Annotated in this window: 58 protein-coding genes and 1 other RNA gene (2 of these 59 running past the window's edge); 10 read left to right on the forward strand and 49 right to left on the reverse strand. The window is 57.1% G+C overall.

What is annotated here, in order from left to right:
• On the reverse strand, positions 1 to 932 hold the beginning of the coding sequence (gene scpA / locus AADJ11_RS12825) for a methylmalonyl-CoA mutase (RefSeq protein ID WP_341234900.1). The gene continues 1,198 nt to the left of window position 1, outside the view; the window shows 932 of its 2,130 coding nt (coding positions 1–932); its start codon is at positions 930 to 932; its stop codon lies off the left edge, out of view.
• Positions 895 to 1,830 carry a hypothetical protein gene (locus tag AADJ11_RS12830; RefSeq protein ID WP_341234901.1) on the reverse strand — a complete coding sequence of 312 codons (936 nt, stop codon included), beginning with the start codon at positions 1,828 to 1,830 and terminating at the stop codon, positions 895 to 897. The genes scpA and AADJ11_RS12830 overlap by 38 nt, the downstream gene beginning before the upstream one ends.
• Positions 1,831 to 1,998: 168 nt before the next feature.
• On the opposite strand from AADJ11_RS12830, the gene AADJ11_RS12835 reads away from it, so the two are divergent.
• On the forward strand, positions 1,999 to 2,460 hold the full coding sequence (locus tag AADJ11_RS12835) for a DUF4174 domain-containing protein (protein ID WP_341234902.1): 462 nt from the start codon (positions 1,999 to 2,001) through the stop codon (positions 2,458 to 2,460).
• A 97-nt stretch (positions 2,461 to 2,557) separates the two neighbouring features.
• On the opposite strand, the gene AADJ11_RS12840 is transcribed toward AADJ11_RS12835, so the two are convergent.
• The 6 genes from AADJ11_RS12840 to AADJ11_RS12865 all read right to left on the reverse strand — a co-directional run bounded on the left by AADJ11_RS12840 (position 2,558) and on the right by AADJ11_RS12865 (position 7,932).
• The gene (locus tag AADJ11_RS12840; protein ID WP_341234903.1) at positions 2,558 to 4,603 is read right to left on the reverse strand and encodes an acetyl/propionyl/methylcrotonyl-CoA carboxylase subunit alpha; all 2,046 of its coding nucleotides are present in this window, start codon (positions 4,601 to 4,603) and stop codon (positions 2,558 to 2,560) included.
• A 131-nt stretch (positions 4,604 to 4,734) separates the two neighbouring features.
• Positions 4,735 to 4,941, reverse strand: a complete 207-nt coding sequence (locus tag AADJ11_RS12845) for a hypothetical protein (protein ID WP_219580814.1) — start codon at positions 4,939 to 4,941, stop codon at positions 4,735 to 4,737.
• Between the two features lie 174 nt (positions 4,942 to 5,115).
• Entirely contained in the window at positions 5,116 to 5,463 is a 348-nt protein-coding gene (locus AADJ11_RS12850; protein ID WP_341234904.1) for a hypothetical protein, read from the reverse strand.
• A gap of 87 nt (positions 5,464 to 5,550) precedes the next feature.
• Complete coding sequence (locus AADJ11_RS12855) at positions 5,551 to 5,691, reverse strand: hypothetical protein (protein WP_175498451.1); 141 nt, start codon at positions 5,689 to 5,691, stop codon at positions 5,551 to 5,553.
• Between the two features lie 214 nt (positions 5,692 to 5,905).
• Complete coding sequence (locus tag AADJ11_RS12860; RefSeq protein WP_341234905.1) at positions 5,906 to 6,283, reverse strand: DUF6497 family protein; 378 nt, start codon at positions 6,281 to 6,283, stop codon at positions 5,906 to 5,908.
• 116 nt (positions 6,284 to 6,399) lie between these two features.
• Positions 6,400 to 7,932 (reverse strand): acyl-CoA carboxylase subunit beta, encoded by a 1,533-nt coding sequence (locus AADJ11_RS12865; RefSeq protein WP_341234906.1) that lies wholly within the window; start codon positions 7,930 to 7,932, stop codon positions 6,400 to 6,402.
• 167 nt (positions 7,933 to 8,099) lie between these two features.
• Here AADJ11_RS12865 and AADJ11_RS12870 point away from each other — a divergent pair, with 167 nt between their 5' ends.
• Both AADJ11_RS12870 and AADJ11_RS12875 read left to right on the forward strand, forming a co-directional pair.
• Entirely contained in the window at positions 8,100 to 9,317 is a 1,218-nt protein-coding gene (locus AADJ11_RS12870) for a multidrug effflux MFS transporter (RefSeq protein ID WP_341234907.1), read from the forward strand.
• Between the two features lie 74 nt (positions 9,318 to 9,391).
• Entirely contained in the window at positions 9,392 to 10,792 is a 1,401-nt protein-coding gene (locus AADJ11_RS12875) for a short-chain fatty acyl-CoA regulator family protein (RefSeq protein WP_341234908.1), read from the forward strand.
• Here the strand turns inward: AADJ11_RS12875 and AADJ11_RS12880 are convergent, their stop codons facing one another.
• From AADJ11_RS12880 to AADJ11_RS12915, 8 genes are all read right to left on the reverse strand, one after another.
• A complete protein-coding gene (locus AADJ11_RS12880; RefSeq protein ID WP_341234909.1) occupies positions 10,793 to 11,491 on the reverse strand; it encodes a thermonuclease family protein in 699 nt (232 codons plus the stop codon).
• Between the two features lie 79 nt (positions 11,492 to 11,570).
• Positions 11,571 to 13,229 carry a choline dehydrogenase gene (betA, locus tag AADJ11_RS12885; RefSeq protein WP_341234910.1) on the reverse strand — a complete coding sequence of 553 codons (1,659 nt, stop codon included), beginning with the start codon at positions 13,227 to 13,229 and terminating at the stop codon, positions 11,571 to 11,573.
• A complete protein-coding gene (locus AADJ11_RS12890; RefSeq protein ID WP_341234911.1) occupies positions 13,229 to 13,486 on the reverse strand; it encodes a DUF6552 family protein in 258 nt (85 codons plus the stop codon). Before AADJ11_RS12890 ends, betA begins: the two co-directional genes overlap by 1 nt.
• Positions 13,486 to 14,937 (reverse strand): betaine-aldehyde dehydrogenase, encoded by a 1,452-nt coding sequence (betB, locus tag AADJ11_RS12895; protein WP_341234912.1) that lies wholly within the window; start codon positions 14,935 to 14,937, stop codon positions 13,486 to 13,488. The genes AADJ11_RS12890 and betB overlap by 1 nt, the downstream gene beginning before the upstream one ends.
• Before the next feature lie 56 nt (positions 14,938 to 14,993).
• Positions 14,994 to 16,502, reverse strand: a complete 1,509-nt coding sequence (gene betC, locus AADJ11_RS12900; RefSeq protein ID WP_341234913.1) for a choline-sulfatase — start codon at positions 16,500 to 16,502, stop codon at positions 14,994 to 14,996.
• On the reverse strand, positions 16,499 to 17,074 hold the full coding sequence (gene betI / locus AADJ11_RS12905; protein WP_341234914.1) for a transcriptional regulator BetI: 576 nt from the start codon (positions 17,072 to 17,074) through the stop codon (positions 16,499 to 16,501). The genes betC and betI overlap by 4 nt, the downstream gene beginning before the upstream one ends.
• Before the next feature lie 123 nt (positions 17,075 to 17,197).
• Positions 17,198 to 18,100 (reverse strand): DMT family transporter, encoded by a 903-nt coding sequence (locus AADJ11_RS12910; protein ID WP_341234915.1) that lies wholly within the window; start codon positions 18,098 to 18,100, stop codon positions 17,198 to 17,200.
• 37 nt (positions 18,101 to 18,137) lie between these two features.
• Positions 18,138 to 18,734 carry a LysE/ArgO family amino acid transporter gene (locus tag AADJ11_RS12915; RefSeq protein WP_341234916.1) on the reverse strand — a complete coding sequence of 199 codons (597 nt, stop codon included), beginning with the start codon at positions 18,732 to 18,734 and terminating at the stop codon, positions 18,138 to 18,140.
• Between the two features lie 198 nt (positions 18,735 to 18,932).
• Here AADJ11_RS12915 and AADJ11_RS12920 point away from each other — a divergent pair, with 198 nt between their 5' ends.
• Positions 18,933 to 19,175 carry a hypothetical protein gene (locus AADJ11_RS12920; protein ID WP_341234917.1) on the forward strand — a complete coding sequence of 81 codons (243 nt, stop codon included), beginning with the start codon at positions 18,933 to 18,935 and terminating at the stop codon, positions 19,173 to 19,175.
• A gap of 98 nt (positions 19,176 to 19,273) precedes the next feature.
• Here the strand turns inward: AADJ11_RS12920 and AADJ11_RS12925 are convergent, their stop codons facing one another.
• A complete protein-coding gene (locus AADJ11_RS12925) occupies positions 19,274 to 20,014 on the reverse strand; it encodes a YebC/PmpR family DNA-binding transcriptional regulator (protein ID WP_341234918.1) in 741 nt (246 codons plus the stop codon).
• A gap of 188 nt (positions 20,015 to 20,202) precedes the next feature.
• Between AADJ11_RS12925 and AADJ11_RS12930 the strand changes: the two genes are divergently transcribed.
• Positions 20,203 to 21,975, forward strand: coding sequence for an SLC13 family permease (locus AADJ11_RS12930; RefSeq protein WP_341234919.1), 1,773 nt, complete (start codon positions 20,203 to 20,205; stop codon positions 21,973 to 21,975).
• 642 nt (positions 21,976 to 22,617) lie between these two features.
• Complete coding sequence (locus tag AADJ11_RS12935) at positions 22,618 to 23,967, forward strand: Swt1 family HEPN domain-containing protein (RefSeq protein WP_341234920.1); 1,350 nt, start codon at positions 22,618 to 22,620, stop codon at positions 23,965 to 23,967.
• Between the two features lie 41 nt (positions 23,968 to 24,008).
• Here the strand turns inward: AADJ11_RS12935 and AADJ11_RS12940 are convergent, their stop codons facing one another.
• The 21 genes from AADJ11_RS12940 to mgtE form a co-directional block, all read right to left on the reverse strand.
• Positions 24,009 to 24,521 carry a toll/interleukin-1 receptor domain-containing protein gene (locus AADJ11_RS12940; RefSeq protein WP_341234921.1) on the reverse strand — a complete coding sequence of 171 codons (513 nt, stop codon included), beginning with the start codon at positions 24,519 to 24,521 and terminating at the stop codon, positions 24,009 to 24,011.
• A gap of 2 nt (positions 24,522 to 24,523) precedes the next feature.
• Positions 24,524 to 25,162 carry a TIR domain-containing protein gene (locus tag AADJ11_RS12945; protein WP_341234922.1) on the reverse strand — a complete coding sequence of 213 codons (639 nt, stop codon included), beginning with the start codon at positions 25,160 to 25,162 and terminating at the stop codon, positions 24,524 to 24,526.
• Positions 25,116 to 25,637 carry a hypothetical protein gene (locus AADJ11_RS12950; RefSeq protein ID WP_341234923.1) on the reverse strand — a complete coding sequence of 174 codons (522 nt, stop codon included), beginning with the start codon at positions 25,635 to 25,637 and terminating at the stop codon, positions 25,116 to 25,118. Before AADJ11_RS12950 ends, AADJ11_RS12945 begins: the two co-directional genes overlap by 47 nt.
• Positions 25,638 to 26,298: 661 nt before the next feature.
• Complete coding sequence (locus AADJ11_RS12955) at positions 26,299 to 27,309, reverse strand: hypothetical protein (protein WP_341234924.1); 1,011 nt, start codon at positions 27,307 to 27,309, stop codon at positions 26,299 to 26,301.
• A 605-nt stretch (positions 27,310 to 27,914) separates the two neighbouring features.
• A complete protein-coding gene (locus AADJ11_RS12960; RefSeq protein ID WP_341234925.1) occupies positions 27,915 to 29,084 on the reverse strand; it encodes a pentapeptide repeat-containing protein in 1,170 nt (389 codons plus the stop codon).
• Entirely contained in the window at positions 29,074 to 29,823 is a 750-nt protein-coding gene (locus AADJ11_RS12965; protein WP_341234926.1) for a hypothetical protein, read from the reverse strand. The genes AADJ11_RS12960 and AADJ11_RS12965 overlap by 11 nt, the downstream gene beginning before the upstream one ends.
• A 552-nt stretch (positions 29,824 to 30,375) precedes the next feature.
• The gene (locus AADJ11_RS12970) at positions 30,376 to 30,648 is read right to left on the reverse strand and encodes a hypothetical protein (protein ID WP_341234927.1); all 273 of its coding nucleotides are present in this window, start codon (positions 30,646 to 30,648) and stop codon (positions 30,376 to 30,378) included.
• A 63-nt stretch (positions 30,649 to 30,711) separates the two neighbouring features.
• Positions 30,712 to 30,903, reverse strand: coding sequence for a hypothetical protein (locus AADJ11_RS12975; protein WP_341235028.1), 192 nt, complete (start codon positions 30,901 to 30,903; stop codon positions 30,712 to 30,714).
• Entirely contained in the window at positions 30,881 to 31,204 is a 324-nt protein-coding gene (locus AADJ11_RS12980) for a BRO family protein (protein ID WP_341234928.1), read from the reverse strand. The genes AADJ11_RS12975 and AADJ11_RS12980 overlap by 23 nt, the downstream gene beginning before the upstream one ends.
• Positions 31,205 to 31,367: 163 nt before the next feature.
• Positions 31,368 to 31,901 (reverse strand): hypothetical protein, encoded by a 534-nt coding sequence (locus tag AADJ11_RS12985; protein ID WP_341234929.1) that lies wholly within the window; start codon positions 31,899 to 31,901, stop codon positions 31,368 to 31,370.
• Positions 31,843 to 32,124: a hypothetical protein gene (locus tag AADJ11_RS12990; RefSeq protein ID WP_341234930.1), complete on the reverse strand. Its 282-nt coding sequence runs from the start codon at positions 32,122 to 32,124 to the stop codon at positions 31,843 to 31,845. The genes AADJ11_RS12985 and AADJ11_RS12990 overlap by 59 nt, the downstream gene beginning before the upstream one ends.
• A 4-nt stretch (positions 32,125 to 32,128) precedes the next feature.
• Positions 32,129 to 32,845, reverse strand: coding sequence for a hypothetical protein (locus AADJ11_RS12995; RefSeq protein ID WP_341234931.1), 717 nt, complete (start codon positions 32,843 to 32,845; stop codon positions 32,129 to 32,131).
• Between the two features lie 17 nt (positions 32,846 to 32,862).
• Positions 32,863 to 33,138 carry a hypothetical protein gene (locus tag AADJ11_RS13000; protein ID WP_341234932.1) on the reverse strand — a complete coding sequence of 92 codons (276 nt, stop codon included), beginning with the start codon at positions 33,136 to 33,138 and terminating at the stop codon, positions 32,863 to 32,865.
• A gap of 166 nt (positions 33,139 to 33,304) precedes the next feature.
• Positions 33,305 to 34,147, reverse strand: coding sequence for a hypothetical protein (locus AADJ11_RS13005; protein ID WP_341234933.1), 843 nt, complete (start codon positions 34,145 to 34,147; stop codon positions 33,305 to 33,307).
• A gap of 518 nt (positions 34,148 to 34,665) precedes the next feature.
• The gene (locus tag AADJ11_RS13010) at positions 34,666 to 36,162 is read right to left on the reverse strand and encodes a recombinase family protein (protein WP_341234934.1); all 1,497 of its coding nucleotides are present in this window, start codon (positions 36,160 to 36,162) and stop codon (positions 34,666 to 34,668) included.
• Between the two features lie 660 nt (positions 36,163 to 36,822).
• Positions 36,823 to 38,595, reverse strand: a complete 1,773-nt coding sequence (locus AADJ11_RS13015; protein ID WP_341234935.1) for an SLC13 family permease — start codon at positions 38,593 to 38,595, stop codon at positions 36,823 to 36,825.
• A 34-nt stretch (positions 38,596 to 38,629) separates the two neighbouring features.
• Entirely contained in the window at positions 38,630 to 39,559 is a 930-nt protein-coding gene (locus tag AADJ11_RS13020; protein ID WP_341234936.1) for a DMT family transporter, read from the reverse strand.
• Positions 39,556 to 40,368, reverse strand: a complete 813-nt coding sequence (locus AADJ11_RS13025) for a TIGR00282 family metallophosphoesterase (RefSeq protein WP_093914444.1) — start codon at positions 40,366 to 40,368, stop codon at positions 39,556 to 39,558. The genes AADJ11_RS13020 and AADJ11_RS13025 overlap by 4 nt, the downstream gene beginning before the upstream one ends.
• 83 nt (positions 40,369 to 40,451) lie before the next feature.
• Positions 40,452 to 41,639: a hypothetical protein gene (locus tag AADJ11_RS13030; RefSeq protein ID WP_341234937.1), complete on the reverse strand. Its 1,188-nt coding sequence runs from the start codon at positions 41,637 to 41,639 to the stop codon at positions 40,452 to 40,454.
• Positions 41,636 to 42,199, reverse strand: a complete 564-nt coding sequence (locus AADJ11_RS13035) for a 5-formyltetrahydrofolate cyclo-ligase (RefSeq protein WP_341234938.1) — start codon at positions 42,197 to 42,199, stop codon at positions 41,636 to 41,638. The genes AADJ11_RS13030 and AADJ11_RS13035 overlap by 4 nt, the downstream gene beginning before the upstream one ends.
• On the reverse strand, positions 42,196 to 43,599 hold the full coding sequence (mgtE, locus tag AADJ11_RS13040) for a magnesium transporter (RefSeq protein WP_341234939.1): 1,404 nt from the start codon (positions 43,597 to 43,599) through the stop codon (positions 42,196 to 42,198). The genes AADJ11_RS13035 and mgtE overlap by 4 nt, the downstream gene beginning before the upstream one ends.
• 116 nt (positions 43,600 to 43,715) lie before the next feature.
• Between mgtE and guaD the strand changes: the two genes are divergently transcribed.
• Positions 43,716 to 45,008 carry a guanine deaminase gene (gene guaD, locus AADJ11_RS13045; protein ID WP_341234940.1) on the forward strand — a complete coding sequence of 431 codons (1,293 nt, stop codon included), beginning with the start codon at positions 43,716 to 43,718 and terminating at the stop codon, positions 45,006 to 45,008.
• Between the two features lie 154 nt (positions 45,009 to 45,162).
• Here the strand turns inward: guaD and AADJ11_RS13050 are convergent, their stop codons facing one another.
• The 4 genes from AADJ11_RS13050 to AADJ11_RS13065 form a co-directional block, all read right to left on the reverse strand.
• Positions 45,163 to 46,503, reverse strand: coding sequence for an 8-oxoguanine deaminase (locus AADJ11_RS13050; protein ID WP_341234941.1), 1,341 nt, complete (start codon positions 46,501 to 46,503; stop codon positions 45,163 to 45,165).
• Positions 46,500 to 47,306 (reverse strand): histidinol-phosphatase, encoded by an 807-nt coding sequence (hisN, locus tag AADJ11_RS13055; protein WP_341234942.1) that lies wholly within the window; start codon positions 47,304 to 47,306, stop codon positions 46,500 to 46,502. The genes AADJ11_RS13050 and hisN overlap by 4 nt, the downstream gene beginning before the upstream one ends.
• A gap of 77 nt (positions 47,307 to 47,383) precedes the next feature.
• Entirely contained in the window at positions 47,384 to 47,758 is a 375-nt protein-coding gene (locus tag AADJ11_RS13060) for a helix-turn-helix transcriptional regulator (RefSeq protein ID WP_341235026.1), read from the reverse strand.
• Positions 47,759 to 48,222: 464 nt separating this feature from the next.
• The gene (locus AADJ11_RS13065) at positions 48,223 to 49,071 is read right to left on the reverse strand and encodes a LysR family transcriptional regulator (RefSeq protein ID WP_341234943.1); all 849 of its coding nucleotides are present in this window, start codon (positions 49,069 to 49,071) and stop codon (positions 48,223 to 48,225) included.
• A gap of 338 nt (positions 49,072 to 49,409) precedes the next feature.
• On the opposite strand from AADJ11_RS13065, the gene AADJ11_RS13070 reads away from it, so the two are divergent.
• The 3 genes from AADJ11_RS13070 (at position 49,410) to AADJ11_RS13080 (ending at position 51,376) form a co-directional block, all read left to right on the forward strand.
• Positions 49,410 to 50,186 (forward strand): Bax inhibitor-1/YccA family protein, encoded by a 777-nt coding sequence (locus tag AADJ11_RS13070; RefSeq protein WP_341234944.1) that lies wholly within the window; start codon positions 49,410 to 49,412, stop codon positions 50,184 to 50,186.
• 135 nt (positions 50,187 to 50,321) lie between these two features.
• On the forward strand, positions 50,322 to 50,630 hold the full coding sequence (locus tag AADJ11_RS13075) for a DUF1272 domain-containing protein (protein ID WP_341234945.1): 309 nt from the start codon (positions 50,322 to 50,324) through the stop codon (positions 50,628 to 50,630).
• Between the two features lie 50 nt (positions 50,631 to 50,680).
• Positions 50,681 to 51,376: an SDR family oxidoreductase gene (locus tag AADJ11_RS13080; protein WP_341234946.1), complete on the forward strand. Its 696-nt coding sequence runs from the start codon at positions 50,681 to 50,683 to the stop codon at positions 51,374 to 51,376.
• 12 nt (positions 51,377 to 51,388) lie between these two features.
• Here the strand turns inward: AADJ11_RS13080 and AADJ11_RS13085 are convergent, their stop codons facing one another.
• The 7 genes from AADJ11_RS13085 to gatC all read right to left on the reverse strand — a co-directional run.
• On the reverse strand, positions 51,389 to 52,078 hold the full coding sequence (locus AADJ11_RS13085; RefSeq protein ID WP_341234947.1) for a VIT family protein: 690 nt from the start codon (positions 52,076 to 52,078) through the stop codon (positions 51,389 to 51,391).
• Between the two features lie 110 nt (positions 52,079 to 52,188).
• Entirely contained in the window at positions 52,189 to 52,356 is a 168-nt protein-coding gene (gene rpmG, locus AADJ11_RS13090; RefSeq protein ID WP_005852281.1) for a 50S ribosomal protein L33, read from the reverse strand.
• 185 nt (positions 52,357 to 52,541) lie between these two features.
• Positions 52,542 to 52,953, reverse strand: an RNA gene (rnpB, locus tag AADJ11_RS13095) — RNase P RNA component class A.
• Positions 52,954 to 53,025: 72 nt separating this feature from the next.
• The gene (locus AADJ11_RS13100) at positions 53,026 to 53,697 is read right to left on the reverse strand and encodes an N-acetylmuramoyl-L-alanine amidase (RefSeq protein WP_341234948.1); all 672 of its coding nucleotides are present in this window, start codon (positions 53,695 to 53,697) and stop codon (positions 53,026 to 53,028) included.
• A 9-nt stretch (positions 53,698 to 53,706) separates the two neighbouring features.
• A complete protein-coding gene (locus AADJ11_RS13105) occupies positions 53,707 to 54,450 on the reverse strand; it encodes a hypothetical protein (RefSeq protein ID WP_341234949.1) in 744 nt (247 codons plus the stop codon).
• 39 nt (positions 54,451 to 54,489) lie between these two features.
• Positions 54,490 to 55,977: an Asp-tRNA(Asn)/Glu-tRNA(Gln) amidotransferase subunit GatA gene (gene gatA, locus AADJ11_RS13110; protein ID WP_341234950.1), complete on the reverse strand. Its 1,488-nt coding sequence runs from the start codon at positions 55,975 to 55,977 to the stop codon at positions 54,490 to 54,492.
• On the reverse strand, positions 55,977 to 56,145 hold the 3' portion of the coding sequence (gatC, locus tag AADJ11_RS13115; RefSeq protein ID WP_341234951.1) for an Asp-tRNA(Asn)/Glu-tRNA(Gln) amidotransferase subunit GatC. 119 nt of this gene lie beyond the right edge of the window; only the last 169 of its 288 coding nucleotides appear in the window; its start codon lies off the right edge, out of view — the gene reads right to left on this strand; its stop codon occupies positions 55,977 to 55,979. Before gatC ends, gatA begins: the two co-directional genes overlap by 1 nt.

The raw sequence follows: 56,145 nt of genomic DNA on the forward strand, positions 1-56,145 counted from the left end.
GCGGATTTGGGGTTTTGCGGTTTGAATTCATCCATGATCCGCGACCACAGCAGACGCGCGGCGCGCAGCTTGGCGGCCTCCATGAAGAAGTTCATACCGATGCAAAAGAAAAAGCTCAGGCGCGGCGCAAATTTATCCACGTCCATGCCAGCGGCAATGGCGGTGCGCACGTATTCGCGGCCATCGGCCAAGGTAAACGCCAGTTCCTGCACAAGGTTCGCACCGGCCTCTTGCATGTGATAGCCCGAGATCGAGATCGAGTTAAATTTCGGCATGTGGTCAGAGGTGTATTCGATGATGTCACCGATGATCTTCATCGAGGGTTCTGGCGGATAGATATAGGTGTTGCGCACCATGAACTCTTTCAGAATGTCATTCTGAATGGTGCCGGACAGGACCGATTTATCGTGGCCCTGCTCTTCACCCGCGACGATGAAATTGGCCAAAATCGGGATTACCGCGCCGTTCATGGTCATCGACACCGACACCTTGTCGAGCGGGATGCCATCGAACAGGATTTTCATATCCTCGACACTGTCGATGGCCACGCCAGCCTTGCCAACGTCGCCCTCAACACGGGGGTGGTCGCTGTCATAGCCGCGGTGGGTGGCCAGATCGAAGGCCACGGAAACGCCCTGCTGACCCGCGGCCAAAGCACGGCGATAGAATGCGTTGGATTCCTCGGCTGTTGAGAACCCCGCATATTGGCGGATCGTCCAAGGGCGGCCCGCGTACATCGTCGCCTTCACACCACGGGTAAAGGGGGCCTGCCCGGGGATGCCACCCATGTGGTCCAGACCGGCGGTATCCTCGGCGGTGTACAGCGGTTTGACGTCGATGCCTTCCAGCGTGTGCCAGGTGAGGTCGTCAACGGGGCGTCCGCGCAGCTCGGCCTCAGCCAGATTGCGCCAGATATCTTTGTCGGCTGTCATGGGGATGTCCTTTTTTAGGGTCGCCCGACGGCTGGCTTGTGCCTGCTCTTTCTCGGGCGCTATTTTCTGTCAGTTGGGCCAGACCATCCGCCCCGGCAGTCAGCCAGAACAGATCATCGGAATAGGTTTCACGCAAAGCGGCTGCTTGCGCATCGTTAAACGGGTTCCAGCGGCCCGTTTCGTCGGGCAGCAGGTTAGGGTCTTGGCCGCGCTCGGCCAGCATGGCGCGCAGCGCGGGCAGATCAGGCGCGCGGTTCAGCCAGTGATGATCACGGTCAACGGGGGCCGCGACGCCTGTCGCCTCGGCCAGCAGGGCATCAGGGCGGCCCGCGTATTCTTCGAACGTGGCGACCTTGATTTCGGCGTCCGGCACGGCGCAGGCCAGATCGGTGATTACATCGCGCCAACTGCGCGGCGAGGTGGCGATCTTGTCCAGTTTTGACGGGCTTGGCACACCGTGACCGCGCGAAATTGCGTAAGCGGCCGCCGATGACCACCATGTTTCGGGCGACCGTATGTTAAGTATAATTCGCGTAATGTTGCCATCAAAAGCGGCGCAGTACCGCGCCATCCGGTCGCCCGCAGCGGGGAAAAGCAGCCCTGTGCGCACGCAATGGCGCGACGATCCGATCATGTTTTCCTCGGACACCAGCAAACGCGCGACCCCGTTTTCACGGGCCCGGGCGAGTTGTAACGCGACACGGCCCTTTACCCGTTCGGGTGACCGCCTTTGCATCTTGGGGCCGGGAAAAATACCTGAAAACAGCCCCTTGCGGGTGCGCAATGGCCCCCAAATACCGGTTTTGGATGCGGCAATCGCGTCAGAATTATCCCTCAGATACCGTTGAAAGCTGGTCGTCGCCGTTCTATGCGCGCCCACATGCAAAATAATATCCATCAGCTTTTCGCCCAATCGTAACAAGGGAACCGCCCCAACCGATCCATTCAGGGAAACCACCCCATTCATGTCCGATGACCTGTTTCGTTAAGCTTAATAGCCGTTTGCCATAAATTGCGCATCGCAATCTCGGGCAGAACCCCTATATCAGAGGCAGTAGGAGAGAAAATGAAATCAGTGATAGCCCTTGTTTTTGTTGGATTGTTTGCATCTTTTGCAGCTGCACAATCCGCCACAGAACCACCCGCCCCAGTGCTGTTTGCACCGGCAGATATGGCAGATTTGAGTGAATTCCACTGGAAAAAAAGGCCAGTTTTGGTCTTTGCCGACAGTCCGGACGACCCTGCATACATCTCGCAGATGGAATTACTGATGGCCCAGCAAGAGGATTTGCTGGCACGCGATGTCATCGTGCTGACCGATACGGACCCTGCCGCGCGCAGTGCCATGCGGCTAAAGATGCGTCCGCGCGGGTTTATGTTGGTGCTGGTCGGCAAGGATGGTGGCATCAAGCTGCGTAAACCGCGCCCTTGGGATGTCCGCGAGATCACGCGCAGCATCGACAAGATGACCATCCGGCAACGCGAAATCCGCGATGCCAAGGAACAGCCGCGCCAATTGTTTGACTGAACGCCGGGCCTAAAACCACGCAGCGCCACGCCAATCGGGGCGGTGAAAGACACCGATCCAATGGCGGGGCTGATGCGTGGGCTGGCAATCATTGGCTTTATTCAAACTCGATAATGACGTCGTCAACGGCCAGACTATCGCCTGCGCTTGCGTTGATTTTTGATACGGTGCCCTTCTTCTCGGCGCGCAGGATGTTTTCCATCTTCATCGCCTCGATGGTGCACAGGTTCTGGCCTTCTTGAACCTCGTCACCGACTTCGACGTCGATCTTCACGACCAGACCGGGCATCGGGCAGAGCAGCAGCTTGGACGTATCCGGCGGCAGCTTTTCAGGCATCAGGCGGGCCAGTTCGGCCTGGCGCGGGTTGCGCACATGCACCTTGAGGTCAGCGCCCCGCGCCCGAATGCGGAACCCGCCCGAGATTTTGCCGACCTTAAAGATCAGCGGTGCGTTATCGACGGTCATCGTCGCCAGATGGTCGCCCGGCGTCCAGTCGCCCGCAACGCGCATTTCATGCCCATCCTCGAAAGTCACGGTCGCCCCTTCATGGTCGGCGGCAATATCCACGTCATAGGATTGCCCCTGAATGGCGACATTCCACGCGGTGCCAACCTTGCGTTCGTGGTTGTCCATCCGGCCCGACACGCGGGTGCGGCGGATTTCGCTAACACGGTGCATGGCCGATGTTGCCGCAGCGATGCGGCGCAGCTCGGCCTCGGGCAATTCAACGCCTTGGAAGCCGTCCGGATATTGCTCTTCGATAAAGGCGGTCGTCATGTCGCCTGCAGTAAAGATCGGGTGATCCATCACGGCGGACAAGAACGGCAGGTTATGCCCGATGCCTTCGACCTCGAAACTATCTAGGGCGACACGCATTGCCTCAATCGCTTCGGCGCGGGTTGGGGCCCATGTACACAGCTTGGCGATCATCGGATCGTAATACATGCTGATCTCGCCGCCCTCATAAACGCCGGTATCATTGCGCACGGCCATGTCACCACTGGGCGCATCGCCTTGCCATTTGTCATTTTTCAGCAGCGGGCCAGCGGCGATTTCCATCGGCGGGCGATAACGTGTCAAACGACCGATGGAGGGCAGGAAGCCGCGATACGGGTCTTCGGCATAAAGGCGGTTTTCGATGGCCCAACCGGTCAGTTTCACATCGTCTTGGGTGATCGTCAGATTTTCGCCATTGGCCACGCGGATCATCTGTTCAACCAGATCGACGCCGGTGATCAGTTCGGTCACGGGATGTTCCACCTGCAAACGTGTGTTCATCTCGAGGAAGTAGAAATTCTTGTCGCCGTCCACGATGAATTCGACGGTCCCTGCGGAAGCATAGCCAACCGCTTGGGCCAGTGCGACAGACTGTTCGCCCATGGCCTTGCGCGTGGCTTCGTCCAAAAATGGCGATGGCGCTTCTTCGACAACTTTCTGGTTGCGGCGCTGGATCGAACATTCGCGTTCGCCTAGGTAAATGCCGTTGCCGTGGCTGTCGCACAGCACCTGAATTTCGATGTGGCGCGGCTGGGTTACGAATTTCTCGATAAAGATACGGTCATCGCCAAAGCTGTTGGCGGCTTCGTTCTTGGAGGACTGGAAACCTTCGCGGGCCTCTTCGTCGTTCCATGCGATGCGCATGCCCTTGCCGCCGCCGCCCGCAGACGCCTTGAGCATCACAGGATAGCCAACTTCGTTCGAGATTTTAACGGCTTCGTCCGCGTCAGCGATCAGGCCCATATAGCCGGGTACGGTGGAAACCCCCGCTTCTCGCGCGATCTTTTTCGAGGTGATCTTGTCGCCCATTTTCTCGATCGCGCCGACTGGGGGGCCGATGAATGCAACGCCCGCAGCGGCAAGCGCCTCGGCGAATTTCGAGTTCTCGGACAAAAAGCCATAGCCGGGGTGTATCGCTTGCGCGCCGGATTCCTTGATCGCGGCCATCACCTTGTCGATGACAATATAGGACTGGTTCGCAGGAGGTGGGCCGATGTGGATCGCCTCGTCCGCCATTTGAACATGCAGCGCTTGGGCGTCTGCGTCGGAATAGATGGCGACGGTCTGGATGCCCATCTTTTTCGCGGTCTTGATAACACGGCAGGCAATTTCGCCGCGGTTGGCGATCAGGATCTTATTGAACATGGGCTGTCCCTTTGGGTCTTGAGGAAACGGAAAAACCCCGCGTCAGCATGGGCTGAGCGGGGTCGTAATTATCGTATAGGGATGCGCGGCCTACGCGGGCCGCGTCATCCAGTTGAGTGTCATCGTTTAGATCAGTTGCAGCGCACTGCGCCGGATTGGCAGGCAAGCACGTTTGCGCCCGCACCGATGGCCGCACCTTGCAGCAAGCCACCGCCGGTAAGCGCCGCAGCGCCGGCACCGACGACACCACCGCCAAGGGCTTGTTCGCCAAGGTTGTCGCCGCAGGCGGCAAGGCCTGCACAGGCTGTGAGGGCGAGAATGATGTTCTTGATAGGCATAGGGGGCGTCCTTTTGATCTGCTCAATGCAACGTTTTGAATACGTGGCTTAACGCGATGATAGATCAATGGTTCCGCCGCACCCAGAGCTTTACCAAGCCCCACCCCGGCAAAGGGCAAAAACCCGCTGGCCACGGGGCGGTTATCCGCTGATGTGATCCATGCTGGCATCTGTTCAATCCTCGAACGCGTCGGGAAAAGCCGCACGGGCAAGCGGTTCATTGATCACCAGCAAGGCCTCGTAATCGGCGGGATCAAAGGGATCTTCGGCCGGGACAACCTCGCGGCCGAACATCCACGACAAACGGCCCGCGTCCAGATTGCCGCGCTCGAACGGCTCTGTGCCAAAGGACTCCCACAGGGCCGCCATAAACGCCGTATCCGCGCGACGGTCCACGGATTTACGATCCGAGCGCCGTTCGCGACGGGTCAGCGGCGTCACCCCTTTGGGGTTGGCGCGACGAATGGTGAATTGATAGTCCGAACCGGGCATACGCCCCGGAAAACCGCGATGTTTCAGCATGATGCCCCCCAGACTGCAGGGACCATGCGTTGTGAAATCAAAGCAGGTGGTGTGGGGACAGACGCAACCGCCTGCCCCCGGCAAGCTTTACTTGTACTTGCCTGTGTATACTGGCTCAACCGAGATGGGCTCGGGTGCGACAACAACATATTCTTCCTGCTTGGGCGCGCATGCTGAAACAGCTGCGACAAGGCCGAATGCGGCCAACATTGTGATGCTCTTTGACATCGTAGTCTCCTGTGATTGCATAAAGGGTCCGGCACTGCCTCATGCCAATAAAACCCCGCTTTTGTGGTAAGGGATACCTGCGTATTCCTTGGCGCGATATTACCGCAGTTGCCGCGCATTGCATACGGGGCCCTTTTCAATCGGCGAAAATGTGTCGCCAAAGCCGCAGTTCTGCCAGTACGTGCAGATGGCTGCGCAAGATATTGTGGTTGCATCATAATGCCTCCCAGATGCAGATGCCCTTTTCGGGGCGATATGCTTCGAAAAACTGTGTTACGCTTGGGTCTACGGCACCGAATTCAACCGCCCTGTCCGCCAAAGAAATCACAATCACGTCGCCCGTCAGCGCATACTGTGCGGCATAGGGGATAGCCAGCGTGTCGCACAGCGCCTTCATGTCAGGCGATGCCGCGTTATAGGTGATCGTGCCGCCGTCACGGGCAATATCAGGCGCTATGAACCGAAACCGCAGCCATGTCTCATCGCCCATCTGATCGACCAGAACCTCTTGCAGGTCGACCTGCTGCCCCGAGGGGACATCAAGCGCCTGTAGCGGTGACGCCGCAAGCAAAAGGGCAGCGACCAGTTTCATCTGGCCACCTGCCCCGCCAGGGCGTTTGGTGTATGATCAGCGAACGGTTTCACGCGTTTCTCCTGTCGCGCCAAAGATTCTATGCCTTCGGCGAGGATATTTAAGAGCCAGAGAAGTCAGAGCGGGATGTTATCGTGTTTCTTCCACGGCATCGTTTTGGACTTGTTGCGTAGCGACGCAAAGGCGCGGGCGATACGCTTGCGTGTCATGCTGGGTTGGATGACCTCGTCGATAAAGCCGCGTTCGGCTGCCACAAACGGGTTCGCGAAGCGCTCTTCGTAGTCGGCGGTGTGGCTGGCGATTTTTTCGGGGTCATTCAGATCGGCGCGGTGGATGATTTCCGTGGCACCCTTGGCCCCCATCACCGCGATTTCAGCGGTGGGCCATGCATAGTTGAAGTCGGATTGCAGATGCTTGGACGCCATAACGTCATAGGCACCGCCGTAAGCCTTGCGAGTGATCACGGTCACCATTGGCACTGTCGCCTCGCCGTAAGCAAAGAGCAGTTTCGCACCGTGTTTGATCACGCCGCCATATTCTTGGCTGGTGCCGGGCAGAAAGCCGGGGACGTCAACCAAGGTCAGGATCGGGATTTCGAACGCGTCGCAGAAACGCACGAAGCGCGCCGCCTTGCGCGAGCTGTCGATATCCAGACAACCGGCCAACACCATGGGCTGGTTGGCCACAACACCGACAGTGCGGCCTTCTATACGGATAAAGCCGGTCAGGATGTTCTTGGCGAAATCTTCCTGGATTTCGTAAAAATCACCCTCGTCCGCGAGCTTGTGGATCAGCTCTTTCATATCGTAGGGGGTGTTCGCGTTCACCGGCACCAGCGTGTCGAGCGAGGATTCAATCCGGTTCGGGTCATCAAAGAACGGGCGGACGGGTGGTTTTTCGCGGTTATTGGCGGGCAGGAAATCCACCAAGCGGCGTACTTCGGCCAAAGCCTCAACATCATTTTCAAACGCCGCATCGGCGACAGATGATTTGCGCGTATGGGTCGAGGCACCGCCCAGCTCTTCGGCGGTGACCTGTTCGTTGGTCACGGTTTTCACCACATCGGGGCCGGTCACGAACATGTAAGACGTGTCTTTGACCATAAAGATAAAGTCGGTCATCGCCGGGGAATAGACCGCGCCGCCCGCACATGGCCCCATGATCACGCTAATCTGCGGGATCACGCCGGAGGCTTCGATATTACGCTGGAACACTTCGGCATAACCGGCAAGGCTGGCCACGCCTTCCTGAATACGCGCACCGCCGGAATCGTTGATGCCGATCACAGGGGCACCGTTCTGAATGGCCATATCCTGAATTTTGCAGATTTTCTGGGCATGCGCCTCGGACAAGGAACCACCGAAAACCGTAAAATCCTGGCTGAAGACATAGACGAGACGGCCATTGATGGTGCCCCACCCCGTCACAACCCCGTCGCCCGCAGGCTTTTGCGCCTGCATGCCGAAATCGGTGCAGCGGTGGGTGACGAACATGTCGAATTCTTCGAACGATCCCTCATCAAGCAGCAGGTCGATCCGTTCGCGGGCCGTTAGCTTGCCACGGGCGTGCTGCGCATCAATGCGTTTTTGCCCACCACCCAGGCGGGCCTCTTCGCGACGGTCTTCCAGCTGTTCCAGGATATCTTTCATGACGCACCTCTTTTAGATTTTCGCCATACTAGCCAGTGCAGCGAAACAACCAAAGCGTCTTTTAGCAAATTTGCAAAGTATATTCAGCCGCACTTGTGCAAACTGCAAATACGCAAACTGTGAGGAAGGTCATAGACAATAACGGACCACAGGCATAACTGATTTGCATGAAGAGTGAAAACGCTGTCCGCTTTTTGGACAAGACCAGCCCTCCGCATATTTCCACGCTGATCCTATTGTCAGGCATCGGTGCGCTGGCGATGAACATGTTCCTGCCCAGCCTGCCGTCAATGGCCGTGTATTTCGATACTGACTATAGCGTTATGCAGCTGTCCGTGCCCCTATATTTGCTGTTCAGCGCCGGCTTGCAGCTGATCATTGGCCCCGTGTCCGACAATCTGGGGCGGCGCAACGTCTTGCTGTGGGGGTTGGTCATATACATGATCGCCACGCTTGGCTGTATCTATGCACCGACGGCGTTTGTGTTTCTGATTTGCCGCTGTGCGCAGGCCATCATCGCCGTCAGCATGGTGCTAAGCCGCGCGGTTGTGCGTGATATGTTCACCCAAGACAAAGCCGCGTCGATGATCGGATATGTCACCATGGGGATGGCCGTGGTGCCGATGATCACGCCCGCAATCGGCGGCGTGTTGGATCAGGCATTCGGCTGGCAGGCGACCTTTTGGGCCATGTTCCTGGTCGGCGTGATCGTCTTTGCACAAACATGGTACGACCTGGGCGAAACATCGGTTCGGTCGGGCAAGACGATGCGCCAGCAATTCAGCGAATACCCCGAGCTGTTCAAATCACCCCGGTTCTGGGGTTATTCAATGGCCGCGGCCTGCTGTTCGGGCGCGTTTTTTGCCTATCTGGGCGGCGCGCCGTTTGTGGGCAGCGAAGTCTTTGGGATGGAGCCTGCCGAGCTTGGCCTGTATTTCGGGGCACCGGCCATCGGGTATTTCATAGGTAACTTTATCACCGCGCGCACGGCCACCAAATGGGGCGTCAACACGCTGGTGCTGTGCGGCTGTCTGGCCAATGCTGTGGGCGGTGCAGTGTCGATGCTGATCTTTCTTGCAGGCTACGGCAGCCCCATATCCTTCTTTGGCATGATGACGCTGGTCGGGCTCGGCAACGGGCTGTGCATCCCCAATGCGACGGCGGGCTTGCTGTCCGTGCGGCCGCATCTTGCAGGCACGGCATCGGGTCTGGGTGGCGCGGTGATGATTGGCGGCGGTGCGGGGCTTAGCATTCTGGCCGGATCATTGCTGAGCAAAGAAACCGGGGCCTATCCGCTGTTGTGGATCATGCTGGGGACGGCTGTTGCCGGGGTTGCGTCCATCTTGGTTGTGATCCGCCGTGAGAAGATGCTCGGCATACGCTGACGTCAGACCTTGTCGGCGCTACTTTGCAAAGATAGCATAGGCTTAATTGCAAATTTGCAAAGGCCCTGATCCGGATGGCGACACAAAAACTCTATGCTGGCGCGAAACTGCGCGAATTGCGCACCAAGATTGGCAGCACGCAAAAGGATTTTGCCGCTAAGCTGGGCGTGTCCCTGCCCTATTTGAACCAGATGGAGAACAACAACCGTCCTGTCAGCACGACAGTGGTTCTGGCACTTGCGTCCGAGTTTGGGATGGACGTGACCGAACTGTCGAGCGGTGACAGCCAACGTTTGGTCAGTGACATGCGCGAGATTTTAGCAGACCCGCTCTTCGAGGGCGACACCCTGCCGCTGGCCGATCTTCAGCTTGCCGCATCAAACGCGCCGGGGCTGGCGCGGGCCTTTATCAAGCTGCACCAAAGCCATCGCCAGACCCACGAACGCCTTGCCTATCTGGACGAGGCATTGGGCCGCGAAGATGCCCGCGCCTCCCCCAGCCCATGGGAGGAAGTGCGCGATTTCTTTCATTACTGCGATAACTATATTGATGCCGTTGACCGCGCCGCCGAACATTTCGCCCGTGCCAACAGCGATGGGAAAACGCTGAAGGCCACGGCGATTGCGGCACTGACGGCAGTGGGTATCAAGGTCAGCTTTGACGATATGGCCGCCTTGCGCCGCTATGATCCGAACGCGGGGGTTTTGCACATCTCGTCACGTGCCCCGCAAGAGACGCAGCTGTTTCAGCTGCTGTTCCAGACCGCCATGACGCGGCAGAACAGTTTGCTTGAGGCGACGCTTGATCTGGCGCGGTTTCACAGCGGTGCCGCGCGGGACATCGCCAAAATTGGCCTCGCCAACTATTTCGCGGGCGCGGCGCTGATGCCCTACCAGACGTTTTTGGCTAAGGCCCAAGAATGCCGTCATGATCTGGAAATTCTGGCGGGGCAATTTGGCGCATCGATTGAGCAGGTCGCCCACCGTCTGTCGACGCTGCAACGCCCCGGATCAAAGGGTATCCCGTTCTTTTTCGTGCGCGTCGATCAGGCGGGCACGATCACCAAGCGCCATTCGGCCACGCGGTTGCAATTTGCGCGGTTTGGCGGCGCTTGCCCGCTGTGGAATGTGCATAGCGCGTTCGAAACACCGGGGCGGTTTTTGCGACAGCTTGCCGAAACCCCCGATGGGGTGCGCTATATTTCACTGGCGCGCGACATCTCGAAACCCGCCGGACGGTTCGGCGCGCCGGTGCGGCGCTATGCGATTTCACTGGGCTGCGAGGTGCGCCACGCGGCGGCCATGGTCTATGCCGACGGGATGGACACCAGCCGCGCATCGGCCTTTGAACCTATCGGGATTTCCTGCCGGATTTGCGAGCGTAAGGGCTGCCACCAGCGGTCTGTTCCGCCGCTTGAACGGCAGTTGGTGGTCGATCCTGATTTGCGCGACGTGCTGCCCTATCAGGTGGAATAATCACCGCCGCGCAGCGCGCCATCCGGCCGCGCGCTCCTCGCTCGCTGAACAGAACCAACGTTCGCCTTTGTCCGTGCGGATCGCGGTGCGTTTATAGTCGCGCTGCCCCGCCACATGGAAAATGCGCACGCCCTTGGCGCTGATATTCCCCTTGATCGTGCAGCCGTTTTGACCCACCTGCGCCGATGTTTTAGCCGTCGCAACCTGAGCCGCGCGTTTTTGGGCGCGGAATGCTGACGGGCGGATCATCGTATAAGCGTGAATGCCGCGCCCTGCCCGGATCGCGGCTTTCTCCACGGCGATATAATCGCGAGAGTATTCGGCAAAGGCAAAGGCCAACCCACTAGCAACAAGGGTTTGCCCGACATCCACATCCCCTACCACGCAGCGCGCCACACTGCGCCCGTAGCGATCCGTATCAATCTGCCGGCACACCGCCCGCTTACCTTGGTAGGCATCGCGCACCTGCGTGGTCACAAACGCGCCACAGCGCAGTTCATCGCCGCGCGCATCGGTGCAGGTTTGATCGCCCTCGGGCGCATCGATGCCGAACAGACGCACCCGCGTACCGCCCACATCAAATGTGTCGCCGTCAATGACCTGAATGGTGCCGGTGACGCGTTTGCCCGCTGCCTGAGCAGGGGCGCTGAAAATGGCCGTGCTGAGCACGAGGCACAAAAGTGAACAAAGTTTTAACATGCGCCATGACTGGAGCGTTTGACGGCCCCAATCAATGGCATTTGTTAATTCGGGTTAACTTTTAATATCCCGACGCGACTTAGCGCTGCGATGTTTCCCAATTCGGGTTAATCCACGGTTCATCATTCGCAGCGGCCAATGGATCGATCCCCAAGATATGATCAGACATCTTCTCACCCACCATGATCGACGGCCCGTTCAGATTGCCGTTGGTGATCCGTGGGAAAATCGAGCTGTCCGCAACGCGCAAGCCCTCGACCCCGATCACCCGACCTTGGGGGTCAACAACCGCATCGGGGTCATCCGCACGCCCCATCCGGCAGGTACCACAAGGGTGATAGGCGCTTTCGGCGTGTTCGCGGATAAAGGCGTCCAGCTCGTCATCTGTTTGCACATCGGCACCGGGCTGAATTTCGCTTTTCACGAACGGTTTGAACGCGTCTTGGGCAAAAATCTCGCGGGTCAGGCGGATGCAATTGCGGAATTCCTCCCAATCGCGGTCCTGCGACATATAGTTGAACACGATTTTCGGCGTATCGGCAGGATCGCCCGACCGCAGCGAGACGGACCCACGCGAGGTCGATCGCATCGGGCCGACATGGGCTTGGAACCCGTGCCCTTCCGCCGCTGCCTTGCCATCATAGCGCACGGCAATGGGCAGAAAGTGGTACTGTATGTCAGGGTATTTGATCCCCGGTTTGGACCGGATGAACGCCGCTGATTCAAACTGATTTGACGCGCCCAGACCGGTTTTCGTGAACAGCCATTGCGCGCCGATGACGGCTTTGGAAACGAGGTTCCAATGTTTGTAGAGGGTGATCGGCTGGCTTGCCGCCATCTGGATGTACAGTTCAAGATGGTCCTGCAGGTTTTGGCCCACACCGGCGCGATCTGCGACCACGTCGATGCCGTGTTCTGCCAGATGTGCGGCTGGTCCAATGCCAGACAGCAACAACAGCTTGGGCGAGTTGATCGAGGACGCGGCAAGGATCACCTCGCCACTTGCGCGCAGCACCTCGGTCTTGCCGCCACGCAGCACTTCGACACCAACGGCGCGGCCATCTTCGATCACCACACGTTGTGCAAGGGCGCGGACCACCTCGACATTGCCGGTCTTTTGCGCGGGGCGCAGATAGGCGTTGGCCGCGGACCAGCGCCGCCCGCCATAAACCGTCTGCTCCATCGGGCCAAAGCCCTCTTGCTTTTCGCCGTTATAGTCTTCGGTGGCCTCGTAGCCGGCCTGTTTGCCAGCCTCGACAAACGCCTTGAACAGCGGGTTTTTGCGCGGGCCACGTGACACGTGCAGCGGGCCGTCTTTGCCGCGCCATTCCGTGTCGCCGCCATGACCGCCGTCATGCCAATGCTCCATCCGTTTGAAATAGGGCAGCACATCGGCAAAGCCCCAGCCATCGGCCCCCTGTTCGGCCCAGTGGTTATAATCCTCGGCGTGGCCACGCACATAAACCATGCCGTTGATCGACGATGATCCGCCAATCACCTTGCCGCGCGGGGTTGCCAGACGGCGGTTGCCCAAATGCGGTTCGGGTTCGGATGAAAAACCCCAGTCATAGGTTTTCATGTTCATCGGATAGGACAGGGCGGCAGGCATCTGGATGAACGGCCCCGCATCGGTGCCGCCGTGTTCGATCACCAACACCTTGCGCCCGGCCTTGGCCAAACGATACGCCATCGCGCATCCGGCGCTGCCTGCGCCAACAATAATAAATTCAGCTTGCATTAATTCGCGCTCACATAACCGATCAGCAGCGACAGGAATGCACCGACATGCACCACCATAATCGCGCGATCTTTCCACATCACACCAACCGCAAACCACAAAACGATGCCCGCAAAGAATGCGAACACGTTCCACGGTTGCAGCCCCATCCCTGTCAGCCCGTAGCCAACCAACTGGACGACTGTCGCGACCCATTTCAGGATATCAACACGGTTCATGCGCGGCTGTTGCGCTTCTGGCTCTGGTAGTCCGACCATCAGAAAGGTGCCTCCATATCGCCCATGCGCACATAGACGGATTTCAACTGGCTGTAGTGTTCGATCGCCGCCTTGGAGTTTTCACGGCCAACGCCTGAATTCTTCATCCCGCCAAACGGGGCCTCTACGGGCGCGTCGTTATAGGTGTTGATATAGCAGGTGCCCGCCTGAAAATTCGCCGCAACGCGGTGCGCGCGGGACAGATCACGGGTGAACACGCCAGCGGCCAAACCAAATTCGGTGTCATTGGCACGGGCCATCACGTCGTCTTCGTCGGTGAAATCCAGCACGGACATGACCGGGCCAAAAATCTCTTCGCGGGCGATGGTCATGTCGTCGGTGACATCGGCAAAGACGGTCGGCTCCATATAGAAACCTTTGCCATCAATCGCATTGCCGCCATAGACCAGACGCGCCCCTTCGGCCTCGCCCTTGTCGATATAGCCCAGCACGATATCCAGCTGACGTTTTGACACCATCGGGCCAAAGCTGGTGTCGGGGTCCATCGGATCGCCGATCACCGCATTGTCCAGACGTTCGGCAAGACGTTTCAGAAACGCCTCTTTAATGTCGGTATGTACGAACACACGTGTGCCGTTTGAACAGACCTGACCGGAGCTGTAGAAGTTGCCCACAATCGCACCGCTGACCGCGTTTTCGATATCGGCGTCTTCGAACACGATGATCGGGGATTTACCGCCCAGTTCCATCGTGACGTGCTTCATCCCGTCGGCTGCGGCGGCATAGACCTTGCGGCCCGTGGGCACCGATCCGGTCAGCGATACCTTGTCGACGCGCGGGTCGGTGACCAATGCGGCACCTACTTCGCCCATGCCTTGCACAACGTTGTACAAACCTGCGGGCAAACCCGCTTCGACCAAAATCTCGGCCACTTTTAGCGCAGATAGCGGCGTGGTTTCGGACGGTTTAAAGATGATCGAATTGCCGCAAGCCAGCGCGGGCGCACCCTTCCAGCAGGCGATTTGCGTGGGATAGTTCCACGCGCCGATGCCGACACAGACGCCCAACGGTTCGCGTCGGGTATAAACCCAGTCTTCACCAAGCTGGATGTGTTCGCCTGTCAGCGTCGCGGCCATACCGCCGAAATATTCCAGCGCATCGGCACCGCTGGTGGCATCGGCAACCGATGTTTCCTGATAGGGTTTGCCGGTGTCATAGGTCTCTAGCACAGACAGGTCGTGATTGCGTTCGCGCATGATATCAGCGGCACGGCGCAGGATGCGGCCCCGCTCTGTCCCGGTCATGGCACCCCATGCGGCTTGGGCGTCGCGGGCAGCGGTAAGCGCCTGTTCGATAATCGCGGGCGTGGCCGCATAGACGGTTGCGATCTTTTCGCCGGTGGCGGGATAGATCACGTCAATGGGCGTGCCATTGGTGTCTTCGACATAAGCGCCGTTGATAAAGTGGCTGGCGGTTGGTTGGGTTTGCATAGGATTCTCGCTTTTCGGTGCCGGTCTGGTCGGTGGATTTCAATTGCGGTGGATGTCTATTCGCCGCGCGGGAAGCGTTTGTTATCTTCTAGCACGTTTAGGTCCATATGGTTGCGCATGTATTGTTCGGACGCATTGCGCAGGGGCTGGTAATCCCAAGGGTAATAGCCGCCCTTGCGCAAAGCCTCGTAGACCACCCAGCGGCGGGCCTGGCTTTTGCGCACATCGGCGTCAAAGGCATCCAGATCCCAGCGGGCGTCGGCCTTGGCGCGCAGGGTTTGGCGCGTCCCTTGGTGGGCAGGCACTTCGGCCAGATTGGTCAGCTCGTGCGGGTCGGCGTCCAGATCAAACAGTTGATCAGGGTCCAGCGCGCAGCGGTTGTATTTCCACTTGCCATAACGCAGCGATACCATCGGGGCATAAGATCCCTCGGCGGCGTATTCCATGGCGACAGGTTCGGTGCGTTCTACCCCCTGCCCCATGGGCACCAGCGACTGGCCCGTGGTCCATTCCATCACCTCGTCGATCGACACACCCGCCAGATCGCAAAGGGTCGGACAGACGTCGATATTACTGACGGGGGTTTCGTTCAAACCGGGTTCCATCTGCGGGGCCGCGATCATCATCGGCACGCGGGACGAGCCTTCGTAAAAACTCATCTTGAACCACAACCCACGTTCGCCCAGCATATCGCCATGGTCTGAGACAAAGACAATAATCGCCTCCTGGCGGGTATCCTCAAGCGTTTGCAAAATCTCGCCGATTTTGTCGTCAAGATAGCTGATGTTCGCGAAATACGCTTGGCGGGACCGTTTGATATTATCCTCGGTGATGTCAAAGCTGCGCCAGTCGTTCGCATCGAATATGCGTTTGGAATGGGCGTCTTGCGCGTCATAGCCAAGATCACCGACCTGCGGCATCAGGTGCTCGCAGTCATTGTACAGATCCCAGTATTTCTTGCGCGCCACGTAAGGGTCATGCGGGTGGGTAAAGCTGACCGTCATGCACCACGGGCGGTCATCAAGGCCGCGCGACAAATCATACAGCTTGCGCGTCGCCTCGAACGCGACGGCATCGTCATATTCCATCTGGTTGCTGATTTCGGCCACGCCTGCGCCGGTCACCGACCCCATGTTGTGATACCACCAATCGATGCGTTCGCCGGGTTTGCGGTAATCCGGCGTCCACCCGAAATCGGCAGGGTAAATGTCGGTGGTTAACCGTTCCTCGAACCCGTGCAACTGATCGGGGCCGACGAAATGCATCTTGCCCGAAAGACAAGTTTGATAGCCCGCGCGGCGCAGGTGGTGCGCATAGGTGGGCACGCTCGACGGAAATTCAGCCGCGTTGTCATAGACGCCCGTGGCGCTTGGCAATTGGCCTGACATAAACGCCGCCCGGCCCGGCGCGCACAGCGGGCTGGCGGTATAGGCGTTCTTGAACCGCGTCGACCGCGCCGCCAGTTTCTTGAGGTTCGGCGCATGCAGCCAATCGACTGGGCCATCAGGAAACAATGTGCCGTTCAACTGGTCAACCATCAGGATCAGGATATTCGGCTTGGTCATGGTTTGCTTCCGATCAGAATGTTCAAAAGGGACAGCGCTTGCGCGCAGGCAGCAGGCGCGCTGCCTGTGTCAGACAGGGCGGCGCGCAGATACAGCCCGTCGATCAACGCAGCGAGGGTTTCGGCGTCTTGTTCGGGCTGCGCTGAAATCGGGCGCAAAGCGTGGGTCAGGTTTGACCGCAGCCGCGCCTGATAGACGATCAACAAACGATAAGTTTCAACATTGGTGCGCGACGACCCATACAGCGTCATCCACGCGCTGACCGTCGCCGGATCAAAAAAGCTTTCGTCGAAGCTGGCCCTGATAATCGCCTCAGCCCGGGCCGCTGGCGTTTTGGCCTTGCGCAGTTCGCGGCGCACCTCGGCCGAATACTCCGACAGGATATAGCGCATCGCTGCGAGGAAAATCTGATCTTTGCCGCCGAAATAATGATGCGCCAGCGCCTTGGACATTCCGGCGCGGCGGGCGATCTGATCAACCGTCACATCCAGCGACTGCGCGGCCCCGATTTCGGCAATCGTCGCCTTGACCAGCGCATCGCGGCGTATCGGTTCCATTCCAAGCTTGGGCATTGTCGTTCCTCAACGTTTCCGGTCGGTGTGATTCCGGTGCTTGGAACAGATGTAGGGTTATTGACCCGCTAGTCAATAATAACTGACCTCGCGGGCCTTCTGGCGCGCAGATTTTCGCGTCGCTTACAGCTTGGTCGCGGGGCTGGCCGGGGTGATCTGCCGGTTCAACATCGCCTCGCGCCAGGTGATAAAGGTCACAGACCCCAAGATCACCAAGCCACCGATGATCACCCAGATATCAATCGGTTCAGCAAAGACCAACGCGCCTAGGGCTGTGGCCCAGACCAACTGCAAAAACGTCACCGGTTGGGTCACCGTCAGCGGCGCGGCAGCAAAGGCTAATGTCATCGTGTAATGGCCCGCCGTCGCAAAGCAGGCCACTGCGGCCAGAATACCCAGCTCTTGCCATGTGGGCGCGATCCAGACGGGCAGCGCGAAAGGGGCCAGCATCAGCGTGACAAACAACGACATCATCGCCACCACGACCGATGGCTTAACCTCGTCCGCCAACACTTTGGCCAGCAAATACGCCCCGCCGAACACCACCGCCGCGATCAACATCGCGTAATGCCCCATCGCAAGCTCGCGAAATCCGGGACGCAGGATAATGACGGCACCGACCAAGCCAAGGACAACCGCAATCATCCGCCGCAGCGCCAGTTTCTCCCCCAGAAACAGCGCCGCACCAATGGTCACATAAATCGGTGCCAGATAATTCATGGCGGTGACTTCGGCGATGGAAATGCGGGTCATCGCAAAAAACCACAAAATCACGCCGATCCCGTGTAACCCGCCCCGCACACTGAACAACGCCCATTGGCGACGGGTCAAATGCGCGGCCCGCAAGGCACCGATGGCAGGCAGCAAAAACACCAGACCAAAACCATATCTGATAAATGCCGCCTCGGCGGCGGGCAGCCGTGGCCCCATGTATTTCACCAGTGCCGTGACGCAGATGAACAGCAATCCGGTGACAACCATCCAAAAGATGCCGATGACGGGGCGTTGTGGGGGTTTGGTACTCATGCGTCCTTCATTCCCCAACCGCGCGGCAATCACAAGATCACATCAGCAGCAACTTGGCCGCAATCGCCCACATCGTCAGCGCGATCAATCCGTCAAGGATCTGCCAACTGCGCGGCCGTGCAAAAAGCGGGCTTAGCAAGCGCGCGCCGTACCCCAGACTAAAGAAGAACACGAAGCTGGCCATGACGGCCCCGACCCCGAAGGCCAGCCGGTTGTCATATTGCGCCGAGATTGATCCCAGCAAAACCACCGTATCAAGATATACATGCGGGTTCAGCCAGGTCAGCCCCAGCAACGTCAACAGCGTCCGGCGCAAGGTCAGCGGGCCGGCCCCGTCAGCCTCAAGCGCCTCTCCTCCGCGCCAGGCGGAAAGCGCATTTTGCGCGCCATACCAGATCAGAAACGCCGCACCACCATAGCGCATCACCGGCTCGAACCAGGGCACCGCCTGCCCCAAGGCCCCGAACCCCGCAACGCCCGCCGCGATCAACGCGGCATCCGACACAGCACAGGTCAGGCACACCCAAAACACGTGGCTTTTGCGTAAACCTTGCCGCAAAACAAAGGCGTTTTGCGCCCCTATTGCCAAAATCAAAGTCAAACTCAGGGCAAAGCCAGGTAAAAATGCGTTCATCAGACCCTCGTTGAAACAGAAATACCCCTAGCATCGCAGCTGAAAAACGCAAACAGAAACACGACTTAGCCGGTCCGCACCCCTTGACGGCGGATTTTTGCGAATGCGCATGAAACAAATTCGTGATCTCGCGCGTATCCTCTGGCGAAACCCAACAACAATACCTATCTGACCAAAATGGATTTAAGGAAAGATGTCATGTCAGACGAAAAACAGAAGCTGGAAATCAGCCAAAGCGAATTAGCGCTTATTGAATCGGCGCTTCATACGCAGGCCAAAATACTTAGCGTTCAGGCAAGCGCCGGCGGTGCAAAAGCATTGACGCGCTTGAACGATGTCAAACGCGCGCTGTCCAACATCACGCAGCAAAAGCCCGCAGCAAAAGCAGAAAAATCCCGCCAGCCCGGTGTATTTTTCAGCATGGCGCGGATGTTCGGCTAAACGCCAAAAACGCATTACCCGGTTACTAAAAAGCCGCCCCCGATAGTGGAGGGCGGCTTTTTTACGTCTCAACGCTAAGCTGACTTTGGAAAGACGGCTTAAAGCTGCTCCATCACCTCGTCCGAGGCTTCAAAATTTGTGGTGACGCGTTGCACGTCATCGTCATCTTCCAGCGCATCAATCAGCTTCATCAGCTTTTCCATGCCTTCCAAATCCATCTCGGTGGTGGTGGTGGGGCGCCACACCAGCTTGGTGCTCTCGGATTCTCCCAACTCGGCTTCCAACGCCGTGGCAACATCGTTCAGATCGGTATCAAGGCACCAGATCACATGGCCCTCTTCCGTGCTTTCCACGTCCTCGGCACCGGCCTCGATTGCGGCCATCATCACTGTGTCCGCGTCGCCCACGCTCGCCGGATAGGTGATCTCGCCCTTGCGGTCGAACATAAAGCCGACGCTGCCGGTTTCGCCCAGATTACCACCGTTTTTGGTAAAGGTTGACCGAACCGTCGACGCTGTGCGGTTGCGGTTGTCGGTCATCGCCTCGACGATCACAGCCACACCATTTGGGCCATACCCCTCATAGCGGATTTCTTCGTAATCTTCGCCCTCGCCCGCCGAGGATTTCTTGATCGCGCGGTCGATCACGTCCTTGGGCACGGAAACCGATTTGGCTTCCTTGATCGCCAGACGCAAACGCGGGTTTTTATCGGGGTCGGGGTCACCCATTTTGGCGGCAACGGTGATCTCTTTCGACATCTTCGAAAACACCTTCGCGCGCAACTTATCCTGACGCCCTTTACGGTGCTGGATGTTTGCCCATTTTGAGTGGCCTGCCATGGTAACCTCGTCTGCGTAATTCCGGAACTGTGGCCTTATAGGCCAGCGCTTGCCCACGAACAAGCCACGGCGCATCTGCGCGTCTCAACTTCTCTGGCTTTGAAATATCCTCGGGGGTTTGGGGGCAGACAGCCCCCATTCCGACTGCTAGGGCTTGGATGAAAACCTCAATTTAAGTGACCCGCCCCATGACCCAAGACCAGATTATCCTGTTCACCCTATTCGCCGCCGTCTTCGGTATGCTGCTATGGGGGCGCTTTCGCTATGATCTGGTGGCTTTTTCCGCATTGATGATCGCGGTGGTGCTGGGGGTGGTGGACAGCAAAAACGCCTTTGACGGGTTCGGCCACCCTGCCACGCTGATTGTGGCGCTTGTGTTGGTCGTCTCGGCGGGGCTGGTGCGGTCGGGGGCGGTGCTGCTGATCACGCGCACCATGGTTGATGCGTCGCGCAGCTTGGGCGCGCATATCACGTTGATGGGCCTGATCGGTGGGGTTTTATCCGCCTTTATGAACAATGTGGCAGCGCTGGCATTGCTGATGCCCGTCGACATACAAACCGCGCGCAAGGCGGGGCGCAATCCGGGGCTAAGCCTGATGCCGCTTAGCTTTGCGACAATTCTGGGCGGGATGGTCACATTGATCGGGACGCCGCCCAACATCATTATCGCGTCAATCCGTCAGGAATCGCTGGGCGCGCCCTTTGGCATGTTTGATTTCGCCCCCGTGGGCGGGATCGCCGCAATTGCAGGTCTGGCCTTTGTCGCTTTGGTCGGCTGGCGCATGATCCCCGCGCGCGATGACAGCGCCCTCAAGCCCGAGGACCTTTCCCAATATATCGCCGAGCTGACAGTGCCAAAGGGCAGCAAACAGATCGGCAAACGTCTGGCAGAACTGCAAGGGGCCGCGGATAAATCCGACGTGGCAATGCTGGGCCTGATCCGCGATGGCCGGCGCGTGTATGGTCAGGCGCGCAACGTCGCGCTGCAAGCCGGTGACGCTTTGGTGATTGAGGCAACGCCAGATGCCCTAGACGAATTTCGCAGCACCTTGGACTTGCTCGTCGCGGACAGCACGCGCAATAACTTGCTGCGCGCAGACGGTGAAGGGGTCGAGATTATCGAGGTCGTCGTCACCAACGATTCCCGCCTGAACGGGCGGTCGGCCCAAACGGTCGGTCTGGCATGGCGGCAACGATCGGTGCTGCTGGGCATTTCACGGCAAGGCAAAAAAATCACCGCGCAGCTGCGCAAAACCGAACTGCGGGCGGGGGATATCCTGCTTTTGCTCGTACCGCGCGACACGGCGGCCCATGTGGTTGAATGGCTCGGCGTGCTCCCCCTCGCCGACCGCGGCCTTGCGGTGACGGAAAACAGCAAAGTCTGGCTGGCCATCGGGTTGTTTGGCGGCGCCGTCACGGCGGCCAGTTTCGGGTTGATCTACCTGCCCGTCGCCCTTGGGCTGGTCGTGGTGGCCTATGTGCTGGCCAAGATTGTGCCCCTGTCCGAGCTCTATACCCACATCGAATGGCCCGTCGTGGTGTTGCTGGGGTCTATGATCCCCTTGGGTGCCGCGCTTGAGACATCCGGCGGAACCGAGCTGATCGCTGGTGCCTTGGTGGGGTTGACCGAGGGGTTTCCAGCATGGGTCGTATTAACGGTGTTGATGATCGTGACGATGACCTTGTCAGATGTGCTGAACAACACGGCCACGACCATCGTGGCCGCCCCTGTTGGCATTCAGATGGCGCAGACCTTAGGTGTCTCGCCCGATCCGTTTCTGATGGCCGTCGCCGTCGCGGCATCGAGCGCGTTCCTTACGCCCATTGGGCATAAGAACAACACCTTAATTCTATCCGCAGGTCAGTATTCCTTCGGTGACTACTGGCGCATGGGGCTTCCCTTAGAGATCATTATCGTAGGTGTTTCGATCCCTTCGATCATGTACTTCTGGCCTTTGTAATATAGAAAAAATGAGGGGATCAGCGGTCTAATCCCCAGCACATCTTAGCCTCACCACAGCACATCACACGCCCCTCACAGCCCCGCTGAGCAACGCCTCTGGGGTATGCCATACCATCCTACCTGAGGCGGCAACACCCCAGCCCCTTGGCGATAAACCAGGGATCACGAGGGGGCCACGGGGGGTAATGGGGGAAGGCTCACGTATATTAAGGCACTCGGATTTTTGACCTAAAATCCAAATGAGTAACCGGAGGTCCACTTATGGGAAATTCAAGGCTAGGCTATCCGTCTTAATTGTGGGAAGACCCACATATCCATAAGTCCCACAAGTCTGCCTTGGGGACTGATCAGCAGAAAGTTCCAATGTCCAAGCGTTGTGTTCGGCCCTTAGCTGCCGTGCGCGGCTAGTTTGGGATGCTACAGCGCGGTCTGCCATTGCAGACATTCGCCGCGACCCCAAATCCAGCTAGTAAATGGAGCCGCAGTCCGCAGGCGAGAGCCGGCTAAAGCCAGCGAGATTGCCCGCGCGAAGACCACCATCAAGGCGAAGCGAGACCTTTTCTGGTATAGTTAAAATTTTGGGTGTAAACGGTAGTACGCTTCAGCGGTCATTGGGCCGCGATATTAGAGATGCTGTCTGATGGCCCGTGACCCGTTCAAAAATGATGCACTTCGTCTGGCGCTAGAGCAGGCTGAAACCCCGCTCCAGAAAGTCATCCGTCAATTGGAGAACGGCGCAACTACGAAGGCGCTTCGGGAACTTGAGAACTCGCCAGCTATGCAGGCGGCAAGGATGTTGGAGCAGAGCGGAAGCCCGACGCAGAGGCTCATCAAGGAGATGGAGAGCGACCCTGTCCGGCAGGCTATTCAACAGCTTGAACAGTCATCAGCTCTACGGGCAACCGAAGCACTTCAAAAGGCGGATTTACAGAGGCTGGCCACATCGCTCGTCGATGCACAGACTTCGTTCGCGGCTTACACAAAGTCACAGCATTGGGCCAAAACGTCAGCGGCGATAGCTGCTGCGCACAGCGCTATCATGCGCCCTGAAACTGTTGACGTACTTCGACGTATCGACGCTGATCTGAAGGGCCTCGTGACGGCAGCACATCATGCAGTTGTCCCGCTGGCAGAGCAGTTGCAGAGTTTTTCCTTTGCTGCTGCTGCTGCTGTCAGCCCTCTTCAGGAACACTTCCAGAAAATGGAGGCGTGGCAGGCCTCGCTTGCGGGAAGAATGGCGCAGCTCCAGAATCCTTGGGCCATCGAGGATCACCTTGGCGTCTCTATGGTCGGATTTGCCCGCATCGCTCGTTTGCATGATATTTCCAGTGGAGCGGAGCCGTTCAATCCGGCAGGCCAAGAAGTGTTCGCGGAAGAACTGGGCGAGCCAGTTGCCTTTGACGAGGGCCAGTCCCCGGAAGACCGGGAATCCGCACAGATTGACGCGGGCCTTAACGCTGAAGTTGTGGCTTTCCCGCAAGACGCATATCCGCAGGTTCTGTTTTCGGCGGGCTTCGAGCTGCGGTTTGAGGCGGTCGCCCCGGTCAGGTCGGACGGTGGCGAGGTTGGGCAGTACGATCCGCAACATGCTGGCCTTCTCGGCGAGGTCGAGAACCGTCTTCGCGCCTTAATCGAGGCGGAGCTTCGCCGGATCGAGGGAGAGGCATGGTTGCGGCGACGGGTTCACGGCGACCTTCGCAGGAAGTGGCAGGATCGAAAGACAGCGGAACATGATCAGCGCGGGGATTCCTTCCCCCTACTCTACTATGCCGATTTCATGGAGCTTATGCACATCATCATCGAAGGTAAAAACTGGAATGAAGCATTCAGACAGTTCTTTGTCTCGAAGCAGGATTTTCAAGTTTCGATGCAGCGCCTGGCCCCTGTCAGGAACACCATCGGTCATAATCGACCTTTGGTCAGAACCGACCAGTTGATCCTACTGGCCGAGGGCACCCGCATTTTGCGCGCCCTAGGTGTCCGTATTTGAAGCCCGTATTTTAAGCTGAAGCAGACAGCGTTTCCGCAAGCTTATCTGGTCACATTCTCAAGAAGCGTTCCGCGATTATTTGGACCGAAGACGCCAAAGCCGCCAACATCGGCCGTGGTTACGCGCTTATAGAGATCAAGATACTCGTTGCCGTAATTTTGGCCTGCGCTGTCGCGTGTCGGGATGACGACAATCCGGTCAATTCCTTTTACGCCATCTGCATAACCTATCTCCCAGGGACACCACCTGCTAGAAGCCGAATTTGCTGTTGCAAGGTACAGAAACCAGTCGAGTCGTTTGATCCTATCTTTAATTTTCTGGGCGGTCTCACGATCGGGTTTCGGTGGCATCGAGGTATCTTCCCAATCAATGTAAACCTTCCAACCTTGGGCCTGAAGGAACCCTTGAAGCCCCTTGGCCAGTTCCGCGTCCTTATGACTATGCGACAAGAATGCAGTCTGTTTTCCGGCCTGACGAGCGTCCTCTACGATCCGCTCTGACTTGCGCACTTCAGTTCGGCCTGCATAGGCTCTGATTGACGATTGATTGATCATATCTAGCGACCTACATCAGCAGCAGCTTGCCGCACCCAAGACGAAAAATTTTCATTGCCTCTCTGAGAACGATAACAGTAGAGACCAGCATAGCTGGAGAGCTTAATCACGTTGTTGTCGTGCGGTTTTCGCCATGTAGGCGGAAGGTCCACTGATTGTGTATAGTCCGCATACCTTATCCATTTCCCATCACTGTGTTCCGCGATCCGCACAACTCCGTTCGCCAAATAGACGCCCATGTAATCAAGAGGATTTGGCCCCTGTGGTGAAGCGTATCCGTTGCGATCACGCATTAGATGGACCCTGACCCCAAGAAGTCCGTTTCCTTTGATCACGGAACGCGCCATCTCATAGCGCACCCACCGCCGCGCGTAGGTTTCTGAGCCAACCAAAACGCAGGTGACAGATGTGTTTTGCATTCCATTTCGGATTAGACCCTTCAATGAAACAGGGCCCGTGAGCTTCGACCGCTCCCAAATGCTTGCATCATAAAAGCCTTCGGCTTCGCGGCTATTATTATGATTATAGCGCCAAGACTGGCGAACTTGGTTCACGCGCCAAACATCGTTCTGATAATGAAAAGAGAAGAAGACCCTACGCTTGGCAACCGGGCGCGGGACGGCTCCAAAAACACCACTCATTGAAATCTCCACATAAAATTAGAAAAACGATCATCCCGAAGGACAAGAAAATAGCAATATAGAACCAGGCAACGGACCAAGTCAGAGCCAGCCGGACAACTGGTACGACGTCGGCCATAAATGGGCTGGCATCTAAGCTGTATGTGTCAATTTTATCACCTCTACGCACGTGTTCGAAGAGATTTCGGTAACCACGCTCAAGACGCAGGTACTGTGCATCCATGAGCCAAAAAATTATCATCGGGACCATGGCTGAGATCGGGTAAAATGGCGAAGGCGTTTCAACACTTGCCATTATTGCGATCGCTGCACTGCCAAAGGTGGCCGCGAGGGCCTTCAATGTGAAAGAGTTTGCGCCCATCCGAGTAATGACACTTTGAAGCATCGTGAGGTGTGCAATGCGAATGCTCTCATCATGACTTTGGCTATCACCGGTAGGATCTGGAAAATGAACGTCATCGTCATTTTTGGCCATGTCGCAGATACCTCTAGTGTTGAATATGATCCCAAGAACCGCATGCCGTTGAAATGAATAAGGTAAGACGGTGCATCAGTCACCGACACCTCTGCTTCCCAAGAAATTTCACTTTAATACTTGATCACGATCGCGCAGCTTAGAGACACCGTCAAATAGAAAATGCCGAATTTCGATCTAGAAAATAGCTTTGTCAGTTCTAAATGACACTTGCGTTTGAGGGCGAATTGCAAACCCGAGACAAGGCTATTGCTTTAAGTTTGAATGAATTCCAAAGTGCAATGTCCGGTTTGCAGCGAATCTGGTGAATTATTCGCACTAGTAGCGAACGTCTGCTTGTCGCCCTTCATGAAGGCTTCCGCAATCGGTCCGAACCAGCCGTTCGTCTTCACCGCTGGGAATGTCGGCTTCTGTTCTGCCCAGAAAATGTGGTGGCTGCACCACCTCAGGAGTTCCCGGATTGCGAAGCAAATGCGTGTGCTTCGACCGCGATCATGTTTTCCGTCCTCTGACAATGAGGCGTAGCTGAAATGCTTCTCCGAGCGAAAGCTTGTGGCATCGTGACTTTGACCAGCGGCCTGTGGGATGGTTCAATCACAGAAGCGATCTATCCCTAACAATTCGACGGGCAGTCAGCCAACTACATCTGAAAAAGAGTGAATCAGGACCAGTGGCGCGGCGCATTCCAGCGTTTCCGCAATCCTGAACGCTCTATTTTTGCCTTGGTCATGATAACGGACTCCAGACCTTTATTCCCGTGCCCAACAGTGCTTAACAATGATGCCGTCTTGCTCCCCGCGAGACCTATGCCTGCCCCAACGAACGCACCGATGCTACCTGCGATCTCTTGTCCCAGCGCTACGCCCCCCAAAGTAGCAGCTGCCTCAAGAGCAAGCGCTGAACCATGTAGGAAGCGTTGCTGTCCCACAGATCTTGCGACATGCTCCATTTCGTCCTCTATTTTCTTGCGGGCGTCAAGAATTCTACGAGCGAGTGCTTTAGCGTCGGCAGATTTCATATTCAGATTCTCAGAGCGAACCATGGCTCCCAGATAATCCGCAACTGTTTGGCGAAGGCCTGAATAATCATTGCGAATCGCCAAGTATTCTTTTGGCGTCAGGGTACTTATGTTACTCGGCACAAATAGATCCAAAGAGGTCTGCATTAGCTCTTGCTCCGGGGCGTTAAGCAAGGGTTCCCCATCAAAAAGATGGTCCATGTAGTTTGCCCCGCCGAATGTGATGCTTGGCAGTGCCTCACTTATACTTACCTGCCGAGCCATGCGGCACAGAATAAAATCCGCGAGCAACGGGTGGCAAATAACGCTGTTATTCTCAATAACTTGCCCTGTCACATCATTTACATACGTCCCAGCTTTCGCGGCGCAGTTACTATCGAATATTGCGGCATGAAGCTCGTCAGGAATCTTTTCGACCGCAACATACTTCCACCCAAACTGCGACCTAAGGTGATCGATGCTTTTTTTCTGATTGGGCTCAATGAACCCAAACTTATCCTTTCGCAATATGGGAGCATTCGCCTTTGTCATCTCGACAGAGGCAATTCTAATGATGTTGGCAATAATTTTGTCCGATTTGCTGAGGCTGTCCCAGGTTCGATATCCATATTGCGGATCAATGAAACGAATAAGTTTGGAATCTGCCTCAATCAAAGGCCTCACGTGGCCACGTGAGCTAACGCCACCTTGATCTCCCGCAGGCACAATGAGACGTATCTGATCTGTGAACAATAGGATTGAGCGGAGATGATGGTTGCTCGGCGTGTAATGGGGATAATATAACACGATGTCAGCCCTCTACGTAAGTGCGATAAGGATGTGTATTCGTTCCACCAACAAGATAGCAAGAACGGTCTAAGCCTCATCGCATTAGACGACCGTTTACTTCGGTTGAGAAAATTTTAGTGATCAGAGCGCCCTGATTGCAAACGCGATTTCGCGGATAATCGGAAAACTTGTCAAATTGGAGACGATTGGGATTTTCTGAATTAAAACAGAGGTAGGCCTGCCGTATGCTTCCTGCGCGTAGCGATCGTTCCTCCAGGATTCGGCCAACGATCGTTTCCCGCTCTTGGTGTCCGGTGCTGGAAACGGCTCATAGCTGCCATCCGTCACACCGAAGCACGCCGCAGCGCAACTCCATCAAAGCCGACCTTCTCTGCGTGTCCATTATATGAGCTTAGTCGAGTGGCTGCTATGCGGGCGACCTTTCAGAAATATGGCTCCAAATTGATGTCTCAATCTCACGCCTGCAACCGTTATCGGCTTCTCTTGAAGCCGTGATCAATTTTAGTAGCAAGGTATTGGTAAAAATCATCGTATTGCGCATTTGATCGTGTTTTGGCATCGTCTAGCCATTCAACACCTTGCAGCTCCAGAATTTTGCCTATCACCGGGGTAACAACAAGAACCTCTTGCTGTCGCTCTAATATTTCTCTGCTGCTCTGCTGTGATAGGCGGTGCTTCTGACTATCGCGAACTTTAGTAATGCCCGCTTCTTTAAGCATCTCATCAAAATCAAGGACGTGTTCAGTGTCCGCATTTCTACTTTCACCCACGATATTGACCGACAGGACGTGCGGGTTGCTTAACTTAGCAGCGGTTTCCAGTATAAATTTCTTTCGAATATGCTTGTTCTGCTCTCCAAAGAACAACTTACACACACCTTGAAAGTTTCTGACGAAGAGTGGTGTGTGAGAAACTGCACTAAATGCAACCCCCCTAACGCTATCGTCTCTATGCGTACACAGCTTCAGGATCGTCTTGGCCACGAAAGGGTCTTTAGATAGCAAATCACCTGCGACTTTAACAAAACTTCGAATAACTGATGGGTTATCAAGATGAAAGGCGACGAAGTCAGAAACAATGGAGTATAGTTCATGCTTCGAATGCGTGAAGTCTTTCAAATGGTAGAACAGGGTTGTTCTTTTTGTAAGGTCAATTTCATCAGTAATTAGTTTTTGACAAAGTACGGCTGCGTCATCTTCACTTAGATCTTTCAACTGCATAGCACCCAAGTAACCGCTTCGCGATGATATCCACTGGGAAACGTCATATGTATCGCCAGATTTTAACAACTCATACAACCTTGCCGCTTTACCATGCGATCTGAAGAAATTTTTCTCCTTGACCCGCTTCTCAAACACTGACCCAGCTAAGGTTGCGCCCACAAATGTAGTTGTCTCATCAATCAGAATATCTACACCATAGGAGTGAGTTAAGTCAGCGCCCGCAAAGTTGAACCCACGAAGATCTGAATATGAGAAGTCTACTTTTCTTAGATTACTTTGTTGAAAGTCATGTTCTTTCTCTAAACCTATCGCGTCTGCAATTGCTGCAAAGTCTTCATCCAGCGAAGTAATCTTCTGGAGAGCGCTCCGAACCTCTTTATCGGGGTATATTTCACTGAGGATAATGTCATTCTTCATGTAGATACTCAAATTCTGAAAGTATGATCTCACCGACATACTTTCGACTGCCATATACGGAATTACTTAGAGACTTCGCGATAAAAATATCGATCAATCTCCGTTGAGTTTCTGTCAGCGCCGAAAAGAAACTCAATGCACTTTCGTTTCGAATAATTTGATCAATTGACAAATCCCTTTGTTTAACCTTCAAGCAGAGAGTTGCCGCCGTTCTATTACCACCATGTTTCGTCTTAGCTTCGAAGAGCTTCTCGCGCTCCATATATGTTCCGTCCAACGGATCATCATCGGCCTCTATTACTTCCCACCGCAAATTGGGTTTTGCAGTAACTCTATGGTGCTTTTCGTCCTCGCTTATGTGGGTGTCTCGGTTGGTTTCATCAGATGATCTGCTTTCAGTTGAGGCTGCCGCCTCAGGTCTTGCCTTAGTCGACCCTCCGACTTTCCATCCGCGGTTACTCGTTCTGGTTTTCGCCTGACTTATTGTCTTCTTTTTCACAACCGAGTTGTTCTTGATCGGCTCACCAAAGCGGGTTCCAGGAATGATATCAATACCTTCAGTATCTACCGATATAATCAACCTTTGAAATGAAATCTTACACTCCTGGTCGCCCAATGGCACTTCGCTACAGCTAACACGTAAGTCAACCACGCAAGACAATTTGTGAGGATCATCTGCTTCAGGTTCAAACGAAACACTGAACTCGCAAATATCTGGAAAGCTGTTTTGGGAGGTCATGCCAGCACTTTAATCATCTAATTCTACCTTGAGTGCTGAACGCACATTGGGACCCAATCTGAAGTAGACCAAAATAGCAATTACTTAATCGGGGCTCTATCCAAATCTTTTTTGTACGCGGCCCGCTTTGGCTGCCTGAAGATTACTGACGATTGTGCCAGCGCAACCCAGCAAACAGGGGATCGGATACATACCTTTGACCTGATGTACGCTGTTACCGCTCCAAGTGCTCGCCAAAGCCAACTTGTGCTCGAAAGGAATAGAATTTTTCCAGACCAGTGCTGAATAACAGCGGTACCTACAAAACAGTAAATGTTGTTTGATAGAAGCAGCTTTGGTCGATAACATGGGTAATCTTTGCGTGGGCAGCGAAAGCCCGGTTTCCGCCCACTCCCGCGCCTCTAGTGATCGATTTACCAAGTGCGGCAGCAACTATCAAACTCGATATGGCCTGTTCATGACTGTAGTACCTCTCAATGCCTCTGAGAGGCTCTGGAGGACGGCGTAGGATGCGTGCTGGGTCATGGCATATACACGCTGCGCCCCATCAGTCTACCCCCGTTCAGGCATCGCCAAGTTGGACGAGCGGGCTGTTCGCGATAGTTCCCAATCCAGTGCTCTCTCGACATCCTGCAGTATTGCAACTGTGTCGGCCACGACTGCAGCCTCTGCGAAGAAGGTGCGGTTTGGGTTGGCTTCAGTGATGGCGGCATGTTCGGCCTTACCCTTAGCGATGGCTTGGCGAACGCCTACCAGCAGGCTACATGCCATCGCCCAGCTATCCATGTCTGTGGGTGTGGTCGTTTTAGTGGGTGTTTTTGTCATCTTATTTGTTCCTTGGTTTGTGGGCCTCGTCGGCCTCGTTTTGGTTTGTGTTAGGGGCTAAGTTCACCCTTGGATGTGCTGAACCTTCGACCACCATGCTAGGGTATTCACTGCGAACGAACGTTTGCCATCACGGATGAAGTCGATCTCTGTTGATGGGTCTGCTCCCTCTTGGATCAGCTTACGAGCGATGTTGGCGCAGGAGCGATTTTGGCTTTTGGTTTGAGTGGTCTCAGAGAGTTCTATGGTTATCATGGGGCGTCCTTCTGTTTGTCGTTTCTGACCCACCGCCCTTGCGGATGGCTGGGAGAACCACCTTGGTGACCCAATCTTGGAAAGGGCGGGCCTGTGGTTTGTCGGAACGCATGATCAGCTTGTAGAGGCCGCTCTCGGATATCAGCTTCGGAGGCGCACCACGGCTATTGGTCTTAAGTTTTAAGGCCTTTGTTTCGTCGTTCGAGAGTTGCTTGAGTTGGTACGTGCGCGACCCTTTAGGATACTCGAGGGTGTTGAAGGCATCAGCGGCGACGAACCAAGGTTCACCGTTGATCTCCACGACGCGGATGGTTTGATTGTTGAACCTCAGTTTTGAACTTCGGAATTTCCGAGGATAGAGAGGTTAGCGTGTCAGCCACGCTCAGTGCAGACGCTTGGGGATGATCTGGTACGGGGTGATTGCTGTGAAATGACAGAACCTGAACGCAGTCAAGAGGAGCAGGTTAGCAAAGTTGATCGGCTGCTTGTCCAGTACGGTTGAGGTGTTCTTCAAGTTCTCTCTCCTTTTCCTCTGCGGCGTTATCAGCCTCGGCCTCTTCCCTGCGTGTCCATTCAATGGTGAAGTCGATCACATCCAACGGGGTGTTGAGGGTGTCAGCGATGGCCTGTTCAAGCTCTGCGACTGCCTCGCGCTGGGCATCGGTTATGCTGTCTATCCGCTTCCCGTCTTCGAAGTTCAGACCACCGACCACGCCGATGAAGATCGTGTCGTGTCTACGGGTGGCGCTGCGTCCACGTGAGGAGAGCGTCTTGGGGTTGCGGCCTATCTCGACCACCCCATCCAACCGGATCACGTAGTGGAAGGTACACCCCAGATAGCCCTTGCAGGCATCGAAGTAATCCATTGCGTGGGCGTCGATCCGGTTATCAGGGACGGTGTTGGTGTAGGAGATGTTCAGGCCCGTGGTCGATAAGCGTTCACGGGTGGGGAACGTGTCCACCCGAAGGCGACACACGGCGGGTCTGATGGTCAGCATGGGCGGGGGCCTCCTGTGTTGCTGTGGGCGGGGTTTTGCAGCGGATCACCCAAGCCTCAAGTTGGCTCATGGTGATCCTCTGGTTGGACGCTGGGTCTCGGCCCTCTTCCACACGGGCGACTGTCGCCCAATGATAGTCTGGGTCCTTGATCTTATCGCGGGTGAGTTCGTGGACTGCGGCTTCTATGTCAGCGTCCCAACACATCTCGTTGAGGGGTGTCATAGTCTCAGGTGTTCCCGAGTTGCTCGTTCAAGTCCTGATATAGTTCGGCCCATGTGATCCCACCGTGTTTACCTTGGGCGCGGTCGATGGCGTATCGTTCCACAACTTGGGCGACACCTGCGTGGGCGTTTGCCATCTCTGACAGACGGTCGAAGGCAGGTTTCCCCAGCTCATTGATGGCTGCCTTGGTGGATGCCTGTCGGACTTCAGTTTCAACATGTGTCGCCATTGCGCGTACATCGGCTGGTACATCGACTTCAGCGATGGACCCGTCAGCCAGACCACTGAGAGTTTCAACGACATGGTCAACCTGAAGCCCTGCGTAGGCAATCTCGGCTAAGCTGGTATCGTAGACCTGCCCCTCTTGGGCTGTCATCGAACCCTCGTCGATCAGTTCATTCAGTTTGTCGATTGCTTCGTCATAGGTCGCATAGCCCGTGTCAGACTTCTTGACGGTCTCGACCAAAGGCACTGGGGTATCTGTCCGTTTCCTTGCGGAGCCAGCGTTCAGTCCTTCGTCGAAGACCTGACCCAGAAGACCCAGCTCCCGTGCCTGCTTTGCTGTGACCTGCATTCCGGCCACGTTAATGAGATCGTTGTCGTTCAGATCGTCTGCGGTCTGGACCTCGCGGTTGAAGGACGCGCCGCCACCACTCAGGACGGTTACGCCTGTGGGCTGGTAGTTCTCGGAGGATTGATACCCTTTGTTGTCTTGGGTCATGGATTGGATTTCCTTGTTCAGATCAGCCCCAGTGAGGTCAGATCATATTGATTGGGTTGTTGTTTGAAGGGGGCAGATTGTGCCTTGCCGCGCTGAGTCAGCCACTCGAGTTGTCTGTCGCGGACCTCTTTGAATTTCGAGAGCCTCTCGGCCTCCTTGTGCATCTCGAGTTGCTCGGGGGTAAGCTCATCCTGATCGATGCCCAGTGCTTCTGCACAGGCGGGGCAGTTCATATGAGCTTCATCGAACAAGACGAACGCGGTCTTGCATTCGAAGCAGTTACGATACCGCAATTTGAGGCCCTCAGAGATACACTGGGGGCATCTCGTGGCCTTCCGGCGGGTTGTGTCGAAGTCTTCGTGACATGCCCCACAGCGCCTTGCTAAGAGCTCGCGTGGCCTCTTGGGTGTTGCGCTAGGCATGGCGATTTCCTTTGCTGATGTTGAGTAGTGGCGTTGATCAGGGGTGCTTGAATAGCCAAGCTGTGTCGCTGGGCTGTGGTGTGTAGGTGGGAGTCTCCCGTGCCTTCACAGCGTCCCTGTGGTGCCTGCTGGGTGTCCTCTCGTCTGCTGGTGTATCGACCCCCTCGGGCCATTGAGCGTTGATCTTACCGGATGCCCTACGCAGCCCATGACCGTGTTGGGGAGACCACGGAACATGATCGGGCAAGTAGTGGTCAAATGGGTGATCGCCGGGGCCTTGAGTGGGCTGTGAGTTGCGCGGGACGATCACACTGCGGTGGTATGTTCCATCCTCGACGCCCTGTAGGTATACGACTGTCGCTGTCTGGCCGACCTCACGGGTGACGCCCAGCGCCTTGGCTGTCTTGAGGACGTGGGTGCCAATCACTTCGAAGTCGGAGTGTTCAAGGCGGTAATTGCGGCGCACCTCACGCCCCTTGAGCGACCCTGTGTGTCCCGTGGGTCTGATCAGGTTACGACGAGGCATGAACGACGCACCACAGAGCCAGCGGGCGTACCTTGTGCCGACCCCAAGGTGATTGATTGCCAGATGGTAATGAAGGGCAGCGACTGCAATCGACACCGCGTCCGGTGGCTTGCGTCTGCCAACCAGCATCTGGGGCAATCTACGGGATGCTGCCATGCGGGGCCGTGCCATCAGCATGTTGTAGGAATAGATTGGTCGGTCTGCCCACTGCCCCTCCCTGTGGCGGACGCCTCGGGCCAACCTCACGGCATCCCTGAGTTCATCTTTGGTCGGGTTGATCTGGGTGAGGGTCTGCTTGGCAACGGCCCTGAGTGCATCGCTTGGGATGTAGCCGCCTGTGGGGATACCCTTCATCTGCCATCGACGACGACACAACCAACATAGGCCTGTCTCTCGGCGGGCTTTGAGATCGCTTGGGGCTATCGCTGCGGAACACGCGAGGTTGCTGCAAGGATTGTGCATTGTAGACTTCCTTGCGTATGGGTTTGGGGTTCAGACGAATACGGTCTCAGTCACCAATGAAGGCGCTGGACCGGTCTGCTTATGGTAATTGGGATTGGGGGTGATCTACCTGCATGGTCTGACACTGATCGTTTATTCACCGAGTACATCAGCAGAAGAGAACCTGCTGTTCACTCGGTGAATACACAATAAGTTGGTTGGTAGGGGATGATCACCATTCACCAACACGTAGAGTTCGCTGGAGGTACTCCTGAGGAAACTCACAGAGGAACTATAGATGTAATCTCTCGTTCGTCTTCTCATAGGGGAGCAGTAATTACCCATCCATACAGACATACCTAAGGTGTAATCTCTCGTACGTCTTCTCATAAGGGGGGTAGAATTCCATCCCCCTTATTTATATGGCTCTGTCAGTTCCGTAGTGTCAGCCCAACCGAGGCGTCACCGATGGACAGCCTGACACCATTCTTCAAGCGCAGCCAGATCGAAATACGCTGACTGGCACCCTTCCCATCGCGATAAACCTTGGCTTCATCGATCAGCTTGCGCACCCACTGGTTGGCTTCGGGGATGGACAGCAGGACGATCTCAGAGGGGACCGAACCGTAAACGCGGGTTGCCCTTGATACCGATTGCAGATTGCGGAGGCATTCTTCGACCTCTGCTTCTGCTGCAAGTACAAGACGGTCTAAGGCTGCATTGGGGCGCTTGCCCACGCGGGCTAGGAGATACTCCAGATTGTCCTGAGCGGCCATGAGTTCCCCCTCTAGGCCTTCTGCTTCTGCACTTGTCTCCACGCCAAAGGCTCTGACGATCTCTGGCCACTCATCCATCAGCACTTGGTCGATATAGGACACAGCGCCGATGTATTTGTTGGTGACGTAATCGACGTAGGACACCGACCTGTTGTTTTTCTTTGCCTTGGCCTTGTTGCCCTCGTCAGACTTCAAGACACCCACCAGACGGCCCCGACATTGGCCCTGCTGTTTCACCTTGAGCGGTGCAGCGCCTGTCTGAATGCGGTGACGGACACGGCGGGCGATTTCCTCGTCAACAATACGCGGGTAATAGTCTGCGACAGTATCGATGATCACGCGCTCTTTCTTGGTCCCCTTGCCAATCTGAAGTGTGCCGTAGGGGGTCACTTCGCGGACCAACATGTAGACAAGCGGGCCTGTCCACTTGCCCTTCCCAGATAGCGTGGGGATGCCTCTGTTTCGAAGATCAGTGGCCATACCGCTGGTTGGCTCACCGTTGGCGTATCGTTCAAACAGCTCTCGGATGAGAGCGGCCTTGTCTTCGATGACTGTGAACGTGCCATTCTCTAGGCTGTCGCCGTTGAACTCGATCCAAGCTGGCACCTTGGTGGTACGCTTACGGCGACCATCGGCCACCTTCGCAGCGTTGCTTTTCCACGCGGCCCCTACCCTCTCAGACTTGAACTTGCTCTCCTGATTAGCCCGCTCAAACCCGACGATCATGGTGATCATATCAACGAGTTCCAGTTGAGAACCCGCGCGGTACATTTTGTTGTCGCTCAGAGTGACCACGTTGATGCCAGTTTGCGTGATCCGCTTGATAAGCAGGTAACCCTCTTCGAAGTGCTGACGCGACAGACGGTCCAAGTTCTCGACGACGAGGATCGAGCCTTTATTGATGGTTCCCTTTTCTACCGCCTCAAGGAAAGCCCCCAGCGCCCCTACATCAGCATTGGCACCTTTGAACGCAGAGACCCCCAAATCTTCGAAGGTCTCTGTAGACAGGTTGTACCCTTCCCGTTGACACCACTCCTGCGCCCGCTTGGTCTGTCTCTCGACAGAGTTACCGTCCTTCTGGCCCTCCGAGGAGAACCTGACGTAGCTGTAAGCAGTGGTGTGTTGTTGATCTGGCATGTTGTGCGTGTTCATGGCGTATCCTCTCGAAGCGGTCAAACGGTGATGGAGTAAATCAGGAGAGGGGTAAAATGGGACCGAGCAAACCACCCGATCCCCCATCGCCTCACTGAGGGGACACTGCCTCAAGGTCGGCTATCTTGTCTTCGAGAGCAGCACTGTCGTCATCGCTATACGTTTCGGCTTCACTCCCAGTCATGCGGGCGAGGTCTTCACGTAGGTCCCACAGGGCTGTGTCTATGGCACACTGCAAGGCGGCTTCGGGTGTCTCAAAGGGGTTCAGGTTCATGTGTTTTCTCCAGTTGGCTATAGGTCCACATCGGACCCTTTGGGTTAACTCTCATCTGTGAACACTAGAAAACACCCATAAAACATAGAGATAACGAAGAAACCATTGGTGCAGCTCAGCGTCACACTCAATGGATAATGCTATACCCAACATAAGGTCAACACCTTGATCCTTGGGCCGGGTGGGTATTCCTTTGGGGATTACTGGCGGATGGGCTTGCCACTTGAGATCATCGTGGTTGCGGTTTCTATTCCTGCGATTTTGGTGTTCTGGCCGTTGTGATTTGATCAGAGCGCGGTGTGGGGGCCAGCCCCCACACACAGCACAAGATGGGGGCCAGCCCCCATACCCCCGGGATATTTTTGAGCCAGAGAACGAGGGCCGCCCTACCAGATGAGTGGGATGACCGAGGAGACCAGCAAGGACATCGTGAGGTTCAACGGGATGCCGATGCGCATGAAGTCCGTGAAGCGGTAGCCGCCGGGGCCATAGACCAGCGTGTTTGTTTGGTAGCCGATGGGTGTCGCGAATGCGCAAGAGGCGGCGATCATGACCGCAACCACCAATGGGCGCGGGTCCATGCCAAGGGCGGTGCCAAGGCTGATGGCGATGGGGGTCATGATGACGGCAACGGCGTTATTCGACACGATCTCGGTCAGGATGGTTGTCAGCAGGAAGACCGAGAAAATCACATAGAAGGGCGACAGCGTGCCAAGGAACGGCGCAATGTTATCGACAATCAGATTGATCGCGCCCGAGTTCTGCAGCCCTGCCCCGATGGCAAGCATCGAAAAGATCAGCGCAAGTAACCGCCCGTCGATAAAGGTAAATGCCTCGTCTGCGTCAATGCAGCCGGTGACCAGCACAAGCGCCACCGCGATCACCGCCAGCAGCAGGATCGGGGCCACGTTAAGGGCCGCGAGGATAACAATGCCAGCGAGGGCCGCAATCGCGATGGGCGCGTGCCCGCGGCGGAAGGCCCGGGCGGAGGGTTGCGAGACATCGACCATATCCATGTCAGAGGCGAGGCGCTGGATATCGGCCATCGCCCCTTCGAGCAGGAGGGTATCGCCGACCTTGACGATCAGTTCGTCCAGTTGGCGCCCGATATTCTGGTTCCGGCGGTGCACGGCCAGCGGATAGACCCCGTAGCGGCGGCGCAGGCGCAACGCGCCCAGCGAGCGGCCGACCATTTTACAGCCCGGCGTGATCAGCACCTCGACCGTTGAGGTTTCAACCGCCGACACCTGATCGACGCGTTTGAGTTCCTTGTTAGCCTGCAGGCTCAGCAGCTCGGTCATTTGCGTGCGCAAAACCACGCGGTCGCCGACCTGAAGCTGGACCGCCCCAAGATCGCGCCGCAAGGATTGATCGCCGCGCACCACATCGACCAGCCGCACGCCTTCGCGTTTGAACAATTGCACGTCCAGTACATCGCGACCGATCAAGTTGGATTCAGGGGGGATTACGGCCTCGGTAAAAAACTTCATCTTTGAGCGGTCCGACAGCATATTGGCCATACTATCGCGTGCGGGCAACAGCCGGGGCGCGAAGACCGCCATATAGATCAGACCCCATGCGCAGACCACAAGGCCGATGGGAAGGATTTCAAAAATGCCAAAGGGTTCAAGCCCCTGACTGCGGGCCACACCATCGACCAGCAGGTTGGTCGAGGTCCCGATCAGGGTCAGCGAGCCGCCCATAATAGCGGCATAGCTAAGCGGGATTAGCAGCTTGGAGGCCTTGGTGCCCAAGGTCTGGCTAAGCTGCACCACCACCGGGATCATCACCACGACAACAGGCGTGTTGTTCATGATGGCAGAGGCCGCCATAACCGCGATGATCACCCCCACCACCGTCGTTTTCGGATTGGTTTTGGCATAGCGTTCGGCCAGACGCGTCAACACGTCCAACGCACCCGTGCGCACCAGCGCGCCCATCACGATGAACATCGCCGCAATCGTCCATGGGGCGGAGTTTTGCAGCACCGCCTGCGCATCATCATAGGGCAGAATGCCAAGGGCCAGCATCAGCGCGGCACCGGTCAGCGCGACCACCTCTGTCGGGAGGGATTCGCGCAGGAACATGATGAACATCACCACAACGATCGCGAGCGCGAGCATCGCAGAGGTGCTTTGCGACAGGTTCAGAAGGTCCATTCGAGGTATATCCAGCCTATCAAGGAGGTATGAGCTAGCCGTCAGTTTCGCCGATTGCTGCAGTTTGGGCAAGCGCCGCTTTGGGCCGTGGCTGCACCAAATACAGCCCCGCAAACATGATGCCAAGTGCGATCCACAGCGTCGGGGCATAGGTTTCGGACAGGATGAGCTTGGCCCAGATCAAGCCAAACCCCGTCACCAGATAGCTGACCTGAACCGCAAAGACCGGACCTGCCCGTGCGACCAGCCATACGTAGCCCGCATAGACCGCCATATGGACCAGCGATGACGCCACAAGCGCCCATTGTGCGGTGTCCCATGGTGGGGTCGGATCGATAAATTGCCCCGTCATCAGGGCCACTGGCAATGTCAAAACGGCCCCGACGATCGACGCGCCCTGCAACACCTGAAAGGCACCCAGATCAAGGGTGCCCCATTTGGCGATGATATTCCCCTCGATCGCGTAGCAAAGGCCCGCGATCAGCCCGATCGCGATCCAGAATGCGGGCAGGTTCATGGATACATCGGCCCCCGGCAGCACAAGCAACAGCACCCCCACCAAGCCGCAGGCCAATCCGGCAAGGCGGCGATAGCTGAAATGATCCAGCCCCATGGCAAGCGCTATGGGAAAGGCAACGATTGGCACAAGGCTAAGCAGCAGAGACAGCACCCCTGACGGCAGCCAGACCGCCGCCTGATAGGAGGCCGAGTTCGGCAGCACGGTGCCGATCACCGCAATGATCAAATACAGCCGCAGATAGCGTGGGCCAAGGGGAAGCGGTTTGCGGCGCGCGACGTTGATCACCGTCATGAACGCCGCGCCGATCACCATCTGCCAGAACACCAGCCCGAAATGCTGATAGCCCGTGCTGACCGAAATCTTGGTCATTGGTTGGGTAAAGCCCCAACCCGCCCCCAGCACCGCCAAAAACGCCGTGTAAAAGGCGACTTGTGCGCGTGTCACGGGGCGCTTTGTTGCAGTTTGCCGCCTTGGCGTACCGGCACGATGCGGGTTGCCTTGCCGGTGCGGTCATCGGTTTCGATGTAGACCCCAGACAGGGTTGCCTCGTCATTGGCGGGGGTAAAGCGGTCTTTGGGCATGCCGGTGATAAAGCGGCGCAGGGGTTCGGTTTTCTCCATCCCGATGACGGAATGATAATCGCCGCACATGCCCGCATCAGACAAATAGGCCGTCCCGCCGGGCAGGATCATCGCGTCAGATGTGGGGACATGGGTATGGGTGCCCACGACAAGGCTGGCCCGCCCGTCACACCAATGACCCATGGCCATTTTCTCGGATGTGGCTTCGCAATGCATGTCGACAATCACGGCAGAGGCCAAACCACCCAAGGGGTGGGTTTTCAGCACCGGCTCCAACGCCGAAAACGGATCGTCAAAGGGGCGTTTCATGAACACTTGGCCTAATGCCTGAACGACCAGCACCTTGCGACCGTTCTGCGCGGTGAACAGGCGCGCGCCCTTGCCCGGAGCATTTTTCGAGAAATTCAAAGGCCGGATAATGCGCTGTTCCTGCTCGATAAAGCTAAGCATATCTTTTTGATCGAACGCATGATCGCCAAGGGTCAAACAATCGGCCCCAGCCTCAAGCAACGTCTTGGCGTGCAGCCCAGACAACCCCATCCCCGAGGTGGCGTTTTCGCCATTCACCACGACAAAATCCAGCTTCCAGTCTTTGCGCAGACGGGGCAGGTTTTCGCTAATTGCACGGCGGCCAGCACGGCCCATGACATCGCCAAGAAAGAGTATTTTCATGTCCCAAGCGTTAGGCCGCGACGCGGGTAAGGGCAAGGGGCAGCGCGTCGGAAATTTGGCCGCAGGGGCAAAACGCGGCGTTGTTATCCTTCGATGGCGTGACCAAACACCGCGATGGCAAAGCCCAGTGCCGCCAAAAGCGCAAACCCGATGCTGCGGGGGCCAGCGCCGTGCCTGCCCGCGCTGATCGCTGCAATGGCCGCTTGCAACGCATAGTAAAATGCGAACGCCCGTGAGGCGTAGCTGATGATTTGGAACACATCCGCCGCCCATGTCAGCACCAAGCCGAACGCCGTCAGCAGCACATATCCCAAGCGCGGTGTGATCCGCCTGCCGGACAGTTCGGACATCAACCCGCCCGACCCGCTGGTATCGGCCACCGCCGCGCTGAACTGCGCCGCCAAGGCGGCAATAACCAGTAAAACGGGCAAAATAGGTGCGACGACAGTCATCATATCGATGATGGCCGTTTCGCTCAGATTAAGGTCTTGAGGCAGAAAGATATAGGCCAGCAACAGGATATAAATCATGTAGATCACCGTCGACAGCCCCTGCGCCCCTTTCATCGACCGCACGCGCGTGGCGGTATTGTAACTGTCCCCCAGATAGCGCAATGTCTCAAACCCTTGAACGGTGACAATCAGACCAAAGGCAAGGGTAAGCGCGGCCCACCCGGTTTGCTGCACGGGCGGCAGGCTAAGCGCATCCGCTTGCAGCTTGCCCCAAAAGAACACGCTCAGCCCCACTAACAGCCCTGCGATAATCGCCAGCTTGATGGTGACGCTGACATATTCCATCCGCTCAAGCGACGCAAAACCACGGGTCCAGCCGACACACAAGATCACCAGATAGGCGGCGGTGGTTAGCAGATTGGCCCCAAGATCGCTGTCAAACGGGGTCAGGCTGACGCCAAAAGCCCCAAGCAGGTTCAAGTAATATGCAACCGACACGATATAGGCAAAGCTAAGCGCCCAAGACGATGCCGCCTCAAGCCCCTGTGGCAGGGTTTCCCCCGCTTCTATCCTGCGCATGTTGTGCCGGATCGCGGCACCGAACAGATAGGCCACCGCGCAAAGGGCGACCATCACCAGCGGCGCAGCCCAACCATATTGCGCCATGAGGATCGGACCCAGCACCAGAAAACCGCTGCCGATGATCGAGGCCAGTGGCGTGGTCATGGCCGCCCAAGTGGTGGACCTGCGCAGGGGCCCCGACCACAGCAGCACCGTAGCAAGGACGACAGCGCCAAGGATCGCAGCGGTCAACATCATCGTTTGATATCAATCACACCCGTTTCGGTCACGATCAGGTCAAGCGGTTCATCTGTGGGCTCTAACGGCAGATCATCGACCTCTTGCCCCGCAAAAGCGAATCCAATCGCCAGCGTCGCCCGCCGCGCGCGTAACTGCGCCAAGGTGCGATCATAAAATCCGCCACCATAGCCCAGCCTATCGCCGCCCCGCGTAAAGGCCAGTAGGGGCACGATCAGAATTTCAGGCTCGAAATAATCCTCGACCACCGGCACTTGCGCACCGAACGGCCCCTTGGTCATCGCCGCCTGAGGCGTCCAGCGGGAAAAGCGCAAAGGTTCGTCCGCGGCGGCAATTACGGGCACGCCCACAACGCCATGGGCAGACGCCTCTGCCATGGCGGGTCGCGGGTCAATCTCTGTCCGGATCGGCATAAACCCCGACAGCGGCACGCCGCGATAGCCCGCTAACACCTCGCTTAGGTATCCAGCCTGCGCGTCGTTGGCCGCATCAAACAGCGGCTTGCGACGGGCAAATGCCGCCTTGCGCGCTGCATCTTTGATCGCGGCCAGATCGGTCACAGCAACACAGCAGCGGCCAGCCCAAGAAAGGCGAAAAAGCCGACCACATCCGTTACCGTCGTCACAAAGGCCCCAGATGCAAGCGCCGGATCGACACCAATCCGTTCCAGCAAAATCGGGATGCCCGTGCCCGCCAACCCGGCCACGACCATATTGATCACCATCGCCGTCGCAATCACATAGCCCAGCGCGGGCGATCCAAACCAGATCACCCCCACGATGCCCATGATCACCGCAAAGATCACCCCGTTGACCAAGCCCACCAGACATTCGCGCCGGATCACCCGCCACACGTTCGATCCGGTCAAATCGCGCGTCGCAATCGCACGCACGGCCACGGTCAGGCTTTGCGTTCCTGCGTTACCGCCCATGGACGCCACAATCGGCATCAGCACGGCCAGCGCAACGATCTGCGCAATCGCCACCTCGAACTGGGAAATCACCATCGACGCTGCAATTGCGGTTACCAGGTTCACCGCCAGCCACGGCAGGCGCTGTTTGGTTGTTTCGATCACACGGTCCGACAATGACCCCTCGCCCACACCGGCCAAACGCAAGATGTCTTCCTCGTGTTCTTCGTCCAGAACGGCCATAGCATCATCAATTGTGATTACCCCGATCAGCCGCCCCTCGTCATCGACAACCGGTGCCGAAATCAGGTGATACTGGTTGAACGCATAGGCCACATCGCCCTCGTCCCGCGTGGCCGGAATGACCTGAAACGTGTCTTCCAGAATATCGCGCAACATGGTGCCACGTTTTGACCGCATCAGCTTGCCCAAGGTCACGTTGCCGACGGGATGCATACGCGGATCGACCATGACGATGTGGTAAAACTGGTCCGGCAGGTCGTCCTCGGGGGTTTTGCGCAGGAAATCAATCGCCTCGCCCACCGTCCAATGTTCGGGGGCCATCACGACCTCGCGCTGCATCAAACGACCGGCGGAGTATTCCGGATAGGTCAGCGCCTGCTCGACCGCGGCCCGATCCACGTCTTCCAACGCGTCCAAAATCGTCTCGGCCTGCGCATCCTCAAGGTCTTCGATCAGGTCAACGACATCGTCGCTATCCATGTCGCGCACAGCGTCCGACAAAACCTGCGGCGTCAGGATCGCGATGACTTCCTCGCGGATAGAGTCGTCAAGCTCCGACAGGATTTCCCCGTCAAACTCGCGGTCATACAGCCGGATCAGCTTGGTCCGCTCGAAACTGCTGATTTGTTCCAAAAGGTCAGCGATGTCGGCCGCGTGCAGCGGTTCCATCAGCTCGGTCAGCCGCTCGGCATCGTCAATCTCGACCGCATAAAGGATCGAGGCAACAGCCTTTTTATTTAGCTTATAGGCCTCGGCTTCGTCTTCTGCTTCGGGCGCCAGTTCCAGTTCTTGCGATTCATCAGACATAGCGCGCCCCCATAATGATTTGCGCTAACAATAAGCGCCGGCAAGCGGGGATACAATGGTACGAAAGGCGTATCAGGCCAATTGTCCCTCCCTCCACAAAGGCCTAAGATGGGCCAATGACACAGCACACCCTCCTCCTCGGCCACAGCCTGCTCTTTTCGGGCAATCCCCTTTCCCAAGCGTGGGAGGACGCGGTGTCAATCGACACTGCTGGCGGGGTCTTGATCAAGGACGGCCATATTGCCGACGTCGGGCCGGCAGAGGCGTTGCGCAAAGCCAACCCGACTGCGCAGATCACCGATTATGGCGATGCATTGATCTGCCCCGGTTTTGTGGATGCGCATGTCCATTACCCGCAGACAGCTATTATTGCCAGTTGGGGCAAGCGGCTGATCGACTGGCTGAATCGCTATACCTTCCCCGAGGAAATGCGCCTGTCCGATCCTGATTATGCCACCCAGATTGCAGGCCGTTATCTGGACCTGACCCTTGCCCATGGCACGACAACGGTTAGCAGCTATACCACAATCACCCCGCACAGCGTCGATGCGATCTTTGACGCGGCCGCAATGCGCGGTCAGCGGATCGTGGCAGGCAAAACATGTATGGACCGCAACGCGCCCGAGGGCCTGCGCGATACGGCACAATCAGCCTATGATGACAGCAAGGCCCTGATCGACCGCTGGCATGGCAAAGGCCGCGCCAGCTATGCCATCACCCCGCGCTTCACGCCAACCTCAACCCCGGAACAGCTTGCAGCTTTGGGTGCGCTCTGGTCCGAGCGGCCCGAGTGCCTGATGCAAACCCATCTCAGTGAACAACTTGATGAAATCGCGTGGGTCCGCGATCTGGTCCCCCATGCACGCGATTATCTAGACACGTATGAGGAACATGGCCTGCTCGGCGACCGCGCCGTTTTCGGCCATGCGATCCACCTTGAACCGCGCGAGATCGACCAAATTGCCAACAGCGGGGCCGCGATCGTCCATTGCCCCACCTCAAACACCTTTATCGGCTCGGGGTTGTTTGACATGGCAGGCCTCGCCGCGCGCCATATCCCCATTGGGCTGGCCACGGACACCGGTGGCGGCTCGTCCTTCTCAATGCTGCGCACTATGGCTGCGGCTTACGAGATCGGCCAACTGCGCGGCACCGCGCTGCATGCCGCCCAGTTGATCTGGCTCGCCACCGCCGGCTCTGCTCGCAGCTTACACCTGCATGACAAGATCGGCAGCCTCTCCCCGGGGCTCGAGGCTGACATAACCGTGCTCGATCTTTCCTCCACCCCTGCCATCGCGCAAAGGGCAGATAACGCCGAAACCATCTGGGATAAACTCTTTGCCACCATTATGATGGGCGATGACCGCGCAATCCAAGACGTCTGGGTCGGCGGCAAAAAACGGACCTAAAGTTGCATTTCGCGCTATTTCATTTTGCCAAATAAACTCCCTGCGGAGCATCAGGCGTCTCACCGCCCACGCCGCTCATTCAGGCAGGCTCACGTTTCAACGCGCGCAAAAAATGTAATGTGGCGCAGCCATGCCTTTTGATCGGTCAACAGTTTTACAACTGCGCTTGCAAGCCCTGCACCAAGGTCTTTTGACGCGCAATCTGCGCCTGCACGTCGATGGTTTGCACCTGACCGTCCGCAACGATCCTGCGGCCTTCAACCAATAGATCTCGTACGGTCTGTGGCCCGGCCATCAGCAAGGCAGCCGGGTCCCAGCTGCCGGCGCTCTCGATCCCGCCGACATCCCAAATGGCGATGTCGGCCCGCGCGCCCACGGCGATCCGGCCACATTCGGGACGCCCCAGCACATCAGCGCCACCACGGGTCGCGATCTCCAACGCTTCACGCGCGCTCATCGCGTCAGCGCCCAGCGTGACGCGTTGCAACAACATCGCCTGGCGCGCCTCGGCGATCATGTTGTTGACATCATTGCTGGCCGATCCATCCACGCCCAAACCGACACGCACACCCGCGTCGCGCAACCGGCGCGCCGGTGCAATGCCCGACCCCAAACGACAGTTCGAGCAGGGACAATGCGCGACGCCGGTGCCGGTTCGCGCGAACAGTTCAATCTCGCTTTGGTCCAGCTTCACACAATGGGCATGCCACACATCAGGTCCGACCCAGCCTAGGTCTTGGGCATATTGTCCGGGCCGACAGCCGAATTTCTCTAGGGAATAGGCGATGTCTTCTTCGTTTTCGGCCAGATGCGTGTGCAGCATCACGCCTTTGTCCCGCGCCAAGATTGCAGCGTCACGCATCAATTCACGGCTGACAGAAAACGGCGAACAGGGGGCGACGCCCACACGGCACATCGACGACGGGCTTGCATCGTGAAAGGCGTCAATCACCCGGATGCAATCGTTCAAGATCGTGGCCTCGTCCTCGACCACCGCATCGGGCGGCAGCCCACCATCGCTTTCGCCAATGCTCATCGCGCCGCGGGTCGGCTGAAAACGCAGACCAATTTCGCGGGCGGCGTGAATGGTATCCTCCAGCCGCGATCCGTTGGGATAAAGATACAAGTGGTCCGAGCTGAGGGTGCAGCCCGACAGGGCCAGTTCTGCCAACCCGATCTGGGCCGAGGTGAACATATGATCCGGCGTGAACCGCGCCCAAATCGGATAGAGCGTGCGCAGCCAGCCGAACAGCAGCGCATCCTGCCCGCCTGGGACAGCGCGGGTCAATGTCTGGTACAAATGGTGGTGCGTATTCACAAGGCCCGGCGTCACGACACATCCCGCCGCGTCGATGACCTCCCCCTCGCAAGACAGCCCCTGCCCGACTTTCGCAATGGCCCCATCGCAGATCAGGATGTCTGCACCGGCCAATTCCCGGCGCGTATCGTCCATCGTCAGGATGTGATCGGCATTGCGGACAAGAATATCCGTCACGCGGGGCAAGTCCGAAGATAATCAAGCGCCTGCGCATGAATTTCCGCGTTTGCAGCGGCAATAATGCGCCCGCCGTCATGGGCGGGGCCACCTTGCCAATCGGTCACGACGCCACCTGCGGCTTGGATCACAGCAATCGGGGCTTGAACGTCATAGGATTGTAATCCCGCCTCGATCACCAGATCGATCTGGCCCGATGCCACCAGCGCATAAGCATAGCAATCCATGCCATAGCGGGTCAGCCGCGCCTGCTGCGCGACCTGATGAAAGGCCGCGCCCTCAATGGTGCTGCCCACCTCTGGAAATGTCGTGAAAACGGTCGCTTCGGACAGATCTCGTGCGGGGCGGGTTTTCAGCGCATGTGTGCCACTTGGCCCCGTAACTGTCGCCAGCCCCGGCCCACCAATGAAACGTTCACGAATATAAGGTTGATCAATGATCCCGAAAAACGGGCCGTCGCTGCCACCCACGGCAATCAACACACCCCATGTTGGCGTGCCCGAAACAAAACCGCGTGTGCCGTCAATTGGATCCAAGACCCATGTCAGGCCGGATGTACCGGCAACAGCGCCATATTCCTCGCCCAGAACAGCATCGTTTGGCCGTTCGCGCGCCAGAATATCCACCATGGCACGTTCCGCTGCACGGTCCGCGATGGTGACGGGGTCATATCCCTGAGAGAGCTTATTATCTGCAGAAAGGTCAGACGCGCGAAAATGCGCCAGCGTTTCTGTGCGCGCGGCGTCGGCCAACAAATGGCCGACCCGCAGGATGTCTGGATCAAGGTCATCTAGAATTTTCATGACCCCTTCAGTGACACCAACTTATTACCGTTGCAATAACCTTGACGGGCTTGCCCGTCAGGCTAAGTCAGCTAAAATCAGGCGACATCACTCAAAACGCGGGCCAGTTCAAAAAGACGGCGGCGTTGATGTTCCGGGATCGAATAGTACGAGCGCACCAAATCCATCGCTTCCTTGTCGCCGATCAAATCGGCAGGAATGCTTTGTGACAACCCATCAGATTGGCTTTTTTCGGCCTCAAGCCCCTCAAAGAAATGCGCGACTTCCACACCCAAAGCATCCGCAATATCCCACAAACGCGACGCGCTAACGCGGTTCGCACCCGTTTCGTATTTTTGGATCTGCTGGAATTTTATTCCCACCAGTTCTGCAAGCTTTTGTTGCGTCATTCCGGCCAACCAACGGCGTTGACGGATACGCTGTCCTACATGAACATCTACTTTGTGCGGCATCGCTATACTCTTTCCAGTTGCATGCACCAAACCATGTGCAGTACGTTTTACATCTAGCGGAAATGGCCAAAAATTGCCGTCTCCGCAGTCTTACGGCCTCATTTACTCTTTAAACACACACAAATAAAGTCCAATTGCGCAAATGCCCCAATAACTTCGGGGTACAATTCCGGACTTGAACATTTCAAGAGGTACGTTTTTCGAAAAGCGCACACACCTTATGCGTGTATTTGGGTCCACGGCGATACCTAAATGTGAAAAAAGGCATTTATGTGTCGCCTGTAAACTTCTCTTACCCATTATCGGGGCGATCAGATCATATTCTTGCCTTCATTGAGGAAATCCCTGACAGCCGTCAGTGATCCATAGCCCTTGCAGACACAATGCGGCAAATCTGCACAGGCTCGTCGCGCCCAATTTACAATCTCACCAGTGCACATTGCCAAGGTATATCGTCGGCACCGCTAATGTCGGAACATATCGCGGATCATGGCCGCCAACGAATCATGCACTATATTGCGCGTCGCCAAAGCACCGTAGAGATTGATGTTCTGCGACGGCAGCGTCGGCAAGGCACCGTGATGCTGCACCCGCTCAAGATGAGGGGGTTCCGTTCCGTCAATCATCGCATGAACGGCAAGATCGGCGCTGACCGTCGCCTCGATGGTGCGGTCGCTTTCCGTTTCGACAATCAGATCCCATTTGACCTTATGCTGGTCCAACGCTTCGACCACCTTGGGGCGGAACGTGCAAAACCGGCCAAGGGCCAGTTTCAGCGGCCGTTGACGCCACGCCGCGCCACCCGGTGCACCGATCCAGATCAGCGGTTTTGAACATAGCGTTTCACCGCCCGTATCCAGCCCGCTTTCCGTGGTCATGATCAGATCACACGCCCCCTTGGCAAAGCTTTCCTTGAGCGTCCGGGTATAAGACGATTCCAACTGAACCCGCACACGCGGAAAAACGGAATGGAATTGCTTGAGCACTTGAGGGATGGCCGGATAGACAATGTCATGCGGCACGCCCAAGCTAATCACCCCTTCGTGGGATTGATCCGTCAGCCGGGCGATCATTTCGTCGTTCAACGCGATCATGCGGCGGGCATAGGCGACCACCTGCTCCCCGCTCGCCGTCAGCGCAATGGTGCGGCCGGATCTGTCCAACAGCTCCAAACCCAGCAGCTCTTCAAGGCGCTTGAGCTGCATAGATACAGCCGATTGGGTCAGATGCAGGAAACCCGCGGCACGGGTAACCCCGCCGGAATCCGCCACGGCGACAAAGGACCGAAGCGTGGTAATATCAAGGTTTCTCATTCATCTACTTTCGTGATGCAGGAAAGCAAATCATTAGAAATTGTGATGCGATGTGCAAGGTTTTTGTCCAAAGGGCGTAATGACCGACAGGTTTTCCGCGCAAAATCACCCTTTCTGCATTGGTTTCGCGCCTGTACGCACCACAGGATCGGGCACCGTGCCAGCCACCCCGGAAAACCGGTGCCAGCATGGTACAGGTCATGCGCTATCATTATTGTAACCACTTACTGATAATCAGCGGAAAAGCCTTGAAAAACTGCGCCAGTCACCCGATATTCCATGCAATACCGGGGTCGGAAAACCAATCCCGCAACTCTTTTACCAATTGGAGGACTTTCATGGCCGACGTGAATACAATCCGGTCCGCTGCCGGATCCCGCGCCGCCGCTATCGACGAGGGGCTGCGCACCCATATGAACAAGGTGTACGGCACCATGTCGATTGGCATGCTGATCACCTTTGCCGCTGCTTGGGCCATTTCCGGTCTTGCAGTTACAACAGACCCTGCCGCAGCCGTGGCGCAGATCGGTACTGACAAATATCTGACCTCGTTCGGGTCAGCCTTGTACATGTCGCCGCTTAAGTGGGTTGTCATGTTTGCGCCGCTCGCCTTTGTCTTTGGCCTTGGCGCTGCCATGAACAGAATTTCGGCTGCGACTGCACAGACGCTGTTTTACGCGTTTGCCGCTGTCATGGGTATTTCCATCAGTTCGATCTTCTTGGTCTTCACAGGCTACTCGATCATCCAGATATTCCTGATCACATCGATTGCCTTTGCTGGCCTGTCGCTCTGGGGCTACACCACCAAGAAAGACATTTCTGGCTGGGGCAGCTTCTTGATCATGGGTGTGATCGGTCTGATCGTCGCATCTGTCGTCAACATCTTCCTGGGCTCGCCTGCCTTGGTGTTTGCAATCTCTGCCATCGGTGTGCTGATCTTTGCCGGTCTGACAGCCTATGACACGCAAAACATCAAGAGCACCTATCTGGCCCACGCCCAACATGGCGATCAAGAGTGGCTGGCAAAGTCGGGTATCATGGGCGCACTGAGCCTGTACCTGAACTTTATCAACATGTTCATGATGTTGCTGCAACTGTTCGGCAACCGCGAATAAGCGCGACGTAAACGCCTGAGACTATAAAGGCCCGTCAGAGAAATCTGGCGGGCCTTTTTTGTGCCCTGCCCCCTTGCATTCCCTCCTGCCGTCGCGCTTGTTTGGCCCATCCCCATGCACGGAAAGGACCGTACCATGCTTGAGCTACGCCCCAATTGCGAGATGTGTGACAAAGACCTGCCGCCGGACGCCACAGAGGCGCGGATATGCAGTTACGAGTGCACCTTTTGCGCGGCGTGCGTTGACGACGTGCTGCACAACGTCTGCCCCAATTGCGCGGGCGGCTTTGTGCCGCGCCCGATCCGCCCCACGCTGGCACGCCGCGCCGGGGTCAGCCTTGCGCATCACCCCGCCTCGACCACGCGCCGCGGCCTGAAGTACGATTTAGACGACATCGCCCGACAGACCGCCAAGACGAAGCATATTCCCCCTGAGGATCGGTAACCGCGACGGTTTCCCGACGGCCCCTGCATTGAATGAAAGGTCCATATCCCATGCCCAGAACCGTCCTTGTCACTGGGGGTGCCATTGGCATCGGCCGCGCCATTGCTGATGACTTCGCCCAAGATCATGACGTGGCGATTGTCTGGCACAGGTCCCCACCGCAGGGCCTGCCCGATGGTATCCTCACCATCCAAGCGGACTTGACCAAAGAGGGTGCTTGCGCAGATATCGTAGAAAAGCTGATCGCGCATTTCGGTCGGCTGGATGTGATCGTCAACAATGCTGGTGCCGTGCGCTCAACCCCGCTCGACAGTTTTGACGCTGCCGATCAGCATGCGCTGCTGGCCGTGAATGTACTCGCCCCCGCCGATTTGTTGGCCGCCGCCCTGCCGCATTTGCAAAGCGGCGCGGCGGTCGTGAATATATCGTCTGTGAATGCAGTCCTACCGCCCAAAGGGGCTGCACTTTTTGGGGCAACCAAAGCCGCGTTAAACCTGTGGACCCGCGCCATGGCGAAAGAGTTGGGGCCAAAAGGCATCCGCGTTAATGCGGTCGCCCCGGGGGCCATCAACATAGCTGAAAATCCGCGCCCTGCAGGACTGACAGAGCTGTTTGTGAAGGAAACAGCATTGGGTCGGATTGGCACGCCTCAAGACATTGCCCGCGCTGTGCGGTTCTTGGCCAGTGATGACGCAAGCTTTGTAACTGGGGAGGTTCTAACAGTTTCCGGGGGCTACCGTCTGTAAGCGCGGCAGCCGTTAGACGACACTGTTGAAAAACTGCCCGACACCGGCGGTGAACAGCATCGCCACAACGCCCCAAACGACCGCACGTATGATCGCTGGCCGCATGGGCGCGCCGCCCAGCTTGGCACCACCTCCGCCCAGCAAAACCAGCGCTAGAACAGCGACCGCGGCTATTGCACTGATATCTGCGGCACGCGGGGCGACGAGTGCGGCCGCCAAGGGAAACGCGCCGCCAATGCCAAAGGCCAGCGCAGAGGCCCCAGCCGCCTGCAAGGGGTTGGCTTGCCCCGCAAGGCCAAACATGCCCAGCTCCTCGCGGGCGTGGGCCCCTAGAGCGTCATGATCGGTCATCTGGGCCGCGACCTTGACGGCCAATACGGCATCGACGCCGCGGCTTTCCAAGCCTTCAGCCAATTCCTCAAGCTCGTAATCGGGGTCTTCTTCCAAGGCGACGCGTTCGCGTTCCAAATCAGCGGCCTCAACATCGGCTTGGGCGGAGACGGAAACGTATTCCCCCGCCGCCATCGACAGCGCACCTGCGGTCAGCCCGGCAAAGCCCGTCAGCATCACGTTGCCAGACGCCATGCCCGCCGACGTGACACCAACCAGCAGGCTGGACATGGACACGATGCCGTCATTGGCCCCCAGCACAGCCGCACGTAGCCAGTTGCTCCGGTTTATGAAGTGGCCTTCTTTGGGCATAGGGTCGCCTTTGGATGCGGGTGCGGCGCGTGCACCTTTAGAAACAGTCGTACAAACGCAAAAGACCGCACACAAGGGTGCGGTCCTGCATTCCGTTCAAAGGGCAGATCTTACTTGATCTTGCCTTCTTTGTATTCGACGTGCTTCCGAATAACGGGGTCGTACTTTTTGATGACCATCTTTTCGGTCATGGTACGCGCGTTTTTCTTTGTGACGTAGAAATGGCCTGTGCCCGCGGACGAGTTCAGACGGATCTTGATCGTGGTTGGCTTCGCCATAGTCGTTCTCCTGCAAGTACGAGAAGGCCGCTTTTCGACCAAGCCTCGTGAAATCCTGAGATTTGGGTTCTAGTCACGCCAGCCCCCGAGTCAACCGCTATTTCCCCACCAATGCGGAAAGGAGCCGGAAAATTCGAATTTTCCGGGCCGGAATTTTTGAAAAATTCCGATACGGGCCTGAAAAGATGCGCGGAAGGCCTATAAGCCGGATTTTGTCCCTGCCCGAAGACAGGGGATGACCATTCCTCTGACCCTGCAGTTACCTGCAGGGCTATAGCTGCCAACCCGGACCTGCTGGGGCAGAAAAAGCCCCGCTTTGTCTGTTGCCAGACGCAGCACGCGGTCCCTATTTGGCATTGCTCCCGGTGGGGCTTGCCGTGCCGGAGATGTTACCACCCCCGCGGTGCGCTCTTACCGCACCGTTTCACCCTGACCGCCCCGGTGGTATCGGTTGCCCGACCCGCCGGGGTGGCGGTTTGTTTTCTGTGGCGCTGTCCGTCGGGTTACCCCGCCCGGGCGTTACCCGGCACCGTTTTTCCTGGGAGTCCGGACTTTCCTCGACCTTGTTACCAAGACCGCGGCCATCCAGCCTTCCGCGCGCTGCACGCCTAGCGTTTTACTTTATGCGCGGTCAATGAGTTTCGAGGCCGGGATGCCTCCGGCGGGGATTTATTTCCATTTGGAAGCAGGCGCGTGGCAGAGGTTCATGTCCTCTGCGCAGAGTGGTCCGCTGCGCCACGGCGCAAAGCGCAGGCGTGTGGTGGCCAAGAGCGTCTCAAGTGCTGCGTCGGCGGTAAAGCCTGCTTGTTTTGCCTGTGCGGTGAAAGTTTCAGGGGATGGGGCGGCGGCGGGGCGGTTAGGGGTGCCTTGGCCTGCGAGGCCTTGTCGTGCAAGGCGCGCCCAGTCGAAATGTGGGCCGGGGTCCGTTTTGCGGCCCGGTGCCATGTCTGAATGTCCAATGACGCCATCAGGCGGGATATCCCATCGATCTAATATGCCCCGCAAAAGGGCCTCAAGCGCGCTCATCTGCGGCTCTGGAAACGGGTGGGTGCCTGTATTGTCCAGCTCTACCCCGATGGAGCGGGAGTTAATATCGTCTTGGCCTTCCCATTCCCCCTGCCCTGCATGCCAGGCGCGTTCGTCTTCCTCGACCATCTGGATGACATCACCCTTGGTGCTGATCAGGTAGTGTGCTGACACCTCGGCTGCGGGGTCGCACAGCCGTTCCAGCGCATCCGCGGCGGTTTGCATCGCGGTATAGTGGATCACAACGAGCGAGGGCCGCAGCCCGTTCCGGCGCGGCCCTTGATTTGGTGAGGGGTGCTTGATCACATTGGCCACGCTGGGTGGTTATCCCTTGATGGCCCGGCGATATGGCGACGGATCCCAATCGCAGGCGTAGCCGTCGCCGTCTGGGTCCATTCCCGCGCGGTCACGCTCCGGCCCGCCTGCGCTCAGAAAGGCGATCTGGGCCTGATCGGGGTGGCTGTATTCTGCACAGGCGCGCGTATATTTGCGCTCCTTGTTCAGACCGCGGCGGGTATAGATCGTGGTCCCCACACTATGTTTAGTTTGCAGAGCATAGGAGACGATATTTGGGCCGGCATCAATACGATCTGGCAATGCCTCGGGTTCAACGACACGGTACTGCGCGCGATTGGCCGCGATACGCGCGGCATCGCCTTCGATGGTACGTTCACCCGCAACCGCGTCAAAGTTGTTTTCCTGCGAAATCCCGTCAGAATTCAAAACCGGGGGGGCCGCGTTTGCGGGGCTGGCGTTGATCGGCGCAACACCGGAGTTCGTGGTCGCGTCATTGCCAAGGCCACCGGGGCGCGTCGCATCCAGAACCCGCGCCGTTTCAGCCGCTGTCGCAGCGGCTGAGCCGTCATCTGGCGCAGATAACGCAGTTGCGGTCACAGCAGAAGGTGCCGGAAGTGACCCCTGCGTGCTTGCCGCGAGGGCTGCGTCACGCTGGGCTTGCTCCGCCTGAAAATCATCAAACCCCGCACCGCGCCCACTGTCGGGGATTGCGGGTTGGCACGCAGATAGAGCCATGCCCAAAACTGCAACGAGCGAGAGTGGTTTAATCATTTTTCCTGCTTTTTCATTTACTGCTTTATTGGCAGCCTTTTACCACCATTTATCAGGCTTGGCTACAAAGCCCGCCGCCTTCTCAAGCGCATAGGCGGTAGACAGCAGATCAGCCTCTTCCCACGGGCGTCCGATCAGTTGCAGACCCAATGGCAGGCCCTTGGAGCTGGTGCCCGTTGGCAAGGCAATACCGGGCAGACCTGCAAGGTTTACGGTCACGGTAAAGACGTCGTTCAGATACATCGCCACCGGATCGGCATCGGTCATTTCGCCCAAGCCAAAGGCAGCCGACGGGGTTGCGGGCGTCAGGATGCTGTCAACGCCAGCGGCAAATGCGTCCTCGAAATCCTTCTTGATCAAGGTCCGAACCTTACGGGCACGGTTGTAATAAGCGTCGTAAAAACCCGCACTTAGCACATATGTCCCAACCATCACACGGCGCTGAACCTCGGGGCCAAACCCTTGGGCGCGTGTTTTCTCGTACATTTCAGTGATGCCATCACCCTGGTCAAGCGTGGCGCGGTGGCCATAGCGCACCCCGTCATAGCGCGCGAGGTTCGATGACGCTTCGGCAGGGGCAATCACGTAATAGGCAGGAAGCGCGTATTTCGTATGCGGTAGCGAGATATCAACGATCTCGGACCCGGCATCACGCATCATCGCAATGCCGTCTTGCCAAAGTTTTTCGATCTCTTCGGGCATGCCGTCCATGCGGTATTCACGCGGGATGCCGATCTTTTTACCACGGATGTCGCCGGTCAGGGCCGCTTCAAAGTCGGGCACGGCCAAGTCTGCCGATGTGCTGTCCTTGGCATCGTAGCCCGCCATCGCACCCAGCATGATCGCTGCATCGCGCACGGTTTTGGTCATTGGTCCGGCCTGATCAAGCGAGGACGCAAACGCCACCACGCCCCAACGCGAACAGCGGCCATAGGTCGGCTTGATGCCCACTGTGCCTGTAAACGCTGCTGGCTGACGGATCGACCCGCCGGTATCTGTACCGGTCGCAGCCAAACATAAATCCGCAGCAACCGCCGCCGCAGACCCGCCCGACGATCCACCCGGTGTCAGCGGCGCATCATCGCCCGCACGCCGCCACGGGTTCACAGCATTGCCATAAACGGATGTCTCGTTCGACGATCCCATGGCGAATTCATCCATGTTCAGCTTGCCCAGCATCACAGCACCCGCATCAAACAGGTTCTGCGACACGGTGCTTTCATACTCGGGCAAAAAGCCCTGCAAAATCCGTGACCCGGCTTGCGACGGCACTCCCTTGGTGCAGAACAAGTCTTTGATCCCAATCGGCAATCCGCACATGGCAGGCGCATCGCCCGCCTTGATCCGCGCATCGGCTGCCTTGGCTTGATCTGCCGCCAGATCGGCCGTGTGGTGGACAAAGGCGTTCAAGGCACCCGCGCCTTCGATTGCGCTCAAACATGCGTTGGTCAGCTCGACCGATGACACATCGCCTTTTCGCAGCGCGTCGCGCGCATCGGCAAGGCCCAGTTTGTTCAAATCAGCCATTATTCAACCACCTTCGGAACCGCAAAAAATCCTTCGCGCGCATCTGGCGCATTTGCCAGAACCTTGGCCTGCTGGCCCCCGTCGCGCACCACATCATCGCGCTGCTTGAGCACCTGAGGCGTCACCGACGTCATCGGTTCAACACCTTCAACGTCAACCTCGTTCAAC

The sequence above is a fragment of the uncultured Sulfitobacter sp. genome (assembly GCF_964021855.1).
GTDB lineage: Bacteria > Pseudomonadota > Alphaproteobacteria > Rhodobacterales > Rhodobacteraceae > Sulfitobacter.

What these genes read in the sequence shown, in the direction of transcription:
- AADJ11_RS12830 (WP_341234901.1), bottom strand. Translation starts at nt 1,830, where the DNA reads ATGGATATTATTTTGCATGTGGGCGCGCATAGAACGGCGACGACCAGC.
- AADJ11_RS12835 (WP_341234902.1), top strand. Translation starts at nt 1,999, where the DNA reads ATGAAATCAGTGATAGCCCTTGTTTTTGTTGGATTGTTTGCATCTTTT.
- AADJ11_RS12840 (WP_341234903.1), bottom strand. Translation starts at nt 4,603, where the DNA reads ATGTTCAATAAGATCCTGATCGCCAACCGCGGCGAAATTGCCTGCCGT.
- AADJ11_RS12845 (WP_219580814.1), bottom strand. Translation starts at nt 4,941, where the DNA reads ATGCCTATCAAGAACATCATTCTCGCCCTCACAGCCTGTGCAGGCCTT.
- AADJ11_RS12850 (WP_341234904.1), bottom strand. Translation starts at nt 5,463, where the DNA reads ATGCTGAAACATCGCGGTTTTCCGGGGCGTATGCCCGGTTCGGACTAT.
- AADJ11_RS12855 (WP_175498451.1), bottom strand. Translation starts at nt 5,691, where the DNA reads ATGTCAAAGAGCATCACAATGTTGGCCGCATTCGGCCTTGTCGCAGCT.
- AADJ11_RS12860 (WP_341234905.1), bottom strand. Translation starts at nt 6,283, where the DNA reads ATGAAACTGGTCGCTGCCCTTTTGCTTGCGGCGTCACCGCTACAGGCG.
- AADJ11_RS12865 (WP_341234906.1), bottom strand. Translation starts at nt 7,932, where the DNA reads ATGAAAGATATCCTGGAACAGCTGGAAGACCGTCGCGAAGAGGCCCGC.
- AADJ11_RS12870 (WP_341234907.1), top strand. Translation starts at nt 8,100, where the DNA reads ATGAAGAGTGAAAACGCTGTCCGCTTTTTGGACAAGACCAGCCCTCCG.
- AADJ11_RS12875 (WP_341234908.1), top strand. Translation starts at nt 9,392, where the DNA reads ATGGCGACACAAAAACTCTATGCTGGCGCGAAACTGCGCGAATTGCGC.
- AADJ11_RS12880 (WP_341234909.1), bottom strand. Translation starts at nt 11,491, where the DNA reads ATGTTAAAACTTTGTTCACTTTTGTGCCTCGTGCTCAGCACGGCCATT.
- betA (WP_341234910.1), bottom strand. Translation starts at nt 13,229, where the DNA reads ATGCAAGCTGAATTTATTATTGTTGGCGCAGGCAGCGCCGGATGCGCG.
- AADJ11_RS12890 (WP_341234911.1), bottom strand. Translation starts at nt 13,486, where the DNA reads ATGGTCGGACTACCAGAGCCAGAAGCGCAACAGCCGCGCATGAACCGT.
- betB (WP_341234912.1), bottom strand. Translation starts at nt 14,937, where the DNA reads ATGCAAACCCAACCAACCGCCAGCCACTTTATCAACGGCGCTTATGTC.
- betC (WP_341234913.1), bottom strand. Translation starts at nt 16,502, where the DNA reads ATGACCAAGCCGAATATCCTGATCCTGATGGTTGACCAGTTGAACGGC.
- betI (WP_341234914.1), bottom strand. Translation starts at nt 17,074, where the DNA reads ATGCCCAAGCTTGGAATGGAACCGATACGCCGCGATGCGCTGGTCAAG.
- AADJ11_RS12910 (WP_341234915.1), bottom strand. Translation starts at nt 18,100, where the DNA reads ATGAGTACCAAACCCCCACAACGCCCCGTCATCGGCATCTTTTGGATG.
- AADJ11_RS12915 (WP_341234916.1), bottom strand. Translation starts at nt 18,734, where the DNA reads ATGAACGCATTTTTACCTGGCTTTGCCCTGAGTTTGACTTTGATTTTG.
- AADJ11_RS12920 (WP_341234917.1), top strand. Translation starts at nt 18,933, where the DNA reads ATGTCAGACGAAAAACAGAAGCTGGAAATCAGCCAAAGCGAATTAGCG.
- AADJ11_RS12925 (WP_341234918.1), bottom strand. Translation starts at nt 20,014, where the DNA reads ATGGCAGGCCACTCAAAATGGGCAAACATCCAGCACCGTAAAGGGCGT.
- AADJ11_RS12930 (WP_341234919.1), top strand. Translation starts at nt 20,203, where the DNA reads ATGACCCAAGACCAGATTATCCTGTTCACCCTATTCGCCGCCGTCTTC.
- AADJ11_RS12935 (WP_341234920.1), top strand. Translation starts at nt 22,618, where the DNA reads ATGGCCCGTGACCCGTTCAAAAATGATGCACTTCGTCTGGCGCTAGAG.
- AADJ11_RS12940 (WP_341234921.1), bottom strand. Translation starts at nt 24,521, where the DNA reads ATGATCAATCAATCGTCAATCAGAGCCTATGCAGGCCGAACTGAAGTG.
- AADJ11_RS12945 (WP_341234922.1), bottom strand. Translation starts at nt 25,162, where the DNA reads ATGAGTGGTGTTTTTGGAGCCGTCCCGCGCCCGGTTGCCAAGCGTAGG.
- AADJ11_RS12950 (WP_341234923.1), bottom strand. Translation starts at nt 25,637, where the DNA reads ATGGCCAAAAATGACGATGACGTTCATTTTCCAGATCCTACCGGTGAT.
- AADJ11_RS12960 (WP_341234925.1), bottom strand. Translation starts at nt 29,084, where the DNA reads ATGAAGAATGACATTATCCTCAGTGAAATATACCCCGATAAAGAGGTT.
- AADJ11_RS12965 (WP_341234926.1), bottom strand. Translation starts at nt 29,823, where the DNA reads ATGACCTCCCAAAACAGCTTTCCAGATATTTGCGAGTTCAGTGTTTCG.
- AADJ11_RS12970 (WP_341234927.1), bottom strand. Translation starts at nt 30,648, where the DNA reads ATGACAAAAACACCCACTAAAACGACCACACCCACAGACATGGATAGC.
- AADJ11_RS12975 (WP_341235028.1), bottom strand. Translation starts at nt 30,903, where the DNA reads ATGATAACCATAGAACTCTCTGAGACCACTCAAACCAAAAGCCAAAAT.
- AADJ11_RS12985 (WP_341234929.1), bottom strand. Translation starts at nt 31,901, where the DNA reads ATGCTGACCATCAGACCCGCCGTGTGTCGCCTTCGGGTGGACACGTTC.
- AADJ11_RS12990 (WP_341234930.1), bottom strand. Translation starts at nt 32,124, where the DNA reads ATGACACCCCTCAACGAGATGTGTTGGGACGCTGACATAGAAGCCGCA.
- AADJ11_RS12995 (WP_341234931.1), bottom strand. Translation starts at nt 32,845, where the DNA reads ATGACCCAAGACAACAAAGGGTATCAATCCTCCGAGAACTACCAGCCC.
- AADJ11_RS13005 (WP_341234933.1), bottom strand. Translation starts at nt 34,147, where the DNA reads ATGAAGGGTATCCCCACAGGCGGCTACATCCCAAGCGATGCACTCAGG.
- AADJ11_RS13010 (WP_341234934.1), bottom strand. Translation starts at nt 36,162, where the DNA reads ATGAACACGCACAACATGCCAGATCAACAACACACCACTGCTTACAGC.
- AADJ11_RS13015 (WP_341234935.1), bottom strand. Translation starts at nt 38,595, where the DNA reads ATGGACCTTCTGAACCTGTCGCAAAGCACCTCTGCGATGCTCGCGCTC.
- AADJ11_RS13025 (WP_093914444.1), bottom strand. Translation starts at nt 40,368, where the DNA reads ATGAAAATACTCTTTCTTGGCGATGTCATGGGCCGTGCTGGCCGCCGT.
- AADJ11_RS13030 (WP_341234937.1), bottom strand. Translation starts at nt 41,639, where the DNA reads ATGATGTTGACCGCTGCGATCCTTGGCGCTGTCGTCCTTGCTACGGTG.
- mgtE (WP_341234939.1), bottom strand. Translation starts at nt 43,599, where the DNA reads ATGTCTGATGAATCGCAAGAACTGGAACTGGCGCCCGAAGCAGAAGAC.
- guaD (WP_341234940.1), top strand. Translation starts at nt 43,716, where the DNA reads ATGACACAGCACACCCTCCTCCTCGGCCACAGCCTGCTCTTTTCGGGC.
- hisN (WP_341234942.1), bottom strand. Translation starts at nt 47,306, where the DNA reads ATGAAAATTCTAGATGACCTTGATCCAGACATCCTGCGGGTCGGCCAT.
- AADJ11_RS13060 (WP_341235026.1), bottom strand. Translation starts at nt 47,758, where the DNA reads ATGCCGCACAAAGTAGATGTTCATGTAGGACAGCGTATCCGTCAACGC.
- AADJ11_RS13065 (WP_341234943.1), bottom strand. Translation starts at nt 49,071, where the DNA reads ATGAGAAACCTTGATATTACCACGCTTCGGTCCTTTGTCGCCGTGGCG.
- AADJ11_RS13070 (WP_341234944.1), top strand. Translation starts at nt 49,410, where the DNA reads ATGGCCGACGTGAATACAATCCGGTCCGCTGCCGGATCCCGCGCCGCC.
- AADJ11_RS13075 (WP_341234945.1), top strand. Translation starts at nt 50,322, where the DNA reads ATGCTTGAGCTACGCCCCAATTGCGAGATGTGTGACAAAGACCTGCCG.
- AADJ11_RS13080 (WP_341234946.1), top strand. Translation starts at nt 50,681, where the DNA reads ATGCCCAGAACCGTCCTTGTCACTGGGGGTGCCATTGGCATCGGCCGC.
- AADJ11_RS13085 (WP_341234947.1), bottom strand. Translation starts at nt 52,078, where the DNA reads ATGCCCAAAGAAGGCCACTTCATAAACCGGAGCAACTGGCTACGTGCG.
- rpmG (WP_005852281.1), bottom strand. Translation starts at nt 52,356, where the DNA reads ATGGCGAAGCCAACCACGATCAAGATCCGTCTGAACTCGTCCGCGGGC.
- AADJ11_RS13105 (WP_341234949.1), bottom strand. Translation starts at nt 54,450, where the DNA reads ATGATTAAACCACTCTCGCTCGTTGCAGTTTTGGGCATGGCTCTATCT.
- gatA (WP_341234950.1), bottom strand. Translation starts at nt 55,977, where the DNA reads ATGGCTGATTTGAACAAACTGGGCCTTGCCGATGCGCGCGACGCGCTG.